The 56,180-nt window shown below is 70.6% G+C and carries 53 protein-coding genes and 2 pseudogenes (2 of these 55 only partly in view); 18 read left to right on the top strand and 37 right to left on the bottom strand.

Going from position 1 to position 56,180, the window contains the following annotated elements; translation table 11 throughout:
* From ABD808_RS27325 to ABD808_RS27260, 14 genes are all read right to left on the bottom strand, one after another.
* Positions 1-91, bottom strand: the start of a protein-coding gene (locus ABD808_RS27325; protein ID WP_344902159.1) for a RidA family protein. The gene continues 296 nt to the left of window position 1, outside the view; the window shows 91 of its 387 coding nt (coding positions 1-91); it begins with the start codon at positions 89-91; its stop codon lies beyond the left edge, outside the window.
* A 12-nt stretch (positions 92-103) separates the two neighbouring features.
* The gene (locus ABD808_RS27320; RefSeq protein WP_344902157.1) at positions 104-1,081 is read right to left on the bottom strand and encodes a sugar kinase; all 978 of its coding nucleotides are present in this window, start codon (positions 1,079-1,081) and stop codon (positions 104-106) included.
* The gene (locus ABD808_RS27315) at positions 1,078-1,749 is read right to left on the bottom strand and encodes a bifunctional 4-hydroxy-2-oxoglutarate aldolase/2-dehydro-3-deoxy-phosphogluconate aldolase (RefSeq protein WP_344902154.1); all 672 of its coding nucleotides are present in this window, start codon (positions 1,747-1,749) and stop codon (positions 1,078-1,080) included. Before ABD808_RS27315 ends, ABD808_RS27320 begins: the two co-directional genes overlap by 4 nt.
* A gap of 10 nt (positions 1,750-1,759) precedes the next feature.
* A complete protein-coding gene (locus ABD808_RS27310) occupies positions 1,760-2,983 on the bottom strand; it encodes an alanine racemase (protein ID WP_344902151.1) in 1,224 nt (407 codons plus the stop codon).
* The gene (locus ABD808_RS27305; RefSeq protein WP_344902149.1) at positions 2,980-3,846 is read right to left on the bottom strand and encodes an IclR family transcriptional regulator; all 867 of its coding nucleotides are present in this window, start codon (positions 3,844-3,846) and stop codon (positions 2,980-2,982) included. Before ABD808_RS27305 ends, ABD808_RS27310 begins: the two co-directional genes overlap by 4 nt.
* Positions 3,843-4,586 carry an MBL fold metallo-hydrolase gene (locus tag ABD808_RS27300; RefSeq protein ID WP_344902146.1) on the bottom strand — a complete coding sequence of 248 codons (744 nt, stop codon included), beginning with the start codon at positions 4,584-4,586 and terminating at the stop codon, positions 3,843-3,845. Before ABD808_RS27300 ends, ABD808_RS27305 begins: the two co-directional genes overlap by 4 nt.
* Positions 4,583-5,791: a M20/M25/M40 family metallo-hydrolase gene (locus tag ABD808_RS27295; protein WP_344902143.1), complete on the bottom strand. Its 1,209-nt coding sequence runs from the start codon at positions 5,789-5,791 to the stop codon at positions 4,583-4,585. Before ABD808_RS27295 ends, ABD808_RS27300 begins: the two co-directional genes overlap by 4 nt.
* Complete coding sequence (locus tag ABD808_RS27290) at positions 5,791-6,759, bottom strand: ABC transporter permease (protein WP_344902140.1); 969 nt, start codon at positions 6,757-6,759, stop codon at positions 5,791-5,793. The genes ABD808_RS27295 and ABD808_RS27290 overlap by 1 nt, the downstream gene beginning before the upstream one ends.
* Complete coding sequence (locus tag ABD808_RS27285) at positions 6,759-7,703, bottom strand: ABC transporter permease (RefSeq protein WP_344902137.1); 945 nt, start codon at positions 7,701-7,703, stop codon at positions 6,759-6,761. Before ABD808_RS27285 ends, ABD808_RS27290 begins: the two co-directional genes overlap by 1 nt.
* Entirely contained in the window at positions 7,696-9,333 is a 1,638-nt protein-coding gene (locus ABD808_RS27280) for a sugar ABC transporter ATP-binding protein (protein ID WP_344902134.1), read from the bottom strand. Before ABD808_RS27280 ends, ABD808_RS27285 begins: the two co-directional genes overlap by 8 nt.
* Before the next feature lie 2 nt (positions 9,334-9,335).
* Complete coding sequence (locus ABD808_RS27275) at positions 9,336-10,391, bottom strand: ABC transporter substrate-binding protein (RefSeq protein WP_344902131.1); 1,056 nt, start codon at positions 10,389-10,391, stop codon at positions 9,336-9,338.
* Between the two features lie 667 nt (positions 10,392-11,058).
* Complete coding sequence (locus ABD808_RS27270; protein WP_344902128.1) at positions 11,059-11,754, bottom strand: hypothetical protein; 696 nt, start codon at positions 11,752-11,754, stop codon at positions 11,059-11,061.
* Between the two features lie 151 nt (positions 11,755-11,905).
* Complete coding sequence (locus tag ABD808_RS27265; protein ID WP_344902125.1) at positions 11,906-12,586, bottom strand: hypothetical protein; 681 nt, start codon at positions 12,584-12,586, stop codon at positions 11,906-11,908.
* Positions 12,587-12,818: 232 nt separating this feature from the next.
* Positions 12,819-13,286: an SRPBCC family protein gene (locus tag ABD808_RS27260; protein ID WP_344902122.1), complete on the bottom strand. Its 468-nt coding sequence runs from the start codon at positions 13,284-13,286 to the stop codon at positions 12,819-12,821.
* 281 nt (positions 13,287-13,567) lie between these two features.
* On the opposite strand from ABD808_RS27260, the gene tgmA reads away from it, so the two are divergent.
* From tgmA to ABD808_RS27245, 3 genes are read left to right on the top strand one after another with little or no spacing between them, the layout of a single operon-like run.
* Complete coding sequence (gene tgmA, locus ABD808_RS27255; RefSeq protein WP_344902119.1) at positions 13,568-14,449, top strand: putative ATP-grasp-modified RiPP; 882 nt, start codon at positions 13,568-13,570, stop codon at positions 14,447-14,449.
* 6 nt (positions 14,450-14,455) lie between these two features.
* The gene (locus ABD808_RS27250; protein ID WP_344902116.1) at positions 14,456-14,788 is read left to right on the top strand and encodes an MvdC/MvdD family ATP grasp protein; all 333 of its coding nucleotides are present in this window, start codon (positions 14,456-14,458) and stop codon (positions 14,786-14,788) included.
* A complete protein-coding gene (locus tag ABD808_RS27245; RefSeq protein WP_344902113.1) occupies positions 14,785-15,927 on the top strand; it encodes a methyltransferase domain-containing protein in 1,143 nt (380 codons plus the stop codon). Before ABD808_RS27250 ends, ABD808_RS27245 begins: the two co-directional genes overlap by 4 nt.
* A gap of 162 nt (positions 15,928-16,089) precedes the next feature.
* Here ABD808_RS27245 and ABD808_RS27240 read toward each other — a convergent pair whose 3' ends face one another.
* Both ABD808_RS27240 and ABD808_RS27235 read right to left on the bottom strand, forming a co-directional pair.
* The gene (locus ABD808_RS27240) at positions 16,090-16,281 is read right to left on the bottom strand and encodes a DUF397 domain-containing protein (protein ID WP_344902110.1); all 192 of its coding nucleotides are present in this window, start codon (positions 16,279-16,281) and stop codon (positions 16,090-16,092) included.
* Positions 16,278-16,490 (bottom strand): annotated as a pseudogene (locus tag ABD808_RS27235) (Scr1 family TA system antitoxin-like transcriptional regulator); the annotation flags it as partial. The pseudogene ABD808_RS27235 and the gene ABD808_RS27240, both read right to left, overlap by 4 nt.
* A gap of 110 nt (positions 16,491-16,600) precedes the next feature.
* Here ABD808_RS27235 and ABD808_RS27230 point away from each other — a divergent pair.
* Both ABD808_RS27230 and ABD808_RS27225 read left to right on the top strand, forming a co-directional pair.
* Complete coding sequence (locus tag ABD808_RS27230) at positions 16,601-16,909, top strand: hypothetical protein (RefSeq protein WP_344902107.1); 309 nt, start codon at positions 16,601-16,603, stop codon at positions 16,907-16,909.
* 243 nt (positions 16,910-17,152) lie between these two features.
* Complete coding sequence (locus ABD808_RS27225; protein WP_344902103.1) at positions 17,153-18,142, top strand: helix-turn-helix domain-containing protein; 990 nt, start codon at positions 17,153-17,155, stop codon at positions 18,140-18,142.
* A 53-nt stretch (positions 18,143-18,195) separates the two neighbouring features.
* Here ABD808_RS27225 and ABD808_RS27220 read toward each other — a convergent pair whose 3' ends face one another.
* From ABD808_RS27220 to fbaA, 3 genes are all read right to left on the bottom strand, one after another.
* Positions 18,196-18,576, bottom strand: a complete 381-nt coding sequence (locus ABD808_RS27220) for a hypothetical protein (protein WP_344902100.1) — start codon at positions 18,574-18,576, stop codon at positions 18,196-18,198.
* A gap of 162 nt (positions 18,577-18,738) precedes the next feature.
* On the bottom strand, positions 18,739-20,310 hold the full coding sequence (locus ABD808_RS27215) for an RNA polymerase sigma factor (RefSeq protein ID WP_344902097.1): 1,572 nt from the start codon (positions 20,308-20,310) through the stop codon (positions 18,739-18,741).
* Positions 20,311-20,561: 251 nt separating this feature from the next.
* Positions 20,562-21,584, bottom strand: a complete 1,023-nt coding sequence (gene fbaA / locus ABD808_RS27210; protein ID WP_344902094.1) for a class II fructose-bisphosphate aldolase — start codon at positions 21,582-21,584, stop codon at positions 20,562-20,564.
* A gap of 226 nt (positions 21,585-21,810) precedes the next feature.
* On the opposite strand from fbaA, the gene ABD808_RS27205 reads away from it, so the two are divergent.
* Positions 21,811-22,536 (top strand): DedA family protein, encoded by a 726-nt coding sequence (locus tag ABD808_RS27205; RefSeq protein WP_344902091.1) that lies wholly within the window; start codon positions 21,811-21,813, stop codon positions 22,534-22,536.
* A gap of 81 nt (positions 22,537-22,617) precedes the next feature.
* Complete coding sequence (locus ABD808_RS27200; RefSeq protein ID WP_344902089.1) at positions 22,618-23,013, top strand: hypothetical protein; 396 nt, start codon at positions 22,618-22,620, stop codon at positions 23,011-23,013.
* Here the strand turns inward: ABD808_RS27200 and pyrE are convergent.
* Entirely contained in the window at positions 23,010-23,543 is a 534-nt protein-coding gene (pyrE, locus tag ABD808_RS27195) for an orotate phosphoribosyltransferase (protein ID WP_344902086.1), read from the bottom strand. The two genes, ABD808_RS27200 and pyrE, sit on opposite strands and share 4 nt — an antisense overlap.
* Positions 23,544-23,580: 37 nt before the next feature.
* Here pyrE and ABD808_RS27190 point away from each other — a divergent pair, with 37 nt between their 5' ends.
* On the top strand, positions 23,581-24,093 hold the full coding sequence (locus ABD808_RS27190) for a hypothetical protein (RefSeq protein WP_344902083.1): 513 nt from the start codon (positions 23,581-23,583) through the stop codon (positions 24,091-24,093).
* Positions 24,094-24,270: 177 nt separating this feature from the next.
* Here the strand turns inward: ABD808_RS27190 and ABD808_RS27185 are convergent, their stop codons facing one another.
* The 7 genes and pseudogenes from ABD808_RS27185 to ABD808_RS27160 all read right to left on the bottom strand — a co-directional run bounded on the left by ABD808_RS27185 (position 24,271) and on the right by ABD808_RS27160 (position 35,476).
* Positions 24,271-24,915 (bottom strand): tetratricopeptide repeat protein, encoded by a 645-nt coding sequence (locus ABD808_RS27185; protein WP_344902080.1) that lies wholly within the window; start codon positions 24,913-24,915, stop codon positions 24,271-24,273.
* Positions 24,916-24,995: 80 nt separating this feature from the next.
* The gene (locus ABD808_RS27180; protein WP_344902077.1) at positions 24,996-26,297 is read right to left on the bottom strand and encodes an NYN domain-containing protein; all 1,302 of its coding nucleotides are present in this window, start codon (positions 26,295-26,297) and stop codon (positions 24,996-24,998) included.
* A gap of 251 nt (positions 26,298-26,548) precedes the next feature.
* Positions 26,549-27,949 (bottom strand): sigma-70 family RNA polymerase sigma factor, encoded by a 1,401-nt coding sequence (locus tag ABD808_RS27175; RefSeq protein ID WP_344902074.1) that lies wholly within the window; start codon positions 27,947-27,949, stop codon positions 26,549-26,551.
* Positions 27,950-28,138: 189 nt separating this feature from the next.
* On the bottom strand, positions 28,139-29,767 hold the full coding sequence (locus ABD808_RS27170; protein ID WP_344902071.1) for an alkaline phosphatase D family protein: 1,629 nt from the start codon (positions 29,765-29,767) through the stop codon (positions 28,139-28,141).
* A gap of 31 nt (positions 29,768-29,798) precedes the next feature.
* A pseudogene (locus ABD808_RS38640) lies at positions 29,799-29,957 on the bottom strand (reductase); the annotation flags it as partial.
* Between the two features lie 15 nt (positions 29,958-29,972).
* Entirely contained in the window at positions 29,973-35,156 is a 5,184-nt protein-coding gene (locus ABD808_RS27165) for a trypsin-like peptidase domain-containing protein (protein WP_344902067.1), read from the bottom strand.
* A complete protein-coding gene (locus tag ABD808_RS27160; RefSeq protein WP_344902064.1) occupies positions 35,153-35,476 on the bottom strand; it encodes a CU044_2847 family protein in 324 nt (107 codons plus the stop codon). Before ABD808_RS27160 ends, ABD808_RS27165 begins: the two co-directional genes overlap by 4 nt.
* A gap of 228 nt (positions 35,477-35,704) precedes the next feature.
* On the opposite strand from ABD808_RS27160, the gene ABD808_RS27155 reads away from it, so the two are divergent.
* Together ABD808_RS27155 and ABD808_RS27150 are read left to right on the top strand one after the other, a co-directional pair.
* Positions 35,705-36,046, top strand: coding sequence for a YciI family protein (locus tag ABD808_RS27155; protein WP_344902061.1), 342 nt, complete (start codon positions 35,705-35,707; stop codon positions 36,044-36,046).
* Complete coding sequence (locus ABD808_RS27150) at positions 36,043-36,993, top strand: RNA polymerase sigma factor (protein WP_344902058.1); 951 nt, start codon at positions 36,043-36,045, stop codon at positions 36,991-36,993. The genes ABD808_RS27155 and ABD808_RS27150 overlap by 4 nt, the downstream gene beginning before the upstream one ends.
* A gap of 9 nt (positions 36,994-37,002) precedes the next feature.
* On the opposite strand, the gene clpB is transcribed toward ABD808_RS27150, so the two are convergent.
* The 5 genes from clpB to dnaK all read right to left on the bottom strand — a co-directional run bounded on the left by clpB (position 37,003) and on the right by dnaK (position 44,028).
* Positions 37,003-39,600 (bottom strand): ATP-dependent chaperone ClpB, encoded by a 2,598-nt coding sequence (clpB, locus tag ABD808_RS27145; protein ID WP_344902055.1) that lies wholly within the window; start codon positions 39,598-39,600, stop codon positions 37,003-37,005.
* A 146-nt stretch (positions 39,601-39,746) separates the two neighbouring features.
* Positions 39,747-40,193, bottom strand: a complete 447-nt coding sequence (locus tag ABD808_RS27140; RefSeq protein WP_344902052.1) for a heat shock protein transcriptional repressor HspR — start codon at positions 40,191-40,193, stop codon at positions 39,747-39,749.
* A gap of 4 nt (positions 40,194-40,197) precedes the next feature.
* Positions 40,198-41,382 carry a molecular chaperone DnaJ gene (gene dnaJ, locus ABD808_RS27135; RefSeq protein ID WP_344902049.1) on the bottom strand — a complete coding sequence of 395 codons (1,185 nt, stop codon included), beginning with the start codon at positions 41,380-41,382 and terminating at the stop codon, positions 40,198-40,200.
* A 133-nt stretch (positions 41,383-41,515) separates the two neighbouring features.
* Positions 41,516-42,163, bottom strand: a complete 648-nt coding sequence (grpE, locus tag ABD808_RS27130) for a nucleotide exchange factor GrpE (RefSeq protein ID WP_344902046.1) — start codon at positions 42,161-42,163, stop codon at positions 41,516-41,518.
* Positions 42,160-44,028, bottom strand: a complete 1,869-nt coding sequence (gene dnaK / locus ABD808_RS27125) for a molecular chaperone DnaK (protein WP_344902043.1) — start codon at positions 44,026-44,028, stop codon at positions 42,160-42,162. Before dnaK ends, grpE begins: the two co-directional genes overlap by 4 nt.
* Before the next feature lie 313 nt (positions 44,029-44,341).
* Between dnaK and ABD808_RS27120 the strand changes: the two genes are divergently transcribed.
* Positions 44,342-44,791 (top strand): DoxX family protein, encoded by a 450-nt coding sequence (locus ABD808_RS27120; protein ID WP_344902040.1) that lies wholly within the window; start codon positions 44,342-44,344, stop codon positions 44,789-44,791.
* A 56-nt stretch (positions 44,792-44,847) separates the two neighbouring features.
* Here ABD808_RS27120 and ABD808_RS27115 read toward each other — a convergent pair whose 3' ends face one another.
* On the bottom strand, positions 44,848-45,096 hold the full coding sequence (locus ABD808_RS27115; protein WP_344902037.1) for a hypothetical protein: 249 nt from the start codon (positions 45,094-45,096) through the stop codon (positions 44,848-44,850).
* Between the two features lie 465 nt (positions 45,097-45,561).
* On the opposite strand from ABD808_RS27115, the gene ABD808_RS27110 reads away from it, so the two are divergent.
* A complete protein-coding gene (locus ABD808_RS27110; protein WP_344902034.1) occupies positions 45,562-46,425 on the top strand; it encodes a helix-turn-helix domain-containing protein in 864 nt (287 codons plus the stop codon).
* Positions 46,412-46,618: a DUF397 domain-containing protein gene (locus ABD808_RS27105; RefSeq protein WP_344902031.1), complete on the top strand. Its 207-nt coding sequence runs from the start codon at positions 46,412-46,414 to the stop codon at positions 46,616-46,618. The genes ABD808_RS27110 and ABD808_RS27105 overlap by 14 nt, the downstream gene beginning before the upstream one ends.
* Before the next feature lie 65 nt (positions 46,619-46,683).
* Here ABD808_RS27105 and ABD808_RS27100 read toward each other — a convergent pair whose 3' ends face one another.
* Positions 46,684-47,070 carry a hypothetical protein gene (locus tag ABD808_RS27100; protein WP_344902028.1) on the bottom strand — a complete coding sequence of 129 codons (387 nt, stop codon included), beginning with the start codon at positions 47,068-47,070 and terminating at the stop codon, positions 46,684-46,686.
* A 330-nt stretch (positions 47,071-47,400) separates the two neighbouring features.
* On the opposite strand from ABD808_RS27100, the gene ABD808_RS27095 reads away from it, so the two are divergent.
* Together ABD808_RS27095 and ABD808_RS27090 are read left to right on the top strand one after the other, a co-directional pair.
* Positions 47,401-47,943, top strand: a complete 543-nt coding sequence (locus tag ABD808_RS27095; RefSeq protein ID WP_344902025.1) for an RNA polymerase sigma factor — start codon at positions 47,401-47,403, stop codon at positions 47,941-47,943.
* Complete coding sequence (locus ABD808_RS27090) at positions 47,936-49,099, top strand: CU044_5270 family protein (protein ID WP_344902021.1); 1,164 nt, start codon at positions 47,936-47,938, stop codon at positions 49,097-49,099. Before ABD808_RS27095 ends, ABD808_RS27090 begins: the two co-directional genes overlap by 8 nt.
* Before the next feature lie 27 nt (positions 49,100-49,126).
* Here the strand turns inward: ABD808_RS27090 and ABD808_RS27085 are convergent, their stop codons facing one another.
* Positions 49,127-49,843: a TetR/AcrR family transcriptional regulator gene (locus ABD808_RS27085; RefSeq protein WP_344902018.1), complete on the bottom strand. Its 717-nt coding sequence runs from the start codon at positions 49,841-49,843 to the stop codon at positions 49,127-49,129.
* A gap of 120 nt (positions 49,844-49,963) precedes the next feature.
* Between ABD808_RS27085 and ABD808_RS27080 the strand changes: the two genes are divergently transcribed.
* On the top strand, positions 49,964-51,478 hold the full coding sequence (locus ABD808_RS27080; RefSeq protein ID WP_344902015.1) for an MFS transporter: 1,515 nt from the start codon (positions 49,964-49,966) through the stop codon (positions 51,476-51,478).
* Here ABD808_RS27080 and ABD808_RS27075 read toward each other — a convergent pair.
* Complete coding sequence (locus tag ABD808_RS27075) at positions 51,468-53,000, bottom strand: 3-hydroxyacyl-CoA dehydrogenase (RefSeq protein ID WP_344902012.1); 1,533 nt, start codon at positions 52,998-53,000, stop codon at positions 51,468-51,470. The genes ABD808_RS27080 and ABD808_RS27075 overlap by 11 nt on opposite strands.
* Positions 53,001-53,133: 133 nt before the next feature.
* Here ABD808_RS27075 and ABD808_RS27070 point away from each other — a divergent pair, with 133 nt between their 5' ends.
* Entirely contained in the window at positions 53,134-54,342 is a 1,209-nt protein-coding gene (locus ABD808_RS27070; RefSeq protein ID WP_344902009.1) for an acetyl-CoA C-acetyltransferase, read from the top strand.
* Here ABD808_RS27070 and ABD808_RS27065 read toward each other — a convergent pair.
* Complete coding sequence (locus tag ABD808_RS27065) at positions 54,339-54,941, bottom strand: TIGR03086 family metal-binding protein (RefSeq protein ID WP_344902007.1); 603 nt, start codon at positions 54,939-54,941, stop codon at positions 54,339-54,341. The two genes, ABD808_RS27070 and ABD808_RS27065, sit on opposite strands and share 4 nt — an antisense overlap.
* 282 nt (positions 54,942-55,223) lie before the next feature.
* Here ABD808_RS27065 and ABD808_RS27060 point away from each other — a divergent pair, with 282 nt between their 5' ends.
* Positions 55,224-56,180: the 5' end (the start) of a (Fe-S)-binding protein gene (locus ABD808_RS27060; RefSeq protein ID WP_344902004.1), read on the top strand. 1,194 nt of this gene lie beyond the right edge of the window; only the first 957 of its 2,151 coding nucleotides appear in the window; it begins with the start codon at positions 55,224-55,226; the stop codon falls past the right edge of the window.

Here is a 56,180-nt window from a genome sequence, read left to right as displayed (position 1 = left end):
ACGTGTACAGGAAGTCGCCCACGGCGATGGCCTGCGAGTACGTGCCGAGGGGGGCGGGCGCCGCCGCGCTCCGGACCTCACGCTTGCTCATATCTGTCTCTCCTTAGCGGCTGACGGTGTCTTCGGCTGATTTCAGCAGATCGAGATCGGCGCGGCTCGGGAGCCCCTCCCAGTCGCCGCGAACCGTGACGGCGTACGCGCCCGCGGCGGTGGCGGTGTCGAGCCGGTCGGCGACGGGACGTCCCCGGACGAACTCGGCGAGGTACCCGGCGGCGAAGGCGTCACCGGCGCCGACGGGGTCGATGACCGGCACCCGGTGCGCGGGCTGGACGACCAGGTCGCCCTCGCACAACGCCACCACGCCAGCCGCCCCCCGCTTGACGAGGACGTCACGGGGCCCGAGCGCGCCAAGGGACGCGGCGAGTGCCGCCAGGTCGTCACCGGAGTCGGGCACGACGAGCCGCGCCTCCTGCTCGGTGGCGAACACGAGGTCGGCGCGCTTGACGAGCTTGCGCAGGCAGTCACCGGCCTCGGTGGGCGTCCACAGCGCCTGCCGGTAGTTCAGGTCGAGCGACACGGGCACGCCCGCGTCCCGCGCGGTCTCCACGGCGTCGTCGAGGGCCTGCCGGGCGGTGGCGCTGATCGCGGCGGTGATCCCCGTGACGTGCAGGACACGCGCCGAACGTACCAGGTCATGCGGCACGTCGGACGGGTCGAGCCGCGACCCGGCGCTGCCCTTCCGGTAGTACTGCACGCGGGTGAGCGTCCCGGAGCGCCGCTCCTTGAACAGCAGCGCGGTCGGCGCGGACCGGTCCACGACGGTGTGGTCGAGCCGGACGCCCTCCCCGGCGAGCACGGTCGTGATGAGGCGGCCGAACTCGTCGTCGCCGACCCGGCCGAACCAGGCGGCCGTCCCGCCGAGACGGCACATCCCGATCGCCACGTTGGACTCGGCGCCGCCGACGCCGAGGTCGAGGGCGCGGGCATGCCGCATCGGGCCGACGACGGGGTTCTCCAGCCGCGCCATGGTCTCGCCGAACGTGACGAGGTCGATGCTCGGGCTCGGGCTCGGTTCGGTCATCGGTCGGCGCCTTCGCGGTCCACGAGCTCGCGGGCGCTCCGGACGGCGGCGAGCAGCCGCCTGGCCCGGCCCGTCAACTCGGTGAGCGAACCGCCGTCGAGCGCGTCGCCGACGAGGGGCCCGCCCGCGCCGACGGCGAACGCGCCCGCCGCGACGTAGTCGGAGGCGTTGCCCGGACCGATGCCGCCGGTGGGCAGGAACGGGACGTCCGGGAACGGTCCCGCGAGGTCGCGCAGATAGCCGGGGCCGAACGCGCGGGCGGGGAAGACCTTGACGGCGGTGGCGCCGAGGTCCCAGGCCCGGCAGACCTCCGCCGGGGTCAGCGCGCCCGGGTAGTGGGGGACGCCGCGGTCACGGGCCACGGCGGCGACGTCGGCGTTCGCGTCGGGGGCGACGAGGAACGCCGCGCCCGCGTCCACCGCCGCCGTCGCCTGCGCGGCGGTGCGGACCGTCCCGGCGCCGAGTTCCACGTCCGCGGGCAGCTGGCGCCGCGCCGCGTCCAGCTCGGTCAGCGCGCCCGGTGTGGTGAGGGCGATCTCCAGGCAGCGGACGCCGGCGGCGACGAGGGTGTCCAGGACGTCGGCGACGCGTTCGGCGCGGGTGCCGCGCACGACCGCGACGACCCCGGTCGCCGTCAGCGCGCCTCCCGGCGCCAGGCGGGGGACCATGTGATTCCTTTCAGAAGTACGTGCGGATCAGGTCGGTGACCATCTCGTCGTCGTCGACGACGGGGATGACCTCCCATTTGTCGAAGGCCGTGCAGGGGTGTGAGATGCCGAAGCACAGCAGGTCGCCGGGGCGGGGCGGGGGCCCGTCGACCTTGACGTAGGCGTGGTGGTCGTTGGTGTCGGTGAGGCTCAGGCCCCCCGCCGGGTGGACGGTGCCGTCCGGGCGCCGCAGCCGCAGCGGCACGGGCAGGCCCGCGTCGTAGGGGGCCTCCCGTTTGCCCATGCCGACGATCGCGAGGCCCGGTTCCGGGACGGACGTGACCTGGGCCCAGATCTCCAGCGCGGCGTCCAGCGACCCGGGGATGCGGGTGTAGGGGGTCCGCTGCGTGTAGATGCCGTCGTCGTGGGCGACGTAGGCGCCGCTGCGCAGCAGCACGGTCAGGTCGTGGCCGGGCAGCCAGGCGCCCGACAGCCGCTCGGCGACCTGGTCGAAGTAGGAGCTGCCGCCCGCCGTGACGATGACGTGCCGGGGCAGCAGCCCGCACTTGGACAGCTCGGCGGTCGCGTCGCGGAGCCCGCCGAGGTAGGCGCTCGCGGCGGCGACGTCCGCCAGCCCGCCCTCGTATCCGGCGACCCCGGCGAGTTCGGCGCCGGGCGCGGCGGCGACGGCGCGGGCGACGGCGAGCAGCTCGTCGACGCTGCGGCAGCCGCTGCGCCCGCCCCGGTGCCCGAGCTCGACGAGCACCCGGAACGGCCGTTCCCCGGCGGCGGCGGAGATCGCGGCGACGCCCTCCACGGAGTCGGCGTACAGCAGGAACTCCATGCCCCGGCCGACCTCGCCGCCGAGCCAGCGCAGCGCCGTCGGGTCGAGCAGCTCGTTGGCGAGCAGGACGCGCGGGACCCCGAACGCCCGGTAGGCGAGCACCTGGTTGGCGGTCGCGGCGGTGATGCCCCACGCCCCGGCGTCGAGCTGCTCCTGGAACAGGGTCGGCGCCATCGTCGTCTTGCCGTGCGGGGCGAACGCCAGGTCGTGCGCGGCGCAGAACGAGGCGAGCGCCGCGATGTTGTGCTTCAGCGCGGACCGGCGGGCCACCATGACCGGCCAGGTGAACGGGCCGCCGAAGAGCGGATGTCGGGCCGCCGTGAACTCCGCGAACGGGATGGGGGCGCCCGGATGCCAGATGCCCTTCGTCCGCCAGTCGACCACCTCTGCGGGAATGTTCAGGCTGGTCACGGCTGATTCCCTCCTCGTTTCTCGGAACGGCGGCGCGGCGGGCGGGACGAGCCGAGCGCGTGCGAGATCTCCTGGCCCGTCCGTTCCACCATCGGCCCGACCTCCCGGACCCGGGCGGGCGTCATCCGGGACGCCAGCCCGGACACGCTGAGGGCGCCCACCGACCTGTCGGTGTGGTCGAAGATCGGGGCGGCGACGCAGCGGACCTCCGGCTCGTTCTCCCTGTCGTCCACGGCGTACCCGGTGAGGCGGACCCGTTCGAGTTCGGTAGCGAACCGTGCCGGGTCGGTGATGGTCCGCTCGGTGCGCCGCTCCATCCCGGCGTCGGTCACGATCCGGACGTCGTCCTCGCCGAGCCAGGCGAGGATGGCCTTGCCGACGGCCGTCCGGTAGGCGGGCATCCGCATCCCGACGCGGGACGCCATCCGCACGTTGTGCTCGTTCTCCACCTTGTCGATGTAGACGACGTCGGGGGCGTCGTAGACGACGAGGTGGCAGGTCTCCCCGACGATGTGCTGGAGGCGGCGGAGCGGGTCGGCGGCGACGGCGCGGATGTCCAGCGACGACAGGTACGCCTGCCCGAGCCGCAGCGCGCCGTGCCCGAGCCGGAACACGCCCGTCTCGCGGTCGCGGGTGAGCAGGTCGCCGTCGATGAGCGGCGCGGTGAGCCGCAGCACCGTGCTCTTGCTGAGGCCGAGGTCGTCGGCGATCTCGGTCAGGGACACGCCCCGGGCGTCGGCGTGGTCGCGGACGTGGTCGAGCACCGCGAGCGCGCGCCGCAGGGACGATGATTGGTTGCGGGACTGGTTGCGGGACCCCGGCTTGGCGGTCGCGGCCCGTGCCTCTTCGATGTCGTGGCTCATGTGGCGCTCTCCGGAAGCAGTCCGCGGGTGAAGGCGTTGCGGGCGGACGCCAGGTGGCGCCCGCCGCGGGCGAGTGAGATCTCGTGGTGGCCGGGCAGCAGGACGTCGACGTCCAGCGCGGCGAGCCGGGTCAGGCTGGCGGCGTACTCGGGGACGCGGGCGTCGTGCAGGTTCTGGAGCGAGATCCGTCCCCCGGCGAACACGCAGTCGCCGGAGAACAGCACCCGGCCCTCGGACGCCTCCAGCAGGTAGCAGGTGTGCCCGTCGGCGTGGCCGGGGGTCGCGATGGCGGTCAGGACGACGCCGCCACCGAGGTCGACCTGCTCCCCGTCGGCGATGGGGCGCACCTCTGGGCACGCCTCGAAGGCGTATTCCGGCGGGTACACGCCGGACGCCTTCCCACGGTCGACGCTGAGCTTCTCCTCCGCGCCGGAGGCGATCCACTCGTCCGCCGGGGACCCGGCGCGGACGGCGAGCCCCGGCACCAGCCGGGCCAGTTCGGCGGCGCCGCCCGAGTGGTCGGCGTGCCCGTGGGTGATCAGCAGGTGGCGTTCGCCGGTCGGCCCGGCGGCCGTGGTCAGCCGCCGCGCGAACAGCGCGGCGGACCGTCCGGCGCCCGCGTCGATCAGTGCGGCCCCGTGCGGGCCGCGCACCAGGTAGACATGGCAGTCCAGCGGGTCGGTGAGGTCGAATCCGGCGGCGCCGCTCCCGACCAGGTCGATGTGCTGTGTCAGCCTCACCGCGGCCTCCCGTCGATCTTCAGGGACCGGACGACGTCCACGACGACGCGGGCGGCCAGGTCGACGTCCGCCAGCGCCACCGACTCGTCGGCGGAGTGCGCGTCGGCGATCGAGCCGGGCCCGAACACGACCGAGGCGATTCCGGCCCGCGCGAGCTTGCTCGCGTCGGTGCCGAACGGCATGCCGTGGACGGAGCCGTCCCGTCCCGCCGCCGCGAGCGATGCGCGCAGCGCGGCGGGCACCGGGCTCCCTGCGGGCGTGTCAAGGGCGTAGTCGACGGTGAACGGAGCGTCCACCTCGATCCTGGGCGGTTGCCGGGGGGTGTGGGGGGTCGCCCCCCCACCATGAAGCCGCCCGGGGATCAGCGCCAACAGTTCTTCGCGGTCCTTGCTCCACACGTCGAGGGGGTCCTCGCCGGGGAGGGTGCGGCGGTCGATGTCGATCTCGCAGCGTCCGGGCACCGTGTTCGGGCCCTCGCCGCCCCGGACACGGGTGACGCACCGCGTCGCGGGACCGAGGATCGGATGCGGCGGGACGCCCGGCGCGGCCCGGTCGAGACGGCCGATGACGCGGGCCATCAGCGTGACCGCGTTGACGGCCTCGTCGGGACGGGAGCTGTGCCCGGCCGTCCCGAGCGTCCGGACGGTGTACCGCACGCAGCCCTTGTGCGCGGTCGCGGCGGCGAGCCCGGTCGGCTCCCCGACGATCGCGCCCACGATGTCGGTGTCCACGAGATCGTCGAGCAGCCCGAGCACGCCCCGGTAGTCGTGCTCCTCGTCGATCACCCCGGCGAGCACCACCCCGAACGGCGGCGGGTCACCGGCGGCGAGTTCGGCCGCGGCCAGCATGAACGCGGCCAGCGGGCCCTTCGCGTCGCACGCGCCGCGCCCGTACAGGCGGCCGTCGCGGACCGTCCCGGCGAACGGGTCGACGGTCATGCCGCCGGTCTCCACGGTGTCGAGATGCGACTCCAGCAGCACGGCGCGCGGGTCGCGTCCCGGCACGGTCGCGACGACGTTGGGACGGCCCGGCAGCACCTCCCGCAGCTCGGCCCGCACCCCGCGCGCCACGAGCCAGTCGCGGACGTGCTCCGCGACCGCCGCCTCCCCGAGTCCGGGCCCGGCCCCCGCGCCGACGGGCCCGCCCCGCGGATTGACGCTCGCGATCCCGACCAGGTCCCGCAGCAGCTCCCCCGATGCCGCCATCAGGTCCGCCGTTCCCTGGCGTAGGCCAGCAGCAGCGCGATGATGAGCAGCCCCAGCACGATCTGCCGGACGCCCTCCGAGGTGTTCCACGAGGCCAGCAGCGCGGTCAGCAGCGTCAGCATCAGCGCGCCCGCGACGGTGCCGAGCACGTGCCCGCGACCGCCGAGGATGGACGTCCCGCCGAGCACGACCGACGCGATCGACAGGAGTTGGTACGGGTTGCCCATGGTGAGCGAACTGGTGGAGGTGAACCCGAGCAGCACGAGCCCGGCCACCCCGGCGAGCAGCGAACACGTCCCGTAGGCGATGAACGCGGTCCTGGCGAGCGGCACCCCGGACGCGCGGGACGCCCGCTCCCCGTTGCCGAGCGCGAACACGTACCGTCCGACCCGGGAGGCGTGCAGCAGCCACGCGGCGACGGCGGTGATGCCGAGCCACAGCACGAACGCGAGCGGGATCCCCGCGACGCGGTCGTTGGCGAGCGACCCGAGCAGCCCGATCTTCGCCGACTTCGGCGACCCGTTGGTGTAGACGAGCAGCGCGCCCGCGACGATCGTGCCGGTGGCGAGGGTCATCACCATCGGCGGCACCCGCAGCCAGGTCGTCCCGGCGGCGTTGGCGAGCCCGACGACGACGCTCGCGACGAGCGCGACCACGATGCCCGCCGTCCCGCCGGAGCCGGACGCGACCTGCGCGCACACCACCGCCGACAGCGCCACGACGCCCGACACCGACAGGTCGATGCCGCTCATCATGACCACGAGGGTCTGGCCGACGCCGACGATGCCGAGGAACGCGGCCGTCTGGAGCAGGTAGCGGACGCTGGAGACGCTGTCGAAGCCCTTCGCGAACAGGATCGCGGCGAGCCAGGTCACGACCAGGACGCCGAACGCCCACGCGGCGCGGTTGTCCCGGAGCGTGCCGGTCAGCCTGGACGGCAGCGAGGCCGTGCGCGGAACCGCGGTCATCAGTCCGTCCTCTCGCGGGTCGCGAACGTCTTCACGGTGATCGCCACGATCAGCACCGCCCCCTGCATGATCAGTTGGTAGAACGGCGACAGCCCGGTGAACAGCAGCAGGTTCGTCAGCAGCCCGATGAGCAGCGCGGCCAGGACGGTGGCGCGCAACTGCCCCACGCCGCCGAAGAAGCTGACCCCCGCGAGCACCGACGCCGCGATGGAGTTCAACGTGTAGGGGGCGCCGATCGTGGCGTCGCCCGACCCGGTCTGGACGGCGAGGCCGATCCCGGCCAGCCCGACGAACACGCCCGCCAGCGCGTACGCGCCGATCTTCACCTTGCGGACGCCGATGCCGCTGGCGTACGCGCCGTGCTCGTTGCCGCCGACCGCGTAGAGCGACAGGCCGAACCGTGTCGTCCGTACCGCCTTCCACAGCAGCAGCACGACCCCGATCACCAGGAACGGCAGCGCGATCCCGTTCCACCCGTTGTTGTAGGCGTTCACCAGCCCGGACGGCACACTGCCGCCCGGTTTCGGCAACACCACCAGCGTCACGCCGCCCCACAGGAACGACGCGGCGAGCGTCACGATGATCGGTGGCAACCCGGCGTACGCGACGAGCACCCCGTTCGCGGCCCCCGTCGCGGCGGCGACGGCCAGCGCCGTCACGGCGGCGATCAGCACGCCATCGTCCGCCCGCACGGCGAACACCGCCATCGCGAGCGCCAGCACCGAGCCCAGCGACAGGTCGATGCCGCCCGCCAGCATGATCGTGCTCTGCCCCATCGCGGCCAGGATCAGCGGCAGGAACTGCGCCGACAGGATCGTGATGGACGCCCCGGTGAACACCTCCGGGTCGTAGTGCCGGTACGCGGCGAGCAACACGACGAGCAGGGCCCCGAGCCCCACCACATCGAGATTGCCGCGAAGGACGTTCCCAAGACGTTCAGGCATGGGACCCCGCTCCCTTCCGGGGGGTGTGGGGGGTCGTCCCCCCACCGTGAGCCGCCCCGGTGACGGAGGCGCGCACGAGGCGTTCCTCCGACAGGGAGTCGCCCGCCAGCCGGTCGACGACGGCGCCCTCGTACATCACGGCGACCTCGTCGCACAGGCCGACCAGTTCCATGGTGTCTCCAGAAGTGATCAACACCGCCACGCCGCCGTCGGCCAGCCTGCGGAGCAGATGGTAGATCTCGCGCTTGGTGCCGACGTCGATGCCGCGGGTCGGCTCGGCCAGCAGCAGGACCCGGGGGCTGGACGGCAGCCAGCGCGCCAGCGAGACCTTCTGCTGGTTGCCGCCCGACAGCCGCCTGACCTCCTGCTCCGGGCCCGTCACCCTGATCCGCATCCGCTCGATCAGGTCGGCGACCAGCTCCGACTCCGCGCCCCGGTCGACGGTGAGAAGCCGTCTGCCGGGCGTCACCACGCCGAGGTTGGTGAGCGACAGGTTGGCCCTGACGGTCTGCGCCACGTGCAGCCCCTCGACCTTGCGGTCCTCGGGGACGTACGCGATCCGCGACCGGATGGCCTCCCGGGGGGACGCGAGCCGTGCGTGGCGGCCGTCGAGCTCGATCCGTCCGCTGTGCCGGACGAGCCCGAACAGCGCCCGCAGCACGGCCCGCTGACCCTGCCCCTGAAGCCCGCCGAGACCGATGATCCGTCCCGGGTCCAGGTCGAGATCGACGCCCTCGCAGGCACCGGGGACGGTCAGCCCCCGCACCTTCAGCACGGGCTCGCCGGTGCGCACGGGAGCCGCCTTCTCGACGGGCTCCTCCTTCACCTCGGCGATCTCCTCCTCGGTCGGGATCGCCGCGGTGTCGTCCTCGCCGAGCCCGCCGACGGACGCCTTCGGCGGGAACAGGTCGGACAGCTCCCGGCCGATCATCAGCCGGACGATGTCGTCGTGGCCCGTCTCCGCGCGGTCGCGCGTCGCCATGACCTCGCCGTCCTTGAGCACCGTCAGCCGGTCGGCGACGGCGAACAGCTCGCCCATCCGATGGCTGACGATGATCACCGACGAGTCGGCGGCGCGCAGCTCGTCCACGACGGCGAACACGCTCCTGACCTGGTCGTCGTCGAGCGCGGAGGTGGCCTCGTCCAGGATCAGCAGCCGTGGCCCGGACGCGAGCGCCTTGGCCAGTTCGACGAGCTGCTGCTGCCCGAGCGGCAACCGTCCCGCCCGGGTCAGCGGATCGACGTCCAGCCCGACCCGCTCCAGCAACGGCCGCGCCCGCCGGGCCAGGTCGCGGCGCAGGACGAAACCGCGCCGCGCCGGCCACTGCCCGAGGAACACGTTCTCCGCGACGGTCTGGTGCGGGTTGAGGCTGAGCTCCTGGTGCACCGAGCCGATGCCCATCTCGCGGGCCCGGTGCGGCGAGGCGCGCAGCGGCTCACCGTCGTACACCACCCGCCCGGAGTCGGGCGAGAGCAGCCCGGTGACCAGCGACAGCACGGTGCTCTTGCCCGCGCCGTTCTCGCCCACCAGCGCGAGCACCTCGCCCGCGCGGACGTCGAAGCTCACCTCGGTGAGCACCCGGTTGCCCGCGAACGACTTGGAGACCTTCTCGACGGCCAGGAGCGCCACCGCTACTTGCCGATCAGCTTGTCGATCTCGGGCTGCGGCAGCGCCTGGATCGGATACGAGTCGTCCGGCTGGTCGGGCTTGGCGTACTGGCTCAGGTTCTCGTCGGTGATCTTCGGCAGCGGAACCATGATCTGGTTCGGCACCGTGGCACCGCCCGCCTTGGCCACCGCCGCCCGCAGCGCGATCACGCCGAGGTAGTTGGGCTGCGCGGTCGACAGCGACGAGAACCCGTTGGCCTTCTGCTCCTGCCAGAGCTTCAGGAACCCGTTGTAGTTCTCACCGGTGATCGGCACCATCTTCTTCTTCTGCTTGACCAGCGTCTGAAGCGCCGCCGCCGACAGCGCGCCGCCCTGCGAGAAGACGCCGTCGATGTCGGGGTTCGCCGAGTACGCCGACGCGAACGCCTGCGCGGCCGGGGCCAGGTTGTACTCGCTGTGCACGTTCGCCGCGACCTTGATGCCGGGGAACTTCTTCAGCGCCTCGTTGGCACCCTGCCAGCGCTCCTCGCTGACCGCGACGCCCGCCGGGCCGTTGAAGGCGATGATCTTGCCCTTGCCGCCGAGCTTCTGGCCGAGCCACTCGCCCATCATCCGGCCCCACTCCTTCTGGTCGGTGCCGACGCGCACGACCTTCTCGGAGGTGACCAGGCTGTCGAAGTTGACGACGGTGACGCCCGCGTTGACGGCCTGCTCCAGCGCCGGGTTCAGCGCCGTGGACGAGCCCGCGTCCACCAGGATCACGTCGTACTTCTGCTGCACCATGGCCCGGACCTGGGCGATCTGCTGGGACGTGTCGCCGTTGGCGTTGAACACCTGATAGTCGGCGATCTTGCCCTCGCCCTTGAGCTCGGCGACGTCGTCCTTGATCATCTTGTCCGTCTGCTGCATCCACGACGGGGTCAGGTAGATCGTGGACCAGCCGACCTTCAGTGCCTTGGACTTGCCACCGCCGTCGCCGGACGAGCCGTCGTCGCCCGAGTCGACGCCACATGCCGCGCTCGCGGCCAGCACGCCGAACGCCGTGATCGCCACGGCCGCGCGCGTGAACCTACCGTTCATGGGGGTACTCCTTGTGCTCTCCGGAACCCGGGACGGGCTGCGGCGATCTGGACGGGAGCCGAACCACGGATCGCGACACCGCCCGGCGCCCTCCACCGCGAACCGGCAGACCGCCCATCGAGCAAAAAACCACCCGACAGCGGACCTTTCCCGCCGGTAACCACGGAGGCTATGAGCAGGAACAAGCCCCGCGCCAGATTTGCAACACATGATTTTGCACTGCACAACACCCCCGTGACCTGCGAGGTTACCCCCAGCTCCCCACCCACGCCCCAACCCGAACCCGACCCCAACCCCACCCCGCGGAGACAGCACCGCTCGGGACTACTTTGAGCCGCACTCCACGCGGGCGACGAGGACCCGGCCGGTGGACGAGACAAACCCGGCGGCGGTGATCACTAACGGAGACACCGTCCGGAAAGCCCGAGAGTAGTGCAAACCCGCAGGTCAAAGGACCATCAGAGCACACAGCGACGACCCCGAAGCCAACGTCCCGGGGGATGGATCAACGCCGTCGGCCCTCACCCCGGAGAGACGGTGCCTGCGGCCACCGCGCGGCATGGCGCGATCGTGGACGCTCGCGGCGCACAATCCGCCGACATGGGCGTCGAACGTCCACCATCGTCATCGGTGGCCCAGGCGGGCCGGTAACAGTCGACGCGTCGAACTAGCCGGAAATCAAATGCGATCGGAGTTCCTGGTCCTTCTTGATCTGCTCAGCCCAGGTGGTGCCTGCGGGCCAGCTCCATTTGTCGTCCTTGCTGGAATAATTTATCTCCGGCGCGTCCTCGGCAGAGGCCGCGGTGAGGTCCACCAGTATGCTGTTCGCGGGGGCTTTGCGGACGACCTTTCCCTTGCTGGCATTCTCCGAGGTGAAACAGAGCAGGAGCTTCTCGACCGGCCTGAGATTCGCGGGACTCCAACCGGCGAGCGGGCTCACGCAGTAGAGACTGGAGCCGATCTTCTCATTGGCGACCGAGACCGACCCGGCAAGTCCCGTGCTGAACTTCTTCTTGGTCTGGTTGTCGATGACCACATGAGTCTTGTCGTAGCCCTCTTCGATTTTTCCGTCACCCGTTTCGCTGGTGACGATGTACCTCTCCTTGAGGTGAATATCGTAAGTGCTGTAAGAAGTAATTGGCCCGTCGCCCTTGACGGGTTCTGAGATGAATATCTGGAACGCACCGCTGACGATGATTGGACTAACCGTGTGATACTGATTCGTCGTGAACCAGACGAGCGGGTCGCTCGCGTGCGGATCGCTGACCCCGGCGGCCTTGAACCCACAGAGCGTGAATCCATGATTCTTCAGATGGGTGTAGGAGTAGTTGTCCAGAACGAGAGAGAGCTTGTAGTCAGTCACGGTTTCTCTTTCTGGGAAATGCGGGCGCCGTTCGCTGAGCGACGAGGTGTTCGGTTGATGGAGGTGGCGACCAGGGGGCCGCCACCTCCAAGGACTCACCGCGAGAGAGCGCCTGGCCCGCGCTCTCACCTGCTGGTCAGACGACCTGGCCTCAGGCGGATCCGATGAGCTTCGCCACGATGTTCTCCTTGTAGCTGATCGGGTGAACCCACGGGTCCTTCTCCGTGAACCCGCCCCACGAGTCCTTTCGGCTGTAGGTGATCTTCTTGGGGACTCCGTCGCTCAGGTCGACCAGGACACCGGCGCTGAACGCCTGGGTGATCACGGCTCCCTCGTCCCGCGCCTCCGTGGCGAAGATGAGCAGGATCTTCTCGACCGGCGTGAACTTGACCGTGCCCTTCGCGTCGATATCGGTGACGCACAGCGGCGTGAACTTGCCGGTGTTGGACGGCTTCTCGGCGATTCCTACCCTGAACTGGGTGTGCGCTTGGTCGTTGTAGATCGTGATCGGGTCCTTGGGATTCACCGACCCGGTCCTGTCGCACGACCCGTACGGGTCGCTGATCTCCAGGGTCTGCCCCATGTCGACGTCATAGGGGTTGTAGGAGACGACCGGCTTGGGCTCCGGGTCGTAGGTGGACGTGTATCCCTGGTATGCCTTGCTCCACTGGATGATGTTTGTCTTCCCGTACGTCGAATCGGTGAACCAGATGACTGGTTCGGCGTTCTTGACCGTGGTCGAGACACCCTTGAAGCCGTAGAGGACGTAACCGGCCTCACGCATTTTCTTGAAGTCCTCACCGACATCGACGGTCAGCCCGTACAAGGCCACGACACATTCCCCGCTTTCGATTTCCAGGCCCCAGATGATCGCAGGCCGTTGTGACCGGAACCCGTTGCCGAGTCCCGACGTGATGATGTGGCTGGTTCGGGAGGCTCACTCCCCAGCGACCCATCCCCGCATCGACGTCAAGACGACACAGCCGGTAGGCGGGAAATCGGTAAAATCACCCCTCGTCGTGCTTCCACTGGAACGCACGCCCGAGAGGTGTTTCGTCTGCCGCCTACGCTGGCCGCTCCACATAGGCGGCGAGGTTCGCCAGCGACGAGGCGAGACCCGTGGCATGGTCCTCCGCCGAGATGCCGTCCGGGACGTCCTCGGCGACGATGTCGACCCGCGTCCCCGCATCGACGGGCGTAAGCGCCCAGGTCATGGTCATCGTCCCGGCGAAGGCGGGATCGTCCGAGACGAAGTCGACCGCCTGCACGACCCGTACGCCCGGAACGATGTCAACGAAACGCACATCAACGACATCGGAGTCGGCGGTCGCCTTGCCCGGCGCCCCAGACGGATCGGCGTAGGTCAGCACGAGCCGATACGAACCACCGGGCCGAGGATCGAACCGCTCGAACCGCGCGGTCATCCCGCCCGGCGGCAACCACCGCACAAGCGCCTCACGATCGACGAGCGCGTCCCAGACCCGCTCGGACGACGCGGCGATCACCCGAGACGAGGCGTCAGCACATGGCATCCCGCGACGCTAACACCGAGGTAGGACACGGCCCCGGACCGGAGCCGGGCGGCACCGACCGACGTTGACGGCGCGGGATTCCGGTGCGGGTGCGTCAGACAGCGCGGGGAGCCTGCCGAAACGCGGCCTCGACGGCCCCGAGTTCGCCCATGCGCGCGGGGCCGGGTGTCCGCAACCGGCTACGCATCCTCTCGAAGTTCTGGGCATCGGGCGTTACCGTCTGACTGGATCGCCTACGGAGTGTTAAGGCGCTCGCATGCGTATGGGAGGAGTCGATCGCGATGTCCATGGTCCGGCCCTGGGGCCTTTCGCGGCGCGCCCCCTTCTCGAAGGTCAGTCCGGTTCCGTCGTACAGGATGGTCCTCGACCCCGAGTCTCAGACCGGCCTCTGCTACATGGGCGACGGCTCCGTCGTCACCGCCAAGCACAAGAAGAGCAATCGCGCCACCGAGACCAAGACCTCGCAAAACAAGGGCGACGGCGGCGACCACAAGCAGTACGACCCGGACACCGATCAGGACAGTGATGAGGACGAGCCTGTGCGCGACGAACGGCCCGTCCTGGTGCTGAGTGAGTTGGACGACGCCACCGCCGACAGTGTGATCGTGGAACTCCAGAAACGTGACGTGCCTGTCATGCGCCTCGATCCTGGCGCGGACTTCCCCACGGACGCCACGTTCACCGCCTGGCTTGATGGCAGTGGCCAGTGGACGGGTGATCTCGGGATGCCCACCAGGCGGCTCGTCCTGGGCTCGGTCAGAGCGGTCTATAGGAGGCGGCCCAGCTTGCACAAGCCGCCCCCGAACCTGGAACCGCAGGACGCGGACTTCGTTGCCGAGGAAGCTCGTCAGGGCTTCAGTGGGATCCTGGCGAACCTACCGAACCGCCTATACGTGAACCACCCGGACGCCAACCGGTCCGCCGCGTTGAAAGTCCGGCAACTTGCCGTTGCGGCAGAGCTCGGGTTTCGCGTCCCTCCTTCACTGGTCACCAACGATCCGACGCAGGCTCGAGCGTTCGCCCTCGAGCAGGGCCAGATCATCTATAAGCCGCTCACCCACGTCCGGCACGTGGGCGCCGAAGGCCCATTGACGATATGGACGCAGCCCGTCCACGCCGACGAACTGGACGAGACCATCGCGGGTACGGCTCACCTGTTTTAGGGGCTCGTGGACAAGATCGCGGACCTGCGGGTGACCATGGTGGGCAAGCAGATCTTGAGTGTCCGGACCGACTCCGATCCGCCGCAACTGGACTGGCGATACGACTATGACCGGCTGACGTACACCTGGTGCGAGACCCCACCCGAGCTGGCCGAACCTATGGCCCGCTATCTGAAGTACTTCGGCCTCGCGTTCGGCTGCTTCGACTTCGGCCTCACCGCGCGGCGTGAACCGGTGTTCTTCGAGTGCAACCCGAACGGCCAGTGGTCATGGCTCGAAGACGAGACCGAGGCGCCCATCGCGAGGGCGTTCGCCGATCTCCTCGAAGGAGGAGCATGATCACGATAGAACAGCGCATCGACAGCTTGGCGGACGCCTTGGACGCCTCCGGCGACCTCACCGATCCCGCCTGGCGACGGTCGCTGCACGCCGTTCCCCGGCATCTGTTCGTCCCTGAACGCGGCTACGCGATGCCCTGTCGTTACGAGGACGGCCCTCCGGCGCACACGATCGACAGGTCCGCCGATCCAGCCGCCTGGTGGACCGCTGTGTACTCGGACATGTCGGTCATCACCCAGCGCGATGAGGGGGCGGGCGACCCGGGCTCGGCCGAAGGGTCCGCTTCGTCCTCCAACTCCGCGCCAGGCGTGGTGTTTCCTTTCCTCGAACTCCTCGCCCCCGTCAAAGGTGAGCGGCTCCTGGACATCGGGACCGGAACCGGCTGGACTGCCGCGCTCCTCTCGGATCGGGTGGGCTCGGCGAACGTAACCAGCGTCGAGGTCGACCCGCAGGTCGCCGCGCGAGCCGCTGAGAACATCGGGGCAGCCGGATTCACACCGACGCTGATCGTCGGCGACGGTGTCGCGGGATGGCCGACCGGAGCGCCCTACGACGGCATTCACGTGACGTGCGGTGTCCGCGAGATTCCCTACGAATGGGTACGGCAACTCCGCCCCGGAGGTCGGGCCGTGCTCCCGTGGATGCCGGGGGTCGGCGGCTTCAAGGTCCTTCTCAAGGCCACCGAGAACGGAACCGCGGGGGGGACATTCCACGGCGGGGCCGGGTACATGATGCTGCGCTCCCAGCGGCCCGGCTCGGGATGGGCCAAGCATCACCCGGACGACGCCCAGGTGCGCACCAGCCGTTTGGATCCGGTCCAGGTCATGGAGGCGGAAGCCGGTGCTGACCTGGCGCTTCTCATGAACGTTCCACGCCTCGTCATGCTTCGCATGGTCAACGACAATGGCGAGAAGTCGTGCTTCCTCGCGGAAGTCGACGACCCCAGGGGTTCATGGGCGACCTGCGATTCCAGCCCAAGTGGGGGGCACACTGTCACCCAGTATGGAGACCGGAGCCTCTGGGACGAAGTAGAAACCGCGTTCCTCCAGTGGAGGGACCTCGGCAGCCCCGGCCCGGACCAGTTCAGCCTGGTCGTGGAACCGCGTGGCCAGCACCTCGAACTCGCCGCCCCCCGCTGATCACAGAACTCAGACCCTCGTCAGTCGTGGCCTCTGACACGCCGATCCTGTGCGTGCCGGACAGGCCGTCGTCGGAAGGAGAGAAGCCCAGAGGCCATCCGCTTCGAGGCAAGAGTGACCGTGAATGGTCAGCGTGGCCCCGGTCAGGGGCCGACGTCTTGGTCAGAGGTCCAGATCTCCCGCTTTGGCCTGGGTGAGCAGTTCGGCGAAGGCGGCGGGGGCGAGGGTGAGATGGCAGCCTTCCGGGTCCTTGCTGTCCCGGACGCCGACGGCGGCCGACAACTGCGCGACCTCTACACATGCGTTCTGCTCAGTTCCGCTGCGGCTCGACTTCCGCCACACGGGGTTGGTCACCGTACTGCCTCCATCAGTGAGCGAATGAGGTCCCTGGAGGGCCCCTCCATCAGTGCCTTGGCGCTGATCTGGTCGAACCTTGCGGCGAAGGTCAAGACGTCGGAGGGCGTGGAGATAAGACGTCCTCCGCCCGAAGACTCGGTGTAGCAGACCTCGCCGAAGTCTTCTCCCGTCATCAGTTGGAAGCTCCCGTTTAGCCCAGGATATGCCCCTACTTCGTACCGATCCGTCCGGCGAACGAGCTCGACGCGGCGGCGCGCGTGACCGAAGCGGCCGTGCGGGGGTCGGGGCGATGACGTAGGGGCGCGGGTGGCGGTGGATGAAACAGGACGGAGAGGTGGCCATGTGTCGCGGGGTCAGTTGGATCGCCCATGGGCGGGGCCCGTATCGAATCTTCACGTGGGACGTCCGGGCTGGGGACCGAGGGTGGAGCGGCGTCACGGACGACCGTGACGCCGCGATGCGTCACCTGCACCAGGCGCTTCGCGACAGCGAGCCGGGCGGGCAGGGGGCCATCCGCCATGTCGGCCTCGACCCGCTCGGGCGTGCCCGCTACGTGCACCTGGACACGGTCGCCGAGGCGTGGCGGGACGAGCGGACCGGAGCCGTCGTGTGGAGGGACACCTGACGCCGTGTCCCCGCCATGTGCGCTCGCTGATTCTCTTCGCGGCGGTGGCTCGCACCGGGCGACGGAGATGGCGGTTCGGAGGGCGTCGCGCGCATCCGATGGCGGATCACGACCCCGCACACCGTGCATTCGACGGAATCACCCGGGCGGGTCGTCCGAACCGGGCGTTGCCGGGCGGGCCGGATTGGTCGACAGTGGACCCCGAATCGGCGTGATCACCTTGGGTGCACGGAGGAATGCGCGATGGGACCCGACGATGCGGCACCCGCCCCCGACGATCTGGCCGACATTCCCTCTTTCAAGGCGGGCCTGCGACGGTTGAAGGCATGGTCGGGGATGTCCTACCGGGAACTGGAACGAAAGGCCGCCGCGGCCGGGGAGCCGCTCCCGGCGACCACCATCGCGGACATGCTCAGCGCCACCCGTCCCCGCATGCCCCGGGAAGGGCAGGTCCGGGCACTGGTCCGCGCGTGCGGGTGCGGCGAGGACGAGGCCGACGCCTGGGTCAGGGCCCGCCGCCGCATCGTGATGACCGAGGCCCCGCTGCCGGACGGCCGTCCCTCCGCGTCCGAGGGCGGCCGGGATTCCGCCGTGAGCGCCCCCACGGCCCCCCACGATCCCGCCGAGCCGGTGACGGTCCCCCCGGAGGGGCGCCGCCGGGGACCCGCGATCATCGGATCGCTGGCCGTCTGCGGGATCATGCTGCTCGTCTCGGCCGGTGCGCCCCGCGTGGCACCGGCGCTCGACGGCAGGGTCGGATTCCCGGCCGCCCACGCGACCGCGCCCGGCCTTCCGGCGTCAGGGCCGTACCGCATCCGTGCCGCACGGTCCGGCCTGTGCCTGTCCGAACGCCGCCGCGACACCAGCGGCCTCGTTCTGCTGGCGCCGTGTGAACGGGCCTTCCCACCGAGGTCCCTGGAGCGTCGCGCGGCCGACCGCTACCGCATCACCACCGACCACCCCGAGTTCGGTCCGGGCTGCATGGGCATCGCCAAGGGACGGACGATTCCCGGCCCGTACGTGTTCGACGACTACTGCGGAGAGACGAACGCGGGAGCGGAGGACTTCCTGCTGACGCCCGTCGAGAACCCGATATCCGGCTACACGATCCGGGTCGTCGCCACCGGTCTCTGCCTCGGGTCGCCCCGGGACGCGACGCGCGAGGGCGCGCCGCTCTACCAGATGGCGTGCGACAACAGCGTCCGCCAGGTGTTCACCGTGGAGGCGCTGTAGCGACGTCCGGCCGGGCGGGGCCGCCCCCTGTGGGACGGCCCCGCGGTCGGTGATCAGCAGGTGGGAATGCCCGAGCTGACGCCGTCGACGTTTCCGGAGTAGATCCAGCCCGCGTCCCAGCCGTCCACGTCCGGGCGGACGAAGTACCAGGTGTTGTGGGAGCTGTTGACGGTCTTGCACCAGGCCCACAGCTTCTGTCCGGTGGGCATGTCGGTCCAACCGATCCAGTCGCAGACCGCGGCCGGGCCGGTCCGCAGCCGGATCGGCTTGTCCGTCCGCATCGACCCGGGCCCGTTGGTGCGCGGGCTCCAGTCACAGTTGGGGGCCGCGGCCCGAGGCGGCGAGGACACGGTGTCCGCCTGTGCGACGCCGGTGAGCGAAGCCGCCGCGATCAGCGCCGTCGCCGCGAGCGCGGTCATGGGAGCCAGTCTCATGGTTTCTCCTCCGAGTAACCGGATTGAGTGATGGCCCGACCTTTGATCACGCCGAGCGGAGGGGGCAACAGGATGGGCCGTTCGACGTCGTCCGGGGTCGTCCGCATCTGTACGCGGACGCCGTCGGCGCAGGTCAGCCGTCCTCGCGGACGCGTCGGCCGGTCAGAGGACGCTGGCGCCCCACTCGACCGGGATCGTCTGCGGCGTGCCCGTCGAGTCGGTGAAGGTGAGCGTGCCCTTGCCGGGGAGGCCGATGACGGCCGTGCGGAGGGTGAGCGTCAGCCGGGTCGTCCCGTTGGCGGGCATGTCGCCCTTCGTCTCGGACAGGACGAGCTTGTCGGTCGAGGTCATCGCCGTCCACGTCACCGGGCCGCTCTTGGCTGCGAGGCTGACCTCGGTCGTCTTCGTCCCGACGAGCCGCACCTTCGTCGGGCCGACGACCAGGACGCCGGGAGGACGGGGCGTCGAGGACGACGGCGGCGCCGAGCTGGCCGGGGCCTTCGGGGTCTTCCCGCCCGTCCCGGGACCGGCGGGGGCGTGGCCCGGCCCCCCCGTCCCGCCGCCGGGTCCGTGGGACGGCGGACGGTCGTGCCCCGGCCCCTGCTGCGGCGACTCGTGCGTGATGGACGGCTGCGGGTTCGCGTGGAACGGCGGCCAGGCGAGCGGGTCGCCCTTGATGCCGGGGCCCATGGCGAACACGGCGGCGAGCGCGGCGGCCAGCGCGCTCGCCATGCCCCCGACCGTGAGCAGCCACCGGCGGGTGAACGGCGAGGCCACGTCCGGCTGGCTCGGCAGGCCCGCCGGGGTGAGGGCGCCGCCGCGCGCGGCGATGTCGGCGCGGTGCCCGGCGAGTTCCGGGTCCGTCGCGGTGTGCATGACGCGGTGCCGCAGCGCCGCGGGCAGCACCGGGGCGGGCGCCCGCCGCAGCAGCGCCGTCGCGGTCACCCGGCCGCGACGGGCGCAGGCGGGACAGTCGGCGGCGTGCCGCTGCGTGGTGGTGTCACCGCCGGGCCCGCGCGGCCGGTCCGTGGGCGGCGGCGCGGACGGCTCGTCGCGCCGGGCCGGGGGACGGGCCGCCAGGACGGCGACCGCCGTCGACCGCGGCTCCTCCGGGACGTCCTCGGGCTCCGCCGCCGCGGCGCAGGCCCGGTTGGCGCGGTCGATCTCCTTCTGCAACGCGGACTCCAGCTCGGTCCGCCCCCGGCACACCCGCAGCGCGGCCCGCCGGGACGACAGGCCGAGCGCCGCGCCGAGCCGCGCGGGCCGCAGCCCATGGCGCACCGCCAGGACCATGATCTCCTGCTCGACGGGCTCAAGGCGGGACAGGCACGCGCGCAGCAGGCCGTGCAGCTCGTCCAGGGGCGGCCAGTCGGGCGCCGGGTCGTCCTGTTCCGAACGGTCCAGGAACGGGGTGTCGGTGAAGTCGGCGTCCCGGTCCCAGAAGGGGGTGTCGGCGCGTCCGCGCCGGATGCAGCGGCGCCGGGCCGCGCCGTACAGCCAGGAGCTCAGCTGGAGGTGGTCGCGCATCCGGGGCGCGCGGCGGCCCGCGTCGATGAACGTGTCGTGCACGATGTCCGCCGCGACTTTCTCATCACCGGACATTGACAGCACGTAGTCATAAAGGCGCTCACCGTACTCGTCGTAGAGCGCCGCGAGGGCCGTGTCGTCACCGTCGTGCAGTCCCTTGACCAGCGCCCGGTCGGACGTGGGTGCGGAAGGGGACAACCTGGGCATTCACGCTCCCGGGACCGGCATGAGATGTCCATCCACAGGGGGATCGTCCGGACAATCGGCCCACCTTGCATACACCCCCGAACCCCGTCCGCACCACCTGAAGAGCAGAAGTCGGCAATAACCTGAACCCAGGGTGATAATCCGTTTCGCTCCGTGATCAGAACGCCATGACTCGGCGTCAGAATCGAGTCAGCGTCCGCCCGCCGGGCAGGCGCGTCGCGCGCGCCCGCCCGTGTCCGCCGATCAGTGGTTCACTTCAGTTTCTCGCCCGCCGAGTGGAGGTGCTCGCACGCCTCGACGACACGCGCGGCCATCGCCGTCTCGGCCGCCTTGCCCCACGAGCGCGGGTCGTACTGCTTCTTGTTGCCGACCTCGCCGTCCACCTTCAGCACGCCCTCGTAATTGCGGAGCATGTGGTCGGCGACCGGACGGGTGAACGCGTACTGCGTGTCGGTGTCGATGTTCATCTTGACGACGCCGTACGTCACCGCCTCCCGGATCTCCTCGGGCGTGGAGCCCGAGCCGCCGTGGAAGACCAGGTCGAACGGCCGCTCCTTGCCGTACTTGGCGCCGACGGCGTCCTGGATCTCCTTGAGCACCTCGGGACGCAGCTTGACCGACCCGGGCTTGTACACGCCGTGCACGTTCCCGAACGTGGCCGCGAGGATGTAGCGGCCCTTCTCGCCGATGCCGACGGCCTCGGCGGTGGCGAGCGCGTCGCCCGGCGTCGTGTAGAGCTTCTCGTTGATCTCGTTGGCGACGCCGTCCTCCTCGCCGCCGACCACGCCGATCTCCATCTCCATGACGATCCGGGCCTTGGCGCACTCGTCCAGCAGCTCGGCGGCGATCCGCAGGTTCTCGTGCAGCTCGACGGCGGACCCGTCCCACATGTGGGACTGGAACAGCGGCTCCTCGCCGCGCGCCACCCGCTCCTGCGAGATCTTGATCAGCGGACGCATGAAGCCGTCCAGCTTGTCCTTCGGGCAGTGGTCGGTGTGCAGGGCGATGTTCACCGGGTACTTGGCGGCCACGACCCGGGCGTAGTCGGCGAGCGCGGTCGCGCCCACGACCATGTCCTTGACCGTGGAACCGGACAGGTACTCGGCCCCGCCGGTGGACACCTGCACGATCCCGTCGCTCTCGGCCTCGGCGAAGCCGCGCAGCGCGGCGTTCAGCGTCTGGCTGGACGTCACGTTGATCGCCGGGAACGCGAAGCCGTCCCGCTTCGCTCGGTCGAGCATCTCCCCGTAGACCTCGGGCGTCGCTATGGGCATTGGTCAGCGTCCTTTCATCCGCAGGTGAACCTCTTCGTCCGGTCTGCCACCACCGTGGCACCGGAGGTGAAAAGTTCAGATGTGCCGCCGGGCGTCCAGCGGGCCGTCGCACCCGGACGTCCGCCTACCCCAGGCGAGCGCCCGGTCACACGGTTTCCCGGTCGGGCTTGCCGTCCACGCCCAGTATCCCGCCTAATCGCAGCGTGGGGAAAGGTACGCTCGCGGTGTGGATCTCGCGACCCTTCCTCTCAACGTGACCGAGTGGCTCCATCCGGAGGCATGGCTCCAACTGTTCGGCACGTTCGCCACGGTCGGCGTGCTCGTCATCATCTTCGCTGAGACCGGACTGCTGTTCGGCTGCATCCTGCCCGGCGACTCGCTGCTGTTCACGGCGGGGATCCTCACGGCGGTCTCGACGATCAACGGGGAGGAGTTCCAGCCGCTGCCGCTGCCGTGGCTGCTGGTCGGCGGTCCCATCGCGGCCATCGCCGGTGCCCAGCTGGGTCATCTCCTCGGCGCGCGCTACGGCCGCAAGCTGTTCGACCGTCCCGACTCCAGGATCTTCAGACAGGAGTGGGTGGAGAAGGCCGAGTACTACTTCACCCGTTTCGGCCCGGCCAAAGCAGTAGTTCTGGCCAGATTCATCCCGATCGTCCGGACGTTCCTGAACCCGCTCGCCGGGATGCTCGGCATGGACCGGCGCAAGTTCTTCGTCTGGAACTGCGTCGGCGCGATCCTCTGGACGGACACCCTCTTCCTGCTCGGTCACTTCCTCGGTTCCGAGGTCCCCGACGTCGAGCGGTACATCCTTCCGGGGGTCGCCGTGATCCTCGTTCTGTCGGTCATCCCGATCGTCCGGGAAGTCCTGAAAGGGCGCAAGGCGGACCGTGGTCCGAATAAGAATGGGCCCGAAGAGTCCCGTCCGTCGCTCAGCGGTGACAGTTATCGCTAACCTCCCCATGTGGGACGTCATCGGTCGGACCCTAGGGGTCTCGCGCGCATACTGATCGCGGCTTTGGCCGTGGTCGCAGCCTTGGCACTTCTCATCGGCGGCGGCGTGGCTCTGGTCAACGCGGTGACCGGTGAGCCGGAGAACAGCGGGCCGTCCGTCGGCGCGCCGTCAGTGGACGACTCAGGCGGCGGGGGAGACCCGTCGCCGAACGCCACGAGCCCGGATCCAGCGATATCGCCGCTGGTCATCAAGGTGATCGGCCCCGCGACGAGCGTGGTGGTCCGGGTCGCCGAGACCGGCGGCAAGGTCCTCACCCAGGGCACCCTCGACACGGGCGAGACCCGCAAGTACGACGAGACGCCCCTCCAGGTGGTCGCGACGAACGGCGGTTCGCTGAAGGTCGTCATCTACGGCAGGGTGCAACCGGCCAAGCCCGACGGGCGGCGCGGCGACTGGTTCGTGAAGACCCGAGGCTAGAGACCGAGGTCGGCCACGTCGTAGGGGTGCCGGTACACGAGCCCCTCCTCGGCGATGCGCCCGGCGGCGCCGCGCTCCAGGATCGTCGCGACCGCCACGACCTCCGCGCCCGCCTCGCGCAACGCCTCCACCGCGGTGAGGACGGACCCGCCGGTCGTCGACGTGTCCTCCACGGCGAGCACCCTGCGTCCCGCCACGTCCGGCCCCTCGATGCGACGCTGCAACCCGTGCGCCTTGCCTTCCTTCCGCACGACGAAGGCGTCCAGCGCCCGCCCACGTGCCGCCGCCGCGTGCAACATGGCCGTCGCCACCGGATCGGCGCCGAGCGTCAGCCCCCCGACCGCGTCGTAGTCGAGGTCGGCGGTCTCGTCCAACATCACCCGCCCCACCAGCGGCGCCGCGGCACCGTCCAGCGTCACCCTCCGCAGGTCCACGTACCACGACGCCCGCCGCCCCGAAGACAACACGAAGTCCCCGTGCACGACGGCCTTGTCCTTGATCTGCCGCAGCAGCTCATCACGATCGCTCACAGGAAGAACCCTATTGGGACCGTGTACGGTGCCCGCCATGACGCCGGGAACTCTGGTCCTCCTGCACGAGCCGAACGCCACCGCCGCCGCCTGGGGCGACCTCCCCGAAGCTCTCCGCTCCTACGGCGTCCACGTGATAACCCCCGACGTCCCCGACGCGACCGGCCCCCGCTACATAGCCCGCGCCTCCCTGACCATCACCGCGACGGACCCAGAACCACCCCTGACCCTCGCCGCCCACGGCACCGCAGGCCCCCTCCTCCCCGGCATAGCCCTGGCCCAACGCGCCGCCCACCGCCCCATAGCGGGCTACGTCTTCATCGACGCCGACCTCCCCCGCCCCCAGGACCAGACCGAGAACGACCTCCCCATGCCCCCAGATTGGCCGGAGGCGCCCTGCGCCTACCTCCGAACCCACCGGGACCGCTCCGCCCCCACAAACCACGACCAGGCCCTAAGAGAGGCCCGCCTACGCACCTGGCCCACCACAGACCAAGAACCCCCAACCACAATCCCCCAAGCCCTGAGAAACCTTCTTACGGCCCTCTAAAACCCCAGCCACAGTCACGGGTTGTGCGGCGGGAGGCGCCCCCGGCGCCGGAGGTCGCACGACCCGCCGACGCAGGCGACCGCAGCGACGCACAGAAACCGCGACAGGCAAAGAGACCTCAACAGCGGCGTGAGGATCGCCTGCGTCGCGCGGGGGGTCTAGGGGGGTCGCCCCCCTCTAATTTTTGAGCAGATCATCCAACAGGGCGTCGTAGTCGTCTTCGCCTCGGCCCAGGTCTATGCGGGCTCGGTAGCGGAGGCGGAGGAGGGCTTCGAGGCTGTCCTCGGCGATGGCGACGTCGTCGGGGCCGGGGGTGAGGGTGTCGGCCTCGGAGGCCGGGGGTTCGTCGGGGCCGCCGCCGATGCCGGTGCCGACGGCGCGGTCGCGGAGGGCGAGGATGACGTCGGCGCCGCTGGTGGCCCACTCGTGGGCGCCGGTCGCGTCGCCCTGGGCGTAGAGGACCTCGGCGACGGTGCGGTAGACCTCGGGGTCGCTGGGGCGGTCGGCGCGGATCTGTTCGACGAGGGTGCGGGCCTCGTCGGCGCGGTCCAACTCGAACAGCGCGTCGGCGAGGTAGGCGCGGGCGTCGCCGTAGGTGTCGCCGCCGTCGTCGAGGGCCTTGCGGTACAGCTCGGCGGCCCTGCCGTGGTCGCCCGCGTGCTGCCACTGTTCGCCCGCGCGCAGCAGGACGTTGGCGCGTGACACTCCGCCGGACACCGACTCGGCCAGCTCGGACAGCCGCCTGGCCGCCGAGATGTGATCGCCGGTGCGCAGGGTGTCGAACTCCAGGTCGTCGAGATCGTCTTCCGTCACATGCGTCACGCTTCAACGCTACCCGCCGCCGCGCGACCGAAGCGGGCGAATCACTGATGATCGTGGAATACCGGTGCGTATCTGTCGCTTTACCTGCGGGAACGTTCTAGGGCGTCCCAGAATCCGCGGCGCAGCGCATGGCGGACCTCGTCGTGCAGCAGGAAGTCGATCGGAAGTGAGGAGCCCTGGAGGAGGCGGGCCTCAAGGTCGGACGGCATGCGCGGTTTGCGGGCCAGGACGGCCTCCAGCCACAGCGCGGGCGCGTCCCTGGCGACGGACTCGCCGAAGTCCTGGCCCTCCTGGTGGGCGGCCTTGACGGCGTCCGCGAGGGTCGGGGCGTTCTGCTGGACGGGGGCGGGCGAGATCTGCTGGGGGCCGGTGTAGGGGCCGTGCGGGCGGCTGTCCGGCTGGATCGTCTGCGGCGGTGGCGGCGGGGACGGAGCCGGGACGGGCGACGGGTTGTACTGGCTCTGCGGCGGCGCGGGCATGGGCGACTGGGTACTGGACGGCCCGGGCGCCGACGTGGGTTGCAGCGGCGACTGCCGTCCGCCCGTCCCGTAGGACGGCAAGGACGTGGAGCCGCCGGGCAGTGACATCGGGCCGGTGGGGCCGCCGCCGGTCGGCCCGGGGTCGCCGAGGATCGGGACGCCGCCGAAGCTGGTGCCGCCGCCCATGGCGGGGCCGAGGTCGCGGACGGCCGGGCTCGGCACCGGCGGCTGTCCGCCGATCGGGGACGCGGGCGGCGGGCCGTGGTGCGCGGCGGGCTGGAGCGTGCCGAGGGTGCCGCCGTGGCCGTTCGGGCCGTGCCCGTTGGACAGCGGCCCGGCCGACGAGGCGGCGGCCGCGGCGTCGGCCCCGGCGAGGATGTTGACGTAGGGCCGCAGGTGTCCCGAGCTGATCTCGATGAGGTCGTCGCATTCCTGCCGCAGCGTCCTGGAGATGGTCCAGTTGCCGTCGACGGCGACGTGCACGATGGTGACGCGGACGCCGAAGTCCTGGGCGTCGGCGACGACGCGGGCGAGGTCCTCGTCGCCGCTGACCAGGACGGCGTCGGTGAGCGCGCCGTTGCGGGCGAGGGTCATCAGGTCGCGGTGGATCTCGGTGTCGACGCCCTCGCGGCGGCCGGGACGGATCTGGTTGATCCGCAGCTTGAGCCCGGGCAGGTCGGCGAGCGCGTCGTGTTCGGGGGAGCGACGGCCCTCGACGGTCGCCTCGTACCAGTAGCAGCGCAGCAACGGCATGCCGGTGCGTTCTCTGGCCAGGTTTCCGAGGAGTTGGAGGAGACCGCCGAAGTCCCACGAGACGGTCTCGCGGTGGCGGGTGCCGTGCACCGCCATCGCACCGTCGGCCAGCAGGTAGCCGGCGTCTACGAACAGCGCGCAGCGATCCATGCGACACCGCCCTTCCTCAACATGGGAGCTCACGGCATGCCCATCCGGCGAAGTGTCCCGGGCCGCCTATAGCGTAGTGAAGCGCGTCAACCCGGTAGGCCAATACGGCGATTCGCCACTCTTTCACGACAAGCCGCCGGTTGGCGACTCCCCGGTAACAAGATTCGCCACCCGCGGCGGACGCTATCAGCCGTTCCCGTCCTCCCTTCGCCTTCCCCATGATCTTTACGGGAACAATCAGGTCCAGGGGTTCAGTGCCGGGGTCCCCACGACCTGGCCTTCAACCGCCCGTGGCCACCGGTCCAGGTCATGGGGCGCTGGACGTGCGTCGGCACGCTCCGGGGCCATCCGCGCGGCACGTCGTGCGCCCGGATCCTCACGTGCACCTTCGCCCTGACACGGACCTTCCGTGGGACGTCCGCGCGCACCTTTGCCCGGACGTCGACGTGGTGCCATGCCGTCTCCACCTCGATGTGGATCTGGATCCCTTGGAAGTCTGCCGGTGGCACGGCGCGCGGTGGGTCAAGCCGTGGCTTCTTGACCGGCCTTTCCCGGTGCGGTTCGTGAACCGGGGCGGGACGCGGTTTCGAGGGCGGCGCGGGCGCCGGGGGCGAAGGAGCGGGCGGTCGCGGGGTCGCGGGCGGCGGGGCCACGGGTCGGACGGCGACCGGCGGCCGGGGCGCGGGCCGCATCGGCTCCTTGTCGGAGACCAGCATGAACGCCAGGGCGACGGCGGCCGCCACCACGACCGCCGTTCCGCCCGCGAGCGCCTGCTGCTGCCGCTTCGGGACGCGCCTGATCGCCCGCCGCACCGCGCCGCCGGACTTGCTCGCCGTCGCGTAGCGCGCCGCCGAGGCCCCCACGACGAGCGGGCCGAGGATGCCGCCGATCTTTCCGTTGAGGTCGATCAACTCGGCGTGGACGCCCTTACATCGCTTGCAGTCGGCCAGGTGGCGCCTCACCTTGTGGGAGTCGCGCTGGGCCAGCGCTCCCCGCACGTACTGGCTGAGCTTCTCCAGCGCCGGACGGCAGGCGTCGTCGGGGGCGATGTCGCGCAGGTGCATCGTCAGGTAGGCCTGGCGCAGCCCCTCGCGGGCCCGGTAGGCGAGCGCGGCTACGCCGTTCGCGGTGAGGCCGAGCAGGGGGGCGATCTGGGCGGGCCGCTCGTTCTCGACCTCGGTGTGCCAGAGCACCGTCCGCCACCGTTCGGGCAGCGACAGGTACGCCCTGGCGGCCATCGAGAGTTCCAGCTCGGCGATAGCCGGGTCCTCGAACGGGACGCCGGGGTCGTAGCTCTCGATCGTGTCGGTGGGCTGGACGCGGCGGTCGGCGCGCCGCCGGTCGTACACGGCCCGCCGGACGACCGTGAGCAGGTAGGGGCGGAACGCGACGTCGGGCCCGCCGCCGCTCCGCATGATGGTGAGGACCTTGGTGAAGGCGTCCTGGACGGCGTCGTCGGCGCCGTTGCGCCCGGCGAGCTGGTGGGCGAGGCCGCGCGCGGCGGCCAGATGCCGTTCGTAGAGGATCCCGTAGGCGGCGACGTCGCCCGCGCGCACCCGGGCGATCAGCTCCGCGTCGCCGGGCTCCCGGGGGGAGGGTTCGGGCGGGGCTGGGTCGTCCATGGCGTCGTCGTGGCCGGTGGGAGGCTCCATGTTAGCTCATTGTGACGGATTGGCCACGAATCGTCGCCCACTTTGGTCACAGTCGCAGAATTTCGCGGGAACCGCGTCATGCCGCAGGTCGCGCCGTCGTCAGGAGAGTGGGGCGGTACCGGGGCGGGCCGTCCCACGCGGGGTGCGTTCGTTCCGGCGAGGGGGTGGAATGAACGCACCCCGCGCATGTCAACCGGTGATGGTGGCGCGGCCCATCTCGCCGAGCGTGCCGCCGTCCCGGGGCGACTCCCAGCGCACGTCGCAGTCGCGTCCCGACAGCCGGACCGTCGCGATGGCGTTGTCGAACCAGGGCCCGTCCGTCATCCGCCACCGGATCGGCGGGGCGGGCACCTTCGACATCTTCGCCAGCGCGCGGAACGGCCAGCCCGCCGCCCGCGAGTAGGCGACGCGGTTGGCCAGGCGGAACTTGCCGATCAGCGGGTTCCGCAGGGGCGAGCAGACGATCTGCGACACCTTCGACTCGGTGCCCGGCCGGGTGACCCGCGCCAGGTACGAGTAGTGGATGTCGCCGGACAGGAACGAGATGCTGGCCGGTGCGGGGCCGCGTTCACCGCGTCCGACGGCGACGACCCCGGCGGCCACCTGGCGGAAGGACCGCTCGAACGCGGCCCAGTGCTCCAGGTCGGCCGCCTGCCTGACCTTCTCGCCGAGCCCCGCCATGCCCGTGCCCCAGGCGCCGCCCGCCATCGCCTCGTTCCACGACTCCGCGTGGTGGATCGCCATCGGCAGCAGGTAGGGCAGGGAACTCGCGATGAGCAGATGGTCCATGCCGCCCTGGCACTGCTCGTCCAGCCAGCGGAACTCGTCGTCGTCCAGCATGCCGCGCCGTTCGGCGGTGAGGAGCCGGGAGCAGCGGCTGTCGACGACGATCAGCCGGGTCGCGCCCCAGTCGTGCGCGTAGCTCCACCGGGTGCTGGCCGGTTCCTTGTCGGCCCTCTCGGCGAACTCGTCGAGCACGGCGCCCGCGTCGCCGGTGCCGTCGGACGCGTCCCGCACCGCCTTGAAGACGGGGTCGGACGCCCGGTCCCGCGGCGACATGTTCCCGAGATGCTGGTAGATCCAGTACGAGCCGATCCCGCCGGTGATGCGGGCCTTCCACCAGGGCTGCGCCCACATCTCCTGGCGCCACGTGAACGAGGTGTTCCAGTCGTCGCGAATGTCGTGGTCGTCGAAGATCGTGAACGTGGGGACGGTGGACAGCAGCCACCGCACCTCCGGATCGTCGTGCCAGGCCAGTTTGTACAGGTGCGTGTAGTCCTCGAAGTCGGCGGCCTCGTCGTCCGGCGGCGCGCCGGGCGCGCGGCGGCTCCGGATGAACTCGCGCATCGCGTCGCTCAGCTCGTCGGCGTACACCTGGTCGCCGACCATCAGCAGGATGTCGGGCCAGGCGACCGAGTCGCCGCCGTCGCGCAGCCGCCGCGCGAACGCGGTGAGCGCGTCGTGTCCGAACCGTTCGACGGTGCCGGGCGAGCGGCGGCACGACCCGAACGAGATCCGCAGGTCGCCGTCCGGGTCGAGGGTCCTGAGCTGGGACGGCGGGAACTCGCTTCCCGACTCCGGCCAGACGGTCTCGCCGTCGACGACGACCTCGTACGGCACCCGGGCGCCCGGTTCGAGACCGTCGATCTCGATGAGCGCGTAATGGTGGCCGTGCGCGGTGAACGTGCGGGCGCCCGAGTCCAGCCCGCGCTCCGCGTTGACGACCCTGACCTCGCACGGACGGTCGGTCTCCACCCAGATCGTCGCGGTGCGGTGACTCACATGCCGGAGATGCGGTCCGAGAACCAAAGCGGTCATATGGGTCTCTCTAGCGGACGGGGGCCCATCGCGTCCACCGAAGCGGCACCCGGACGCAGGTTTCGAGCAACTCCCCCGTCGTGGTGTGACGCGGCGGGCTGATCAGGTCGCGCGGGCCGGGCGCCAGCACTTTGCCGCCCCGGGCCATGCGCGTCAGCCACCACGGGAGCCGTCCGATGTTCTCGTACGGTCTGTCCGGCCGACGTCACGGCCACCATTCGCCGGTCGCGCGCAGCGCGCCGAAGTACGCCGCCGCCATGTCCTGCGGCCGGGGCGCCAGCGGAGCGCCGCCCGACACCAGCAGGACCAGGTCCATGACGGCGGTCGGCCTGGAGCGGCGCGAGAGCTGGCGCAGGGCGCGGTCCCACTCGGGCACTGGGGCGGCGGTGGACGCCGTGGACTTCCTGATCGCCGGGGTCAGCTTCTCCAGGGCGCCGTGCCGGGAGTGGTCGTGATGGAGCCGGGCGACGGCCTCCAGCGTCCGCCATGTCCCACGGTCGTTCCCGGCGGCGACGGCCGCGGCCTCGGTCAGGACCCGCGCCGCGTGCCGCGCGTTCGGCCCGGCGTCGACGATGTCGAGCATCCGGTCCAGGACGGCCGCCCGCGCCGCCGGTGAGACGCGCTCGGCGAGCGCGGCCAGCGCCGCCGCGCACCTGCTGGGATCGGGGCACCGCAGGATGGCGTCGGTGAAGTCGCGCGCCCGGTCGTCGTCCATGGGCGGCAGCGCCTTGCGCAGGAAGGCGAGAACCTCGTTCGACCCCACCTTCCCCTGGACGGCGAGGTCCTCGATCATTTCGAGCGCCGCCCGCCAGCGCGAGTCCGGCATCCGTGTGCCGTCCCGCGCGACGAGGGGCCCGAGCGCGGTGAGCCGGGCGGAGGGCGGTTCGAGCCGCACGATCCGTTCGGCCAGAGGCGGGAGCGCGGCCGTGGGCAGCTCCTTGATCAGCGGGCTGAGGTCCTGGGACGGCCGGTCGCGCATGACACGCCGGACGACCTCGGGGGCGAGCTGCTCGGGAAGGCTCCGCAGCAACCGACGGATGGTGGCGATGTCACAGTGCTGGACGGATTCCAGGATCTCGTTCTGAAGCGCCTCGGCCGTTTCGGCGTCCACATGCGCGCAGAGTTCGGCCAGGGTCTGCGTGGGGATCGTCGATGGCTCGGCTTCCAGGACCGTTGTGAGGACGGGCCGCGTCAGCTCCTCCGGGTACGTCCGGACGAGGGTCGGGTAGAGCGCGGCCTGATCGGCCGGGATCAGCTCCGCGACCCGGTCGATGACCGTCCGCCGCTGCTCGGGGGCGACATGCGCCGCGATCTGCTGGAGGCGGGCGAGATGCGCCTTGGGCCCGAGCGCGGCGTCGAGCAACCGGAGACGCGGCTCGGCCGGAAGGCCCGCGTAGACGGCCGCGAGCCCGTCGGCCAGCGTCTCGGCGTCCGCGGGAGCCCTGGCGTCGCGCAGCGCCGCGTCGACGGCGTCTTCGAGGAGGTCGGCGGGGAGCCGGGGGACGAGCAGGGGAATCACGTCCGCCCGCACCGTCGGGGTCGCCGAGAGCGCCGCCGTCCACAACGTGCGTACGGCGTTCTGGGGGAGTTGGCGGGAGAGCTGTGGCCATACCGACAGGAAGAAGCTCGGATGGTGAGATCCTCCGAACGGTGCGAACAACAAGAGCGCCAGCCGCTCCACGGCCCGGTCGAGCAGCTCCGGTCTGTGCCTGATGTTCGGCAGGATCCTGAACAGGTACTCCTCTCCCGCGTCCGCCAGCGCCGCCGGGTCGTACAGGACCTCGTCGATGCCGTCGGTCGCGCCGCGTCCCCGTCCCCGTCCCAGGAGCACGCGGAGGCGGGACTGGAGCGGCAGCTCCAGCAGTGCCGTGACGGCGGGCTCGCGGCATTCGGCGCGCCGGTCCGCGGGCACCCCTGCCATCAGGACGATCAGCGCCTGGGCGCGGTCGAGCGGCTCCGGCGCGTCGCGAGCGGCGGCCAGCGCGGAGTCCACGGCGTCCGGTTCGATCGGCCCCACGTTGAGGACGTGCGCGAGCGGCCCCCCGGTCCTCGCCTTGAAGAGGAGCTTCTGCGCCGCCGCTCGCTCCGGGCTGTCGAGATCGTCCATGACGGTCGGCAGGGTCGCGAGCCGCGCGGGCAGGTCGTCGATCTGTTGCGCCCCGGTGAGCGCCTCCGTCAGCAGACGTCGCCGGTCCTCGCCCGTGTGGCACAGCGCGAGCGCGGTCAGCGTGGGGGCGCGCTGCGCGGGGCAGAGTTCCCCGGCGTCCCGAAGTGCGGCGGCGACCAGGCCCGGCGCGGCGGCGGGCCCTTCGGCGGCGAGCGACCACGCCCGCACCTCCGGCCCCTCGGGCGGACTCTGCGGTCCCGCCCACAGTCCGCCCGGAGCCGCTGAGTCGGGGTCGGACAGCCACGCCCGGATGTCCGCGGGAAGGCAGGGGGCGAGTTCCTCCATCAGGTGCCCGGTGGACCAGCGCAGGGAACTCAGGAGCAGCGCGGGCCAGTCGCGGCGCTCGATCGTCCCGAGCCACGAGCGGGCGGCGAAGAGCTGCCGGTCCACCCGCTCGCCCCACCGCGCGACCGTCTCCAGCGCCTCCAGCGCCGGTACGCGCATCTCCGGCAGCAGTTCGGCCAGCGCCAGGTCGACCTGGGCCAGGGCCCACGGCTTCGGGAGCTCCCGGTGGACGACCTCGGCGCGGTGGACGGCCCGTCCGACCAGCTCCTCCCGCTCGGGCGGCGGCAGGCGGCGGGCGATCGCGCACAGCGCGCGGACGGCGGCCCGGGGGTCCTCGACGCGGTCGGCGAGAGCGGCGAGTTCCGGGAGACGTTCGGGTGCGACGCGGTCCGCGAGGGCGGTGAGCGAACGTCCCCGCGCGGCGTCGTTGCGGAGCGATGCCAGGTGGGCGGGCAGCGTGGCCATGATCTCGCCGGTCACCGCGTCCCCCTCCTCCTGCGGCAGCCGCGCGGACAGCGCCGCCAACGGGAGGAGTCGCGGCTGGTCGGCCGCCAGGGCGCGGACGACGGACAGCGCCCGCCTGACCGACCGTTCGTCGAGATGGGCCGCGATGTTGGTGAGGACATGGGCGGTGATCGTCCCGCGCGTCATCGAGCCCGCGATCGCGACGAACTCGCCGGACCACTCGACCGGCAGCGCGGGCGCCAGCCGGATCACCGCGCGCGCCCTGCGGTCCTCGTCCGAGATCCGGCGGCACAGCGCCACCGCCTGGGCCGGGGTGATGACGCCCGCCACGACCGACTCCACCAGCAGCCGGGGCGGGATGTTCTCGCTGCGCGCCGCCACGCTGGACCTGATCAGCGCGCACAGCAGACGCACCTCGAACGAGCGCGCGTCGGCCCCAGTCTCGGCGCGCCGCCACGCCCGTTCGCTGTCGTTGAGGAAGCCGCTGTCGCCGCCCTCCAGGGCCTCCCATGCGCGCAGCCACGTCCGGTCCAGGAGGGCGTACAGCTCCTCGTCCGGTGCGGCGGCGGCCTCCAGGTGGGCTCCGTGGAAACGGATCGGATAGGACGGGACGTCGGTCTCCCCACCCCGCACCCTCTCCAGGGTCTGCCGCCCGTAGTCGAGGAAGCGTTCCTCCCAGGCGCGGCGTTCGCGGGCGCTCATGGCGTCCAGGAAGAACATCGCGAGCCGTGGATGGGAGAACACGAATCCGGTGGCTCGGCCGTCGCCGATGACGAACCGTCCGACCTCGCGGGTGAGGGAGCCGAGCGTCAGCCCCGGCAGGTCGGGCAGGAGCTCGGCCAGGTCGTCCAGGCTGAGCGGGCCGAGCGAGCTGGACAGCGCGTTCAGCACGTCCTGGAGGTTGCGGCGCTCCTCGCGGGAGTTGCGGCCCTGCTGGTCCCACAGCCGTTCCTGCTCCAGCCACCAGCGTTCGAAGTAGCCGCCGAGGCCCCGGTCGATCGTCGGCAGCTCGTCCGGGCTGATGGCGGCCGCGCGCTCGCCGTAGGGCAGCAGGGCCTCCACGTACAGCCGGACGAGCAGCGGATCGCCCTCACTCAACCGATACAGCTCGCTGACCACGTCGACGACGCTCGCCAGATGGACGAGCGGGTCGCCCATCTCCACCAGCACCTGCGCCACCCCGTCGCGGTCCATCGGCGGCAGCGCCATCGCGGTCGCGAGCGGCGGCGGCCAGTTCAGCCGGGCCAGCCAGCCCTCGGCGGCGACGTCGCCCGCCAGGTACCGGGCGGACGCGAGCACCCGCACCCCGGGCGCGGGCACGGCCGGGAACAGGTCGGGACCGGGCCGCCAGTCGGTCGCCTCGTCCAGCCCGTCGACGACCACGAGCAGCGGACGGCCGCTCGGCGGTGGCCGCCGCAGATACCCCGCGCAGACCTCCTTCCACTGCTCGGCCGACAGTTCGGTGGACGTCGGCGGCTCCCCGTACACCTTCGCGAGCCGGGTGGCGAGCGCCGGGAAGACCACCGAGGCGTGTCCGGTGTTGAAACGAAGGCTCACCGGGATCACGATCACGTCGGCGAGCCCCTGCCGCAGCACGTCCTGCGACCATCGCACCAGCAGCGCCGACTTTCCCCGGCCCGCCTCCGCCGCCACGAGCGCGTACGGTGTCGCGTCCGGCGAGCGCAGCCATGTGGTGAGTTCGGCGAGTTGCGCGTCCCGTCCACCGAACGGCGTCGGATGGCCGGGGCGCCCCAGGTATTCGACGAGGAAGTTCTCGATGCGGGACACATAGTCGGCCCCGACGGCGGACAGCCCGGCCAGCAGCGGGTCGATGGGGTCGGTGGCCTCGCGCCATCGCCGGTCGGCCCGGTGGAAGGCGTCCGCTTCGGCGATCACCTCGGGATGCAGCTCCCGCAGCGGCGCCAGGGGGATCCCCCACCCGCCGTAGGGCGCGTCCGCGTGCCGCGTCGTCTTCAGGATTCCGCAGACCGCCATGGTGCGGAGGTTCACCAGCGGCCCGCCGCTCATCCCGGGCACCGCCTGCCCGCCCGACAGCTTCAGATACGGGCCGTCGACATGGTGGACGCCGACGAACGTGAACAGCTCCGGTTCGGGTGTCGGCTCGTCGCCCGGCCAGGTGCGCGTGTAGCCCGCGCAGTGCATCCGGTCGTCCCACCGGGGGTCGGCGGTGTCGAGCAGGACGCAGGGGTGGCCGGTCTCGTCCACCCGCAGCAGCGCGAGATCAGGAAACGGGTAGGGGCTGCCCGGCTCGTCCGGGTGGACGGCGACGACCTCGGCGGGGACGTCCCGCCCCGCCAGGCTCGCGGTCACCGGACCCACGGCGCCCGCCACGACATGCGCGCACGTCACGATCGTGCCGGGGGCGACGAAGAAGCCCGTCCCGCCCGCCGTGCCCGGGGCGGCCAGCCGGACGACGCACCCGCGCAGCAGCTCCTGGATCCGCGTCGTCACCCGCCCTCGCGCCCTCGCTCCCACTCCAGCACGACCTTGAGCGACGCCTTGGTGCCGGAGTCGACGAACACGCTGACCAGCTTGCCGCCCTTGAGCGCCAGCTCCAGCCCGAACTCGACGGAGGCGCGGGACGGCCGCAACTCGTCCAGCGCCCCCATGATCGCCGCCCCGACGCCCTGGAGCGTCTCGGTGACGGCCTCGAAGGATCTCGGCTGCCCGAGCCCCACGTCCTGCGGCCCGCCGCCCTGGTCGGTCCGGGTGACCGACGCCAGCATCGTCTGCCCGTTGGGAAGGGCGATCTCCACGAGCTCTTCGTCCATGCCGCGATTCTCCCCGCTCCCCGGACGGCGCGCAGGCGAAGCGAAGGCCAGAGCAGGCCACGCCGGGGGAAACGGCCTGGCGCGTATCAACCGTGCGCCCGAATTCACTTCCGGCGCCTGTCGAAATCGGGTGGGCCCGGTTGTCGACAGGGTGAGACGCGATTTCCGGGAAGAGGGGCGACGAGTTCCGGGCCCGGAGAGAGTCGAAGTCCTATGGAGGAGGAAACGATGCAGTACATGATGCTGGTCTGCGGCGACGAGAACATGGAGTTGTCCGCCGCCGAGATCGACCAGATGCGCACCGACACCGTCGCCTGGGTCGAGGAGATGGATGGGCGCGGCGTCCGCAAGTTCGGTGACCGGCTCCGGCACACCGAGTCCGCGACGACCGTGCGGGTCCGGGACGGGGAGACGCTGCTGGCGGACGGCCCCTTCGCCGAGACCAAGGAGCAGATCCTCGGCTTCGACCTGCTGGAGTGCGCGGACCTGGAGGAGGCCCTGGCGGTCGCGGCGGCGCACCCGTCCGCGCGGCTGGGGACGATCGAGGTCCGGCCGCTCTGGGTGGAATGACCGGCGACGCCGAGGACGCGGTCGCGACGGCCTTCCACGAGGAGTGGGGACGGGTCGTCGCGACCCTCATCCGCGTGACCGGCGACTGGGGCCTCGCCGAGGAGTGCGCCCAGGAGGCGTTCGCGCGGGCCTTCCTGGTCGCCGAGCCCGCGATGGCGCAGCGGCTCGTCCGGGCCAAACGCAAGATCCGGGACGCGGGCATCCCGTACCGGGTGCCGCCCGCGGACGCGCTGCCGGGGCGGACGGCGTCCGTCCTCGGCGTCGTGTATCTGCTGTTCAACGAGGGCTACGCGGCCTCGGAAGGCCCCGACCCCGTCCGCGTGGGCCTGTGCGCGGAGGCGATCCGGCTGGCCCGCGTCCTGCACGGCATGATGCCGCGCGACCCCGAGGTCACCGGCCTCCTCGCCCTCCTGCTGCTCCAGCACTCCCGCCGTGCCGCCCGCCAGGACGCGGCGGGCGACCTCGTCGCGCTCGACGACCAGGACCGCGCCCGCTGGGACCACGCGTCGATCACCGACGCCGTGGCGCTGCTGGACGACGCGCTGGGCAGCGCGGCTCTGGTTAGCGCTGGGCTCGGCCCCTACCAGGTGCAGGCGGCCATCGCGTCCTGCCACGCGACCGCCCGCACCGCCGCGCGGACCGACTGGCCGCGGATCGCCGCCCTGTACGGCCGCCTGGTCGAGCTGACCCCGAGCCCCGTCGTCCGGCTGAACCGGGCCGTCGCCGTCGCGATGGCGGACGGCCCGGAGGCCGGGCTGGCGCTCGTCCACGAGCTGGAGGGCGACCTGCCCGGCTACCACCTGCTCCCCGCGACCCGGGCCGACCTGCTGCGCCGCCTCGGCCGCCGGGAGGAGGCCGAGACCGCCTACCGCGAGGCCCTCGCGCTGGCCCGCGCCGAACCCGACCGCCGCTTCCTCACCCGCCGCCTCACCGACCTCCGCCGCTGAGGCGCGGCGTCACTTCGTGAGGTTCAGGCTGGTGGTGGGTTTGACGGTGAGCTTGTCGGCCGCCTCGTCCAAGTCGACGACGACTTCGTTGCCGTCGCGGACGTCGCCGGACAAAAGTTCGCGAGCCAGCTGGTCGCCGATCGCGGTCTGCACGAGACGGCGCAACGGCCGCGCCCCGTACAGCGGGTCGTAGCCGGTCAGGGCCAGCCATTCGCGGGCGGCGGGCGTGACCTGCAAGGTGAGCTGGCGGTCGGCGAGGCGGTCGGCCAGCTTGTCGACCTGGAGGTCGACGATACGGGTCAGCTCGTTCGTGGACAGCGCGTCGAACAGGATCACGTCGTCCAGACGGTTGAGGAACTCCGGCTTGAACGAGTTGCGGACGGCGTTCCACACCGCCTCGCGTTTCGCGCCGTTCTCCAGCTTCGGGTCGACCAGGAACTGCGAACCGATGTTGGACGTGAGGATCAGAATCGCGTTGCGGAAGTCGACCGTGCGGCCCTGCCCGTCAGTGAGGCGCCCGTCGTCCAGAACCTGGAGGAGAATGTCGAACACCTCGGGGTGCGCCTTCTCCACCTCGTCCAGCAGCACCACGGAGTACGGGCGGCGCCGGACGGCCTCGGTGAGCTGCCCGCCCTCCTCGTAACCGACATATCCGGGCGGCGCGCCGACGAGCCGGGCGACGCTGTGCTTCTCGGAGTACTCGCTCATGTCGATGCGGGTCATCGCCCGCTCGTCGTCGAACAGGAACTCCGCGAGCGCCTTCGCCAGCTCCGTCTTGCCGACGCCGGTCGGGCCGAGGAACAGGAACGAGCCGGTGGGACGGTCCGGGTCGGAGATGCCCGCGCGGGCGCGGCGGACCGCGTCCGACACGGTGCGCACGGCGGTCTCCTGCCCGATGAGGCGCCTGCCGAGTTCGTCCTCCATGCGCAGGAGCTTGGCCGTCTCGCCTTCGAGGAGGCGTCCGGCGGGGATGCCCGTCCAGGAGCCGACCACGTCCGCGACGTCGTCGGGGCCGACCTCCTCCTTGACCATCGGATCGCGGTTCTCGGCGGCCTCGGACGCCTCTTCGAGCTGCTTCTCCAGCGCCGGGATCTCGCCGTAGGTGAGGCGGGCCGAGGTCTCCAGGTCGCCGTCGCGCTGGGCGCGCTCGGCCTCGCCGCGCAGCTGGTCGATCCGCTCCTTGACCTCGCCGACGCGGTTCAGGCCCGTCTTCTCCTTGTCCCAGCGGGCGACGAGGCCGGTGAGGTGCTCCTGCTTGTCGGCCAGGTCGGCGCGGAGCCGTTCGAGTCGCTGGCGGGACGCCTCGTCGGTCTCCTTGGAGAGGTTCATCTCCTCCATCTTCAGGCGGTCGACGGTGCGTTGCAGCTCGTCGATCTCCACCGGACGGGAGTCGATCTCCATGCGGAGTCGGGACGCGGCCTCGTCCACCAGGTCGATCGCCTTGTCCGGCAGGTACCGCGACGTGATGTAGCGGTCGGAGAGGGTGGCCGCCGCCACAAGAGCTGAGTCATTGATCTGCACCTTGTGGTGCGCCTCGTAACGACCCTTCAACCCGCGCAGAATCGCGATGCTGTCCTCGACGGTGGGCTCACCGACGAACACCTGCTGGAAGCGGCGCTCCAGGGCCGGGTCCTTCTCGATGCGCTCGCGGTACTCGTCGAGCGTCGTCGCGCCGATCATGCGGAGTTCGCCGCGGGCCAGCATCGGCTTCAGCATGTTGCCCGCGTCCATCGCGCCCTCGGCCGCGCCCGCCCCGACGACGGTGTGCAGCTCGTCGATGAACGTGACGACCTGCCCCTCGCTCTCCTTGATCTCGTTCAGAACGGACTTCAGCCGCTCCTCGAACTCGCCGCGGTACTTCGCGCCCGCGACCATCGCGCTGAGATCGAGGGACACCAGCCGCTTGCCGCGCAACGACTCGGGGACGTCGCCCGCCACGATGCGCTGCGCCAACCCCTCGACCACGGCGGTCTTGCCGACGCCCGGCTCACCGATCAGCACCGGGTTGTTCTTCGTCCGCCGCGACAGCACCTGGACGACACGGCGGATCTCCGAGTCGCGCCCGATGACGGGGTCGAGCCGTCCGTCCCGGGCCGCCGCCGTCAGATCGACGCCGTACTTCTCCAGCGACTGGTACGTGCCCTCCGGGTTCTCGCTGGTCACGCGGGCGTGGCCGCGAACCTTCTCGAAGGCGTCCAGCAGGGCCTGCGGGGTCGCGCCGTACTCCTTGAGCAGGCCCGCCGCCGGGCCGCCGTCCGCGGCGAGACCGACGAGAAGGTGCTCCGTCGAGACGTAGTCGTCCTCCAACTGCTGGGCGCGGTTCGCCGCCGTGTTGATCGACCGGTTCAGCTGCCCCGAGATCCGCGGGGTCGCCACCGTCGAACCCTGCGCCTTCGGCTTGGCCGCGAGCTGCTCCTCCGCGCGGCGCCGGATCGCCTGCCAGTCGGCGCCCACCGCCTCCAGCAGCGGCACCGCCGTGCCGTCGGTCAGGCCGATCAGCGCGACCAGCAGATGCTGGGGCTCCACCTCGGGATGCCCCTCCGCCGCCGCCCGCCGGACGGCGATCGACAGCGCCTCCTGGCTCTTCTGCGTCAGCTTGTAGTCCATGCGTCCCCAGACCACCTTTCAGTCTGGGAGGCGTCCCCCAGACCCCCGTCAAATGCCGTTTCCTTCTGGGGGGCAACCCCCAGACCCCCGTCAAATGCCGTTTCGTTCTGGGGGGCAACCCCCAGACCCCCGTCAAATGCCCTTGGTCAGTCCCGGTTACGTTCCTGCCAGACGACGACACTGGTATGCCGGATCGGCACCAGGTCGGCGCCCGGAGTGCCGGCCGGTTCGCCGCGCCGCCGCTGCTGCGCCAGGCGCGCCGCGACGGCACGGGTCGATTCGAGTTCGTTGGCGAGATCGTCCAGCGCGGCGTGCGCTTGGACGAGCTCCTCACGGAGCCGTGTGTTGTCGCGTTGCAGCTCCAGGATGTGCTTGATGCCGGACAGGTTGATGCCCTCCTCCTGCGAGAGCCGCTGGATCTCGCGGAGCATCACGATGTCGCGCATCGAGTAGCGGCGACCGCGTCCCGCCGTCCGGCCCGGGGACACCAGACCCAACCGGTCATAGGTCCGCAACGTCTGCGGATGCAGGCCGGACAGCTGGGCCGCCACGGAGATCACGTAGACCGGGGTGTCGTCACCGAAGGGGTCCATGGGATCACTCCTGCCTGGCCTGCTGGACGAGGTCGGCGCGCAGATCGTCGCCCGAACCGGACTCGCGCAGCCGGACCAGGGCCTCCCGCGCCTGCTCGTCGAGCTTCTGCGGGACCTGGACGTCGACCGTCACGAGCAGGTCGCCCTTTGTGCCGTCCCGCCGGGTGGCGCCACGGCCCTTCACCCGGAACTTGCGCCCGTTCGGCGTGCCCTCCGGCAACTTCAACGTGACCGGCTGCCCCTGGAACGTGGGCACCCGGATCTCCGCGCCGAGCGCCGCCTCAGGGAAGGTGACCGGGACGGTCAGCGTCAGGTTGTCGCCGCTGCGGCCGAACACCTTGTGCGGGCCGACCTTGATGTTGACGTACAGGTCGCCGTGCGGGCCGCCGTTCTCGCCCGGCGCGCCCTTGCCCTTCAACCGGATCTTCTGCCCGTCCGCGACGCCCGCCGGGATGCGGGCCTGGATCGTCCGGGTGCCGGTCGCGCGGCCGCTGCCATGGCAGGTGGGGCACGGGTCGTCGACCACGAGGCCCCGTCCGTGGCACTCCTTGCACGGCTCCTGGAACCCGAAGTTGCCGAGGTTGCGGGTCTCGTGCCCGGTGCCCTCGCAGTTCGGGCACACGCGCGGGACCGTGCCCGCCTTCGCGCCCGTCCCGCGGCAACTGTTGCAGGCCGCCTCGCTGGTCAGCTTGATCGGGACGGTCACGCCGTTCAACGCGCGACCGAACGACAGCGTCACCTCGGTCTCGACGTCCGTGCCGCGCCTGGCCCGGCGGGTCCCCGTCGTCGTCCGGCCGCCCGTCCGGCCGAACAGTCCGCCGAACAGGTCGCCGATGCGTTCGCCCGCGCCACCGCCCGTCTGCGTCCCAGTGCCGGTGCCGCCCGCGCCGCCCTGACCGAACAGGTCGCCGAGGTCGAACGGGAAACCGCCGCCCTGCTGGCCGCGGAAACCGCCCGGCATCGACCGGACCGAGTCGTACTCCTTGCGGCGCTTGTCGTCCGACAGGACGTCGTACGCCTCGGAGACCTCCTTGAAGCGGTCCTCGGCGTCGGTGTCGCCCTTGTTGGCGTCCGGATGGTACTTGCGGGCCAGCTTCCGGTACGACTTCTTGATCTCCTCCTGCGAGGCCGTCTTCGCGACACCGAGGACCTTGTAGTAGTCCTTCTCCAGGTAGTCCTTGGTGCTCACGGCGCCCCGCTCTCTGCTATCGCCACATGCCACATGTCGTCACGCGGCCCGCCGGGCCCGCCCGTTCCCGGGCGGGCCCGCGGGTCCTTCTGGGGAAGACGATCCCCCACATCCCCCGGCGAGAGCCAGGGGATCATTCGGCGTCGTCGCCCGGCGCGTCACCGGAGTCGCCCGGCGTCTCGTCCCCGGCGTCCGGATCGGGCTCGGCCACCGCGACGCGCGCGGGTCGCAGGATCCGCTCGCCGATGCGGTAACCGGGCTGGAGGACGTCCATCACGCTCGTCTCGTCGACGTCCTTCGAGTAGGCGTGCATGAGCGCCTCGTGCACGGTCGGGTCGAAGGGCTCGCCCTTCTCGCCGTACCGTTCCAAGCCGAGCTTGCCGGTGACCGCCTCCAGGCTCTCCGCGACGGACTTGAACCCGCCGACGAGCTCGTCGTGGTCACGGGCGCGGCCGATGTCGTCCAGCACCGGGAACAGCTCCGACAGCACCTGCCCGAGCGCCTGCTCCCTGACCGCGACCCGGTCGCGCTCGACCCGCTTGCGGTAGTTGTCGTACTCCGCCTTCAGCCGTTGCAGGTCGGCCAGCCGCTCCGCCAGCTGCGTCCTGAGCGAGGTGACCTCCTCGTCCGTGACCGCGTCGCCCCCGTCATCCGGGGCCTCCGGGGCGGGCGACGACTTGTTCGCCCGCTCCCGGACCTTCCCCGTCTCGGGATCGATGCGCCGCTTGTCGCGGATCACCGGGCCCTCCTTGCCCTCGCCCTCATCGGGGGAGGTCGTCACGAAGCATCACCCTTCTTGTTGTCGTCGTCGTCCACGATCTCGGCGTCGACGACCTCGTCGTCCTGGGGCTCGCCGCCCTGGGCGTCGGCCGTCGGGCCCGGGTCGTCCGCGCCGACCGTCGCGCCCTCGGGATTCTGCGCGTACATGGCCGCGCCCATTTTCTGGCTGATCTGCGCCAGCTTCTCGGCGCTGCCCTTGATCGCGTCGACGTCCGTGCCCTCCAGGGCCTTCTTGACCTCGGCGACCGCGTCGTTGACCTCGGTCTTCAGCTCCTCGGGGACCTTCTCGTCGTTCTCCCGCAGGAACTTCTCGGTCGAGTAGGCCAGGGTGTCGGCCTGGTTGCGGACGTCGGCCTCTTCCTTACGGCGACGGTCCTCTTCGGCGTACTGCTCGGCGTCGCGGACCATCTTCTCGATGTCGTCCTTGGGCAGCGCGCTGCCGCCGGTGATGACCATCGACTGCTCGCGTCCGGTGCCCTGGTCCTTGGCGGACACGTTCACGATGCCGTTGGCGTCGATGTCGAAGGTGACCTCGATCTGCGGGACGCCGCGCGGCGCCGGGGGCAGACCGGTGAGCTGGAAGGTGCCGAGCTTCTTGTTGTACGCGGCGATCTCACGCTCGCCCTGGAAGACCTGGATCTCCACCGACGGCTGGTTGTCGTCGGCCGTGGTGAACGTCTCCGACCGCTTGGTCGGGATCGTGGTGTTCCGCTCGATGATCTTGGTGAAGATGCCGCCCTTGGTCTCGATGCCCAGGCTCAGCGGCGTCACGTCCAGCAGCAGGACGTCCTTGACCTCACCCTTGAGCACACCCGCCTGGAGGCTCGCGCCGATCGCGACGACCTCGTCGGGGTTGACGCCCTTGTTCGGCTCCTTGCCGCCGGTCAGCTCCTTGACCAACTCCGACACCGCGGGCATCCGGGTCGAGCCGCCCACCATGACCACCTGGTTGATGCCGTCGACGCTCATGTTCGCGTCCTTGAGCACCTGCTGGAACGGCGCACGGGTGCGCTCCAGCAGATCGTTGGTCATCCGCTGGAACTCCGAACGGCTCAGCTTCTCGTCCAGGTGCAGCGGACCCTCGCTGGACGCGGTGATGTAGGGCAGGTTGATCTGCGTCTCGGTGCTGGACGACAGCTCGATCTTGGCCTTCTCCGCCGCCTCACGCAGCCGCTGGAGCGCCATCTTGTCCTTGGACAAATCGACGCCGTTGGCGTTCTTGAACCGCTCCACCAGCCAGTCGACGACCTTCTGGTCCCAGTCGTCACCGCCCAGGTGGTTGTCGCCGCTGGTCGCCTTGACCTCCACGACCCCGTCGCCGACCTCCAGCAGCGACACGTCGAACGTGCCGCCGCCCAGGTCGAACACCAGGATGGTGGCCTCGTTCTCCTTCTCCAGGTGGTAGGCCAACGCCGCCGAGGTCGGCTCGTTGATGATCCGCAGGACGTTCAGCCCCGCGATCTGCCCCGCCTCCTTGGTGGCCTGCCGCTGATGGTCGGAGAAGTAGGCCGGCACCGTGATCACCGCGTCGGTGACCGTCTCACCCAGATACGACTCGGCGTCACGCTTGAGCTTCTGCAGCACGAACGCGCTGATCTGCTGCGGCGTGAAGTCCTTGTCGTCGATCTTGGTCTTCCAGTCGGTGCCCATCTCCCGCTTGACCGAACGGATCGTCCGGTCGATGTTGGTCACCGCCTGCCGCTTGGCGACCTCCCCGACCAGGACCTCACCGTTCTTGGCGAACGCGACAACGGACGGCGTGGTCCGCGACCCCTCCGCGTTCGCGATGACGGTGGGCTCGCCACCCTCCAGGATCGCGACGACCGAGTTGGTCGTCCCGAGGTCGATACCGACCGCACGTGCCATGTTCTCGTCCTCCGTCGTCTCCGGCGCTTGTCGCTCCCGGTCGCTCCAGGCGCGGCCGGTTCGTTGTCTGTGGGCAAGGGTGCCGGGACACCCGCACCTTGTCAAATCACTTGAGTCTTAGCGACTCAACTTTGCTGACGACTACACCAACACGACGTCCGAGCCACGTATTCCAGTTCCCGCCCGCCCCCAACATCGCCATCGCGAAGGAGGGCGAACCCGTCCGCCTCCCTCCCAAGAAGGACAGGTCACCACCTATGGAACGTGCTAACCTCCCCGCTTAGTTCAGATTTGAACGACATCAGGAGGGCGCATGAACCCCGCGAACCGGATCCCCTACCTGTCCGACGTCGGCCTGCTTATCGGACGCGTCGCGCTCGGCGTCGTGTTCGTCGCGCATGGCTGGCAGAAGTTCAACGACATGGGCCACGACGGCGTGACCAAGATGTTCGAGGGCATGGACGTCCCCGCCGCGTCCCTGTCCGCGTACTACTCGACCTGGGTCGAACTCATCGGCGGCATCGCCCTCCTCGCCGGGGTCGTCACCCCGATCGTGGGCGTGCTCCTCGCGCTCGACATGGCCGGAGCCTTCTGGTTCGTCCACAAGAGCAACGGCGTCTTCGTCACCGAGAACGGCTACGAACTCGTCCTCGCCCTGGGCGGCGCCGCCCTCCTCCTCGCCCTGGCAGGCGCGGGCCGCTTCTCCGTGGACGGCGTCCTACTCGCCCGCCCCAAGCCCCGCGAACCCGAACACGCCGCCTGACCGTCACTCCGAGCTTCGGGCGGGCGGACGAAAAGTCCGCCCGCCCGAAACTCGACTCAGCGGTCCATCCACACGACGCCACCGCCCTCGCGGCGAGCCTCACCCACCACGCCCAGTTCGATGTACTCGCTGGTGCCGTACGTGGAGACGACGACCATCCGGATCCTCGCCCCCGCACCCGCCACCGCACCGCGAAGGGCCCGGTCCACATTGGTGACCGCCGCATCCAGATCGTCCGTCACCCCGCCCTCCCCACTCTCGATGTCCCAGGCGTACAGCGTCGGCGGCGCGGACGCGGCTCTCACCTCCCGCCCCGAATGTGGTCGGGGTTGAGACGAATCCAACTCGTCGCGGGGCGATCGACTAGGTTGCACATAGATCGGGGCTCCATCCGATCGAGGCCCTGGGCGTAGGTGTTGCTGCACCGGCCCGGGGCCGCCCTATGTCCGCGAGCGCGCGGGGACGCACTCACCCATACGCGTCACGCGGCGAGGATCCCGGGGGCGAGCACCCCCGCCACGCGACGCCCCGCCGACCCAGGCCCCGACCCGCGGGCCCCGCACCGACGGCCCGCGTGACCGCCCCCCGCACCTGGGGACAAATGCGGCACCGATCACGCGAAGACCACTTCACCTGCGTCAAGTAACGCTACGAAGCCGGTCCGACACGTTCAGGATGGCATGTACAAGTACAGACGCGCCATGACTTGCTCAAGATTCCGTTCGGTATTTCGCCGCGCACTCATGGTGATCATTGGAAGACTGGCGTCCATGTCGACAGACCAGGGTCCTACTGTCCGCCATCGTCGCCTGGCGGCCGAGCTTCGACGTCTCCGGGAGGCCGCTCAGCTGACCCCCGAGACGACGTCGGGCATCCTGGGCTGGAGCCGTCCGAAGCTCGTCCGCATCGAGACGGCCAAGAGCAGGCCGTCCGTGGGCGACGTCGAGCGCATCCTTGACGTCTACGGCACCGATTACGCGATACGGGCCACGCTGCTCCAACTGACTCGCGACATTCGCACCCGGGGCTGGTGGGCGGCGTTCGGTGATGTCCTGGCCGGTGCCTATGCCGAACTGGAGGACGCGGCCGATCGCATCCGGACCTGGCAAACAGAAGTCGTCCCAGGTCTGCTCCAGACCCCTGATTACGCTCGCACCCTCATCGCGGGCGAGTTTCGGGACGACCAGGAAGCGATCGACTTGCGGTTGCAGGCTCGAATGGCGAGGCACGCCCGTTTCGCGCGCACTGACGCCGCCGAACTCAGCGTCTTTTTGGCGGAGGAAGTCCTCCGCCGACCGGTCGGCGGAGCGGCGGTAATGGCGAGCCAGCTCACGTCGCTCTTGAAGGCAGTGGAACGGCGGTCGCTGGCTGTCCGCGTCGTACCGATGACGCTCGAACACCGGCCCGGTCTGGGGCAAGGCTCAGTGGACATCTTCGAGTTCTCGTCGTCCCTGGAACTCGATACTGCGCATGTGGAGACTATGGGAGGAAGCATGTACATCGAGGACGTCGCGCAGGTGCGGCGCTGTAGTTCGATGCTGGACCGCATCGCTGATGCGGCGTTGTCCCAAGAGAAGTCGGTGGCGTTCATGACCAACCTCCGGGAGGAGTTCGAAGCTCATGTCCATGCTTAGCTTCCAGGCCGAGGCCCAGTGGAGGATCAGCAGCCACTCGGGGTCTGGCAATAACTCATGTGTTGAGGTGGCAACGAACGTGCCTGGTGTGGTCGGGGTGCGTGATTCGTTGGATCGGGACGGGCCTGTGTTGGTGGTTGTGCCGTCGGTGTGGCGGGAGTTGATGGGCCGGATCAAGGACGGCGAGTTGTAGGCCTTCGGGAGGCCCGGGCGTGGGGAGGACGGGGTCCTTGGGCCCGCGCCCGGGCCGGGGTTGGGTCAGTTACACCATGTTGCGTTGCTGCGGAGGATCCAGACGTTCGATCGTCCGCCCCACAGATCTACTTTGACCCAGTACACGCCGTTGACGATCGTTCCCGCGCGCCAGGTGAGATCTTGGCCCTTGTGGATCTGGCCCAGCGGGTCGACGTTGGGTGAGCGCCAGTAGCGGACGTTGTTGTAGGCGGCACAGAAGTAGGAGCGTTTGGTCACGGATGCGTTGGCGGCGGTCGCGCTGTTCGTGATCGGGACCGCATCGGTGGCGTTGGTGGAAGCTTCGGCGGATGGCTGGCCGCTCATCGTGATGGCGCCGACCGTTGTGGCGGCGGCCAGGACGGTCAGACGGGCCGCCATCATGAAGCGGCGAGACGTGTGGGTGCTCGTCATTGTTTCTCTTTCCCCCTTGCCTGGTGATCGCGTTTTTGTTCGCGCTGGGATCGACTCTCCCGCCTTTGGTGTCCGGAGTACATGACACATGGTGAACAAGTCTTAACTGTGTGTGCTCGCTTGGTGGTTTCGGGGGCTGGCGCTGGTGCGGCTGGAGCGGACGGGAGGGCGGGGAGGATCGTGGCGTGAAAGGGGGGACGGGGTGCGGGTGATACGAGGGTGACCGCCGGCCGCGCCACGGAAAGGCAGCACATGACTGGGGAATCTCTCACCGCGGATCCTCCCTTGGGCGGGGGGTTCGGACGGGCCGACCATGGTGCCGCCCTGCGGATGTCCCTCCGGGAGCCGGAACGGTTCGGGGAGATTTTCGACGCCTATTTCGCGGAGATCCACGGGTACGCCGCCAAGCGGCTCGGGACGGACGCGGCGGCCGACGTCGCGTCGCAGACGTTTCTGGAGGCGTTTCGCGCGCGTGCGCGTTACGACGCTTCGCGGGCGGCAGTCCGGACGTGGTTGTACGGCATCGCGACCAATGTCATCGGCAAGCACCGGCGGGCCGAGGTGCGCGGGCTGCGGGCGCGGGGGCGGTTGGGCTCCGTCGAGGACGCGGGGCACGCGGACCGGGTGGACGACCGGGTCAGCGCCGAGGGCCTGCGCGGGCCGCTGGCCGGGGCGATCGCCGGGTTGTCGGTCGGTGACCGGGACGTGCTGTTGCTCGTGGCGCTCGCCGACCTGAGTCACCAGGAGGTGGCCGCCGCGCTGGACATCCCGTACGGGACGGTCGGATCGCGGCTGAACCGGGCGCGCAAGAAGGTGCGCGAGGCGCTCGGCGGGACGAATCCGATGCGTGATCTGGAGGACGACCATGGATGACCTGCGGACGGTCCGCGAGAAGTACGGGGAGCCCGTGCCGCCGACCCTGGGCGAGATGGCCGAGGCCCGCACCCGGATGTTCCAGGACGCGCCGCGACGCCGCGTCCGGCCCGGATGGCGGTTGAAGGCGGGTGCGGTCGTGGTCGCGGCGGGCGCGGCGGCGGCCGTCGCGATCGTGTCCCTGGGGCCGGGGACGCCCGCGCCGTCCACGTCGACGAACCCCGTCGACCTGGGCAGGCTCGCCGTGCTGGCGGCGGCGGACAAGGCCGAGTCGCAGCCGACCGGCAACTACTGGCAGGTCGACACCGTCAGCGGGCAGGCGTACGTCGTCCCGGCGAAGACGGGGACGTACGCGATCTTCGGCGCGCACGACGAGTCGTTCAACTGGGTCGGCGCGAAGCGGGGCATGGGCGAGGCGTACTACGGTCGCGACCTCCCGGCACATCCGCAGACGCCGCGGGACGAGGCGTTGTGGCGCAGGGCCGGGGCGCCGTCCAGCATCCGCGTCTGGTCCGGCGACAACTGGGCCACCTACACCACGAAGGCGACGAAGTGGACCTCGTACGGTCCGAACGTCGGCGTCCAGCCGGAGGGCGGCGGGGAGTTCGTGGACGGCAAGTCCGCCGAGGAGCTGCGGAACCTGCCGACCGATCCGGGCAAGCTCGCCGCGATGTTCCTCGGCACCGAGACGACGGACAGGATCGCGGCGGCGCAGGGGCTCGACCCGAAGGCGCGCACCGGCATGGGCGCCCGGGGCCAGATCATGCGGTCGTCGGCGGTGCTGCGCGCTCCGATCCCGCCGAAGGTGCGGGCGGGCCTGATGAAGGCGCTGGCCGCGCGGCCGGGCGTGCACGCGATCGGACGGGTCGCCGACCCGCTGGGCCGCACGGGCGTCGCGCTGGCGAGCGACGACAGCCCCATGACGGTGACCGGCGAGTACGGCGGGCCGAGGGCCTACCAGGGGACCTACCGTTCCCGTCAGGTGCTCGTGTTCGATGAGCGGACCGGCGCGCTGCTGTCCCGGCAGGAGACGCTGACCGTGCCCGGCGGCCCGTACGCGCGGATGAAGCCGGGCTTCGTCATCGAGTACCAGGCCAACCGGTCGACGGTGTGGACGGACACCAAGCCGAAGCCGCCCACGGAGCTGCCCTTCTGACCGAAGGCTCGTCAGGCCCTCCGCTCGTTAACGGGCGGGGGGCCTGCGGGCTTCGAGGCCGTCGAGGACGGAGGTGAGGCCGAAGGTGAAACGGCCCTCCAGGATGTCGCCGGTCTCGTTCGCCCAGACGTCGCGGATGTGGGCGGACAGGGTGGGCCGCTCCTCGGCGAGGCGGGTCAGGTAGGGGCCGAGGGCCTCGATCCAGTCGGCGGACGTGGTGCCGGGCTGGCCGCGCTGCCAGCTCGCCTCGCTTCCGGCGGCGCCGATGACGTAGTCGACGACGAGCGACCAGGCGTATTCGAGGTCGAGGTCGGTGAAGCCCGCCGCGCCGAAGGCGATGAGCGTCTCGTCCAGGACGCGGGTGGCGTTGGGGCCGATCATGGGACGGCCGCCGAAGAGCGTGACCGTCCACGGATGGCGGTGGATCATCGCGCGGAGGCTGCGCGCGTAGCCGGTGGCGGACGCGCGCCAGCCGCCGTCGTCCGGAGGCGGGACGGTCACCTCCGCCATGACCCGGTCGAGGGCGAGTTCGAGCAGTTCGTCCTTGTTCGCGACATGCCAGTAGACGGACGTGGCGCCCGAGTTCAGCCGGGTGCCGAGGCGGCGCATGCTGAGTCCGGTGAGGCCCTCGGCGTCGAGGAGTTCGAGCGCGGCGTCGACGATCTGGTCGCGGCCGAGGGTCGGCTGGTCGCGGCGCGGACGCTCCGGCCGCGTCCAGACGGACACCGGTGCCTTCTCCGCCATCGGCCCTGCCTCCCGTCGTCGTTCTCTCGTACATGGTACCGGCACTTGAACAGTGTGCGAGTTGAGTCGTACAGTGTGCGAGGCAGGTCGAACGGTGTACGAGGAAGAGGTGTGTTCGTGATGACGGAAGTCGGCCATCCACGGCGATGGCAGATCCTTGGCGTGCTGTGTCTGAGCCTGTTCGTGGTCGTCGTCGACAACACGATCCTGAACGTCGCGATCCCGTCCCTGATCAAGGACCTGGACGCCGACACGTCCGACGTGCAGTGGGTGATCGACGCCTACTCGCTCGTCTTCGCCGGACTGCTGATCACGGCGGGCAGCCTCGGCGACCGGCACGGACGCCGCCGCGCCATGCTGATCGGATTCGCCCTGTTCGGCGCCGGTTCGCTGCTCGCCGCGTTCGCCGCGAACCCGGCGCAGCTCGTCGCGACGCGGGCGCTCATGGGGATGGGCGGCGCGCTGCTTATGCCCGGAACGCTGTCGATCATGGCGCAGGTGTTCGCGCCGGACGAACGATCCAAGGCGTTCGCCATCTGGGGCGCGACGTCCATGATCGGGCTGGCGGCCGGACCCACTCTGGGCGGGTTCCTGCTGGAGCATTTCTGGTGGGGTTCGGTGTTCCTGGTGAACGTGCCGGTCACGGTCGTGGCGGTGATCGGCCTGCTGGTCCTGGTGCCCGAGTCGAAGGGGCCACGGCGCCGTCCGGACGTACTCGGCGCCCTGCTGTCCACGGCCGGAATGTCGACGCTGGTGTGGGCGGTCATCTCCGGGCCGCAATACGGCTGGACGGGCATCCGGACGCTCGGCGGTGGTGTGGCCGCCGTCGTCGCGCTCGCCCTTTTCGTCCTGTGGCAGCACCGCAACCCCGAGCCGATGCTCGACCTGCGGCTGCTGCGGCGCCGCCAGTTCTCCGGGGCCGCCGCGATGATCGCCATGTTCGGGTTCGCGCTGGCCGGACTGCTGTTCGCGCTGACGCAACTCCTCCAGCTCGGCTACGGCTACGGGCCGCTCAAGGCCGGGCTGGCGTTGCTGCCGGTCGCGGTGTCCGCCGCGATGGGCAACGGCCTCGGCGCGTCGCTGGAGGGACGGTTCGGCGCCCGGCCCGCGCTCGTCGCCGGGTTCGCCGTCCTCGCGGCCGGGTTCGGGACGATCGGCCTGACCGGTCCGGGCGACGGGTACGCCGCCCTGTCGGTCGGGCTCGTCGTGCTCGGATTCGGCGCCGGGCTCGGCGCGCCGCCCGCCTACAGCACGCTGATGGCGGCCGTCCCGCCGGAGGAGGCCGGTGTCGGCTCCGCCGTGAACGACGCGGGTCAGGAGCTTGGCAGCGCGCTCGGCGTGGCCGTGCTGGGCAGCGTCATCTCCGCCGTCTACGTCCGTGGCCTCCCGGACGGGACGCCGTCGTCCGCGCGGCACTCGTTGGGCGAGGCCGTCGCGTCCGGCGATCCCGGCCTCGCACACGCGGCCCGCGACGCCTTCGCCGACGCCGTGTCGGTCGGATCCCTCGCAGCCTGCGCCGCGACGTTGGCCGCCGCTGTTTTCGCCGCACTTGTCCTGCGCGGAGTGTCGCGGCCGCCGGTCGCGGACCCCGCACCGGTCCCCGCGCCGTCCGCGCCGGAGTCCGTCAGGACATGAGGTCGGACGGGACGGTGCCGGTCTCATTCAGCGGCAGACCGAGCGCCGCCCGTTCAGCCAACCAGACGCTGGGCCGGTAACGCGGATCGCCGGTGCTCGCATGCAACCCACGCAGGATTTCCAGGACACGGGTGGCCCCGACATGCTCGCCCCACTCCAACGGCCCACGCGGATACCCGAGGCCCAGCCGGACGGCCGTGTCGATGTCCTCGGGACGGGCCAGCCGCTGCTCCGCGATCCCGCAACCCACATTCACGATCGCGGCGAGCAGACGTTGCGCGACGGAAGCGGGCGCGTCGCGGACGACGGTAACGGGCCGTCCCGTGGCGACAAGGGCCGCGAGACCAGCACGGCCGACTTCCTTGTCCAGACCGGGATGGACGGCCAACGAAAGCCGCGTGAAGAACCCACCCAACGGGTCGACACCCAAGGTGCGCTCTAGGGGCAGACCCTCCGCTGCTTCCACAGTGCTACGCCCAAACGGTGCGACCAAAACAACGGCGTCGCCAGATGGCGTCTCCCCTGACTCGACCTCCACGCCAGCGGACGAGAGCAACGCGCCCAGCTCGTCCCTGACGTCGCCGTGCACCCAAACAGGACGTGCATCCACGGATGGCGCCGTCACCTCGGGCGGTTCCTGCTTGGCGCCATCGACGTATTCGTAGAAACCCTCACCGGTCTTGCGTCCGAGTAGACCGGCCTCCAACCGCGCACGCCCCACCCTGGACGGACGCAAACGCGGCTCGGTGTAGAAACCCGTCCAGACAGACTCCATGACCGGCTGCGACACGTCCAACCCAGTCAGATCCAGCAGTTCGCAGGGGCCCATCTTGAGGCCGAGCACGTCCCGCGCGATCCGATCAATATCCGCAGGCTCCGCCGCACCCTCGGACAGGATCTGCAACGCCTCCGTCACCAGCCCGCGCCCCGCGTGATTGACGAGGAACCCGGGTGCGTCAGGCGCGAACACCGGAACATGACCGAGACGCCGGACGAGGTCGGCCAGCGCGTCCGGAATCCACTCCGCCGTCCGCGCACCCGGAATCACCTCGACCAACCGCATCAACGGCACCGGATTGAAGAAATGCAGCCCCGCCAACCTGGACGGGTCCTTCAGCGCCGCACCGATGGCCATGACCGGAAGCGAACTCGTATTGGTCACCAGGACCGTGTGCTTGGGACAGACCTTCTCCAAGGCCGTGAACAGCTCCCGCTTGGTGTCCAGATCCTCCCGGACGGCCTCGACCACGAGATCGCAGTTCTGAAACGGAGTAAGCGGCTCCCCAACAGGCCGAAGCCGCGCTTTGGCCGCCTCCGCGTCCTCCTCGGACATGCGTCCCTTGCTCACGAGCTTGTCGAACATGGCGCCGATGTACTCGACCGCGCCGATGACGGCGTCCATCCGGACATCCGCCAGCTCGACCGTCAGCCCACCGGCCGCCGCGAGTTGCGCGATCCCGCGTCCCATCGCGCCCGCCCCGATCACCCGGACCGTCGTCGCCTGCCGCGTCCATCGCTCCACAGCCGCCTCCTCGCTCGCGCTCCGCGTCCACCACGCATTCAACCTTCCGCCAGACGCGAGCCCGCCCGCGACCCTCCAGATACGGGGACGTAACCTGCGAAGTGCCCAAAACTCCTAGTCCGAGGAGCCCACCATGCGCGACGCGGTGATCTGCGAGCCGCTGCGTACCCCGATCGGCCGGTTCGGCGGGGTGCTGAAGACCGTCCCGCCCGCGGAACTCGCCGCGACCGTCATCCGTGCCCTTCTCGAACGCACCGGTCTGCCCGGCGACGCCGTCGACGAGGTGATCCTCGGGCACTGCTACCCCACGGCCGACGCCCCCGCCATCGGCCGCGTCGCCGCCCTCGACGCCGGACTCCCCGTCGAGGTCGGCGGCGTCCAACTCGACCGCCGCTGCGGCTCCGGACTCCAGGCCGTCGTCGACGCGGCCATGCAGATCCAGACCGGAATCAGCGACGTGGTCATCGCGGGTGGCGCGGAGAGCATGAGCAACGCGCCGTTCTACACGACGAAGGCCCGCTGGGGCATCCGCACCCCGTCCCTCGAACTGCACGACGCCCTCGCCCAGGGCCGCGTCACCGCCGGAGGCGTCAACCACCCGGTGCCCGGCGGGATGCTGGAGACCGCCGAGAACCTGCGCCGCGAGTACGGCATCGGACGCGAGGAGCAGGACGAACTGTCCGTCCGCTCCCACCAGCGCGCCGTCGCCGCCCAGAAGTCGGGCACGTTCGCGGAGGAGATCGTCCCCGTGACGATCAAATCCCGCAAGGGCGACACGGTCGTCGACACCGACGAGCACCCACGCCCCGACACCACCATGGAGACGCTGGGCAGGCTGCGTCCCGTCCTCGGCAAGTCCGACGACCAGGCCACGGTCACCGCGGGCAACGCCAGCGGCCAGAACGACGCGGCCGCCGTCTGCGTCGTCACGACCCCCGAACGCGCCGCCGAACTGGGCCTGCGCCCGCTCGTCCGCCTGGTCTCCTGGGCCCGCGCGGGCGTCCCGCCCCGCACGATGGGCATCGGTCCCGTCCCCGCGACCGCCAAGGCCCTGGAACGCGCCAACCTCACCCTCGCCGACATCGACCTCATCGAACTGAACGAGGCGTTCGCCGCCCAGGTCCTCGCCGTGACCCGCGAATGGAACCTCAAGGACGCCGACTGGGACCGCGTCAACGTCAACGGCTCCGGCATCTCCCTCGGCCACCCCGTAGGCGCGACCGGCGCCCGCATCCTCGCCACCCTCTCTCGCGAAATGCACCGCCGCGAGGCCCGCTACGGCCTAGAAACAATGTGCATAGGCGGCGGCCAGGGCCTAGCCGCCATCTTCGAGCGCGTCTAGGAGGACGACGCCGCGGACCACTGCGGATCGCGGCCGGTTAGGGCTAGTAGGCGGTCTAGTGGGGGTGCGTCCTGCGGGACGTCCACTGCGGGGCCGAAGAGGCCTTCGATGCCCTTGCCGTCGCTTTGTTCGACGGCTGGGGCGACGAAGGCCAGGCATGCCTCGATCTCGGCGTTTTCGGCCGTGTAGGGCTGGCCGCTGGCGCGGGCTATGTCCCAGCCGTGTATGACCAGTTCGTTCATGGCGACGTGTCCGGCCTCCGTGCCCGGCATGTGGACGCCGCCCGCCTCGGTCATGCCCTGCCAGGCGTCGGGGGAGCGCCAGGCGGCGGCGAGGGCGTCGAGTTGTTCGGGGATGCGGGCTCGCCAGTCCGGGGGGAGTCGGTCGGCGTCCGAGGACGGTGGCTGCGACGGGCCCTGCGGGAAGTTCTTCTCGGCGGCCCAGGTGAAGGCCAGGGCCAGGCCGTTCAGGTGGTCGAGCAACTTTCCGAGTGTGGTGTCCGCGCAGGGGGTCGGTGCGGAGAGCTGGTAGTCGCGGATGCCCGCCAGTAGCTCCGCCAGGCGGCGTGTGGCGGGAGTGAGGTCGGGTGTCGAGGTCATGTGGCTCCTCCGCTGGACGGTCGGGTTCTGGTGGACGGGGACGTCTGCGTCCCGCCTCGTGGTAGGGACTCGTGAACCGGCTGATACTCATCGGAACGCGAGGAAATCTATGGTGAGGGGGATGAACGGGACGGCAGGTCGATGCTTCGGATGGGTTTGATGCGCTGACCTGGGATCGAGGCCCGCAAGCTACTACCGAGTAGTATTCGGGCCCCGGATGAACGCACTGTCGGTCGCGAGCCTTACGCTGACTGCCATCGACCGTACCCAGGAGGACGGACAGTGTTCTGGATCACGTTGGTCATCGGGCTGGCCGGAACGGCGGTCGCGCTGGCGCTCGCCGGACGGCGGGTCCTGTTCCTGTACCGGATCGGCGCGAGCGGGCAGCCCGACCCCGAGCGCGTGCTGCGGGTCAGGCGCGAGCCGAAGGCCGACGTCCAGGACCAGGTCACCGAGGTCCTCGGCCAGCGCAAGCTGCTCAAGTGGTCGCTCGCCGGGGCCGCGCACGCCGCGGTGATGTGGGCCTTCTTCCTCCTGATCACCGTCTACCTCGAAGCGGCCGTCGCGCTGCTCGTCGGGCTCGACCACCACATCCCCGGGGTCCAGACCTGGGGGCCGATCGGGTTCGTCCAGGACACCATCGCCCTGGCCGCCCTCGCCGGTCTGATCGTGTTCACCGCCATCCGGATCAAGAACTCGCCGAAGCGCCTCGGCCGCGCGTCCCGGTTCAAGGGCTCGCATCTCGGCGGCGCCTGGCTCACGCTGTTCATGATCTTCAACGTGGTCTGGACGATGTTCTTCTTCCGCGGCGCCGAACACGCCAGCGGAAACCTCGCCTACGGGAAGGGCGCGTACTTCTCGTACTTTGTCGGGCAGGCGTTCGAGGGGCTCAGCCACGACACCCTTGAAGTGCTGGAGTCGGTCGGGCTGCTGTTGCACATCGGCGTCGCGCTGGTGTTCCTCGTCTTCGTCGTCCACTCCAAGCACCTGCACATCTTCCTGGCGCCGCTGAACGTCATGTTCAAGCGCCGCCCGGACGGTCTCGGCGCCGCGCAGCCGATGATGTCGGACGGCAAGCCGCTCGACTTCGAGGAGGCCGACCCCGACGAGGACGTCTTCGGCCGGGGCAAGATCGAGGACTTCACCTGGAAGGGCTTGCTCGACATGGCGACCTGCACCGAGTGCGGTCGCTGCCAGTCGCAGTGCCCCGCCTGGAACACCGGCAAGCCGCTGTCGCCG

It is taken from the genome of Actinomadura meridiana, from assembly GCF_039537545.1.
Lineage (GTDB): Bacteria > Actinomycetota > Actinomycetes > Streptosporangiales > Streptosporangiaceae > Spirillospora > Spirillospora meridiana.
The sequence above is the reverse complement of the archived record's forward strand: the minus strand, read 5'-3'. Positions and strand labels throughout refer to the sequence as shown.

Excerpts from the sequence above, each read along its gene's own strand:
- ABD808_RS27215 (WP_344902097.1), bottom strand. The coding sequence starts at position 20,310 with ATGCCCAGGTTGTCCCCTTCCGCACCCACGTCCGACCGGGCGCTGGTC.
- ABD808_RS27100 (WP_344902028.1), bottom strand. The coding sequence starts at position 47,070 with ATGACGAGCACCCACACGTCTCGCCGCTTCATGATGGCGGCCCGTCTG.
- ABD808_RS27295 (WP_344902143.1), bottom strand. The coding sequence starts at position 5,791 with ATGGCGGCATCGGGGGAGCTGCTGCGGGACCTGGTCGGGATCGCGAGC.
- ABD808_RS27320 (WP_344902157.1), bottom strand. The coding sequence starts at position 1,081 with ATGACCGAACCGAGCCCGAGCCCGAGCATCGACCTCGTCACGTTCGGC.
- ABD808_RS27065 (WP_344902007.1), bottom strand. The coding sequence starts at position 54,941 with ATGACCTCGACACCCGACCTCACTCCCGCCACACGCCGCCTGGCGGAG.
- ABD808_RS27085 (WP_344902018.1), bottom strand. The coding sequence starts at position 49,843 with ATGGCGGAGAAGGCACCGGTGTCCGTCTGGACGCGGCCGGAGCGTCCG.
- tgmA (WP_344902119.1), top strand. The coding sequence starts at position 13,568 with ATGTCCATGGTCCGGCCCTGGGGCCTTTCGCGGCGCGCCCCCTTCTCG.
- clpB (WP_344902055.1), bottom strand. The coding sequence starts at position 39,600 with ATGGACTACAAGCTGACGCAGAAGAGCCAGGAGGCGCTGTCGATCGCC.
- ABD808_RS27155 (WP_344902061.1), top strand. The coding sequence starts at position 35,705 with ATGCAGTACATGATGCTGGTCTGCGGCGACGAGAACATGGAGTTGTCC.
- ABD808_RS27090 (WP_344902021.1), top strand. The coding sequence starts at position 47,936 with ATGGATGACCTGCGGACGGTCCGCGAGAAGTACGGGGAGCCCGTGCCG.
- ABD808_RS27315 (WP_344902154.1), bottom strand. The coding sequence starts at position 1,749 with ATGGTCCCCCGCCTGGCGCCGGGAGGCGCGCTGACGGCGACCGGGGTC.
- ABD808_RS27070 (WP_344902009.1), top strand. The coding sequence starts at position 53,134 with ATGCGCGACGCGGTGATCTGCGAGCCGCTGCGTACCCCGATCGGCCGG.
- ABD808_RS27150 (WP_344902058.1), top strand. The coding sequence starts at position 36,043 with ATGACCGGCGACGCCGAGGACGCGGTCGCGACGGCCTTCCACGAGGAG.
- ABD808_RS27095 (WP_344902025.1), top strand. The coding sequence starts at position 47,401 with ATGTCCCTCCGGGAGCCGGAACGGTTCGGGGAGATTTTCGACGCCTAT.
- ABD808_RS27160 (WP_344902064.1), bottom strand. The coding sequence starts at position 35,476 with ATGGACGAAGAGCTCGTGGAGATCGCCCTTCCCAACGGGCAGACGATG.
- ABD808_RS27225 (WP_344902103.1), top strand. The coding sequence starts at position 17,153 with ATGGGACCCGACGATGCGGCACCCGCCCCCGACGATCTGGCCGACATT.
- ABD808_RS27175 (WP_344902074.1), bottom strand. The coding sequence starts at position 27,949 with ATGGAGCCTCCCACCGGCCACGACGACGCCATGGACGACCCAGCCCCG.
- ABD808_RS27080 (WP_344902015.1), top strand. The coding sequence starts at position 49,964 with ATGACGGAAGTCGGCCATCCACGGCGATGGCAGATCCTTGGCGTGCTG.
- ABD808_RS27285 (WP_344902137.1), bottom strand. The coding sequence starts at position 7,703 with ATGCCTGAACGTCTTGGGAACGTCCTTCGCGGCAATCTCGATGTGGTG.
- ABD808_RS27190 (WP_344902083.1), top strand. The coding sequence starts at position 23,581 with ATGACGCCGGGAACTCTGGTCCTCCTGCACGAGCCGAACGCCACCGCC.
- ABD808_RS27180 (WP_344902077.1), bottom strand. The coding sequence starts at position 26,297 with ATGGATCGCTGCGCGCTGTTCGTAGACGCCGGCTACCTGCTGGCCGAC.
- dnaK (WP_344902043.1), bottom strand. The coding sequence starts at position 44,028 with ATGGCACGTGCGGTCGGTATCGACCTCGGGACGACCAACTCGGTCGTC.
- ABD808_RS27140 (WP_344902052.1), bottom strand. The coding sequence starts at position 40,193 with ATGGACCCCTTCGGTGACGACACCCCGGTCTACGTGATCTCCGTGGCG.
- ABD808_RS27260 (WP_344902122.1), bottom strand. The coding sequence starts at position 13,286 with ATGCCATGTGCTGACGCCTCGTCTCGGGTGATCGCCGCGTCGTCCGAG.
- ABD808_RS27290 (WP_344902140.1), bottom strand. The coding sequence starts at position 6,759 with ATGACCGCGGTTCCGCGCACGGCCTCGCTGCCGTCCAGGCTGACCGGC.
- ABD808_RS27230 (WP_344902107.1), top strand. The coding sequence starts at position 16,601 with ATGAAACAGGACGGAGAGGTGGCCATGTGTCGCGGGGTCAGTTGGATC.
- ABD808_RS27305 (WP_344902149.1), bottom strand. The coding sequence starts at position 3,846 with ATGAGCCACGACATCGAAGAGGCACGGGCCGCGACCGCCAAGCCGGGG.
- ABD808_RS27120 (WP_344902040.1), top strand. The coding sequence starts at position 44,342 with ATGAACCCCGCGAACCGGATCCCCTACCTGTCCGACGTCGGCCTGCTT.
- ABD808_RS27105 (WP_344902031.1), top strand. The coding sequence starts at position 46,412 with ATGTCCATGCTTAGCTTCCAGGCCGAGGCCCAGTGGAGGATCAGCAGC.
- ABD808_RS27220 (WP_344902100.1), bottom strand. The coding sequence starts at position 18,576 with ATGAGACTGGCTCCCATGACCGCGCTCGCGGCGACGGCGCTGATCGCG.
- ABD808_RS27170 (WP_344902071.1), bottom strand. The coding sequence starts at position 29,767 with ATGACCGCTTTGGTTCTCGGACCGCATCTCCGGCATGTGAGTCACCGC.
- ABD808_RS27245 (WP_344902113.1), top strand. The coding sequence starts at position 14,785 with ATGATCACGATAGAACAGCGCATCGACAGCTTGGCGGACGCCTTGGAC.
- ABD808_RS27275 (WP_344902131.1), bottom strand. The coding sequence starts at position 10,391 with ATGAACGGTAGGTTCACGCGCGCGGCCGTGGCGATCACGGCGTTCGGC.
- fbaA (WP_344902094.1), bottom strand. The coding sequence starts at position 21,584 with ATGCCCATAGCGACGCCCGAGGTCTACGGGGAGATGCTCGACCGAGCG.
- ABD808_RS27110 (WP_344902034.1), top strand. The coding sequence starts at position 45,562 with ATGTCGACAGACCAGGGTCCTACTGTCCGCCATCGTCGCCTGGCGGCC.